At 64.4% G+C, this 48,033-nt stretch carries 48 protein-coding genes, 1 tRNA gene, 1 other RNA gene and 2 pseudogenes (1 of these 52 only partly in view); 29 read left to right on the forward strand and 23 right to left on the reverse strand.

The window, feature by feature from the left end:
• From Q7J44_RS05910 to ppx, 5 genes and pseudogenes are all read right to left on the reverse strand, one after another.
• Window positions 1-170, reverse strand: a pseudogene (locus Q7J44_RS05910) (ArsJ-associated glyceraldehyde-3-phosphate dehydrogenase); it reaches 874 nt to the left of the window's first position.
• 118 nt (window positions 171-288) lie between these two features.
• Window positions 289-1,602 (reverse strand): hypothetical protein, encoded by a 1,314-nt coding sequence (locus tag Q7J44_RS05915; RefSeq protein WP_304877926.1) that lies wholly within the window; start codon window positions 1,600-1,602, stop codon window positions 289-291.
• Window positions 1,599-1,952, reverse strand: a complete 354-nt coding sequence (locus Q7J44_RS05920) for a helix-turn-helix transcriptional regulator (RefSeq protein WP_304877927.1) — start codon at window positions 1,950-1,952, stop codon at window positions 1,599-1,601. The genes Q7J44_RS05915 and Q7J44_RS05920 overlap by 4 nt, the downstream gene beginning before the upstream one ends.
• A 91-nt stretch (window positions 1,953-2,043) precedes the next feature.
• A complete protein-coding gene (gene ppk2 / locus Q7J44_RS05925; RefSeq protein WP_304877929.1) occupies window positions 2,044-2,973 on the reverse strand; it encodes a polyphosphate kinase 2 in 930 nt (309 codons plus the stop codon).
• 144 nt (window positions 2,974-3,117) lie between these two features.
• Window positions 3,118-4,602 carry an exopolyphosphatase gene (gene ppx, locus Q7J44_RS05930; protein ID WP_304877930.1) on the reverse strand — a complete coding sequence of 495 codons (1,485 nt, stop codon included), beginning with the start codon at window positions 4,600-4,602 and terminating at the stop codon, window positions 3,118-3,120.
• Window positions 4,603-4,688: 86 nt separating this feature from the next.
• Between ppx and Q7J44_RS05935 the strand changes: the two genes are divergently transcribed.
• The 8 genes from Q7J44_RS05935 to phoR all read left to right on the forward strand — a co-directional run bounded on the left by Q7J44_RS05935 (window position 4,689) and on the right by phoR (window position 11,668).
• Window positions 4,689-4,826, forward strand: a complete 138-nt coding sequence (locus Q7J44_RS05935) for a hypothetical protein (protein WP_304877932.1) — start codon at window positions 4,689-4,691, stop codon at window positions 4,824-4,826.
• A gap of 133 nt (window positions 4,827-4,959) precedes the next feature.
• The gene (gene pstS / locus Q7J44_RS05940) at window positions 4,960-5,994 is read left to right on the forward strand and encodes a phosphate ABC transporter substrate-binding protein PstS (protein ID WP_304877934.1); all 1,035 of its coding nucleotides are present in this window, start codon (window positions 4,960-4,962) and stop codon (window positions 5,992-5,994) included.
• A 117-nt stretch (window positions 5,995-6,111) separates the two neighbouring features.
• Window positions 6,112-7,101, forward strand: coding sequence for a phosphate ABC transporter permease subunit PstC (gene pstC, locus Q7J44_RS05945; protein WP_304877936.1), 990 nt, complete (start codon window positions 6,112-6,114; stop codon window positions 7,099-7,101).
• Between the two features lie 47 nt (window positions 7,102-7,148).
• On the forward strand, window positions 7,149-8,006 hold the full coding sequence (gene pstA / locus Q7J44_RS05950) for a phosphate ABC transporter permease PstA (RefSeq protein ID WP_304877938.1): 858 nt from the start codon (window positions 7,149-7,151) through the stop codon (window positions 8,004-8,006).
• A gap of 27 nt (window positions 8,007-8,033) precedes the next feature.
• Entirely contained in the window at window positions 8,034-8,840 is an 807-nt protein-coding gene (gene pstB / locus Q7J44_RS05955) for a phosphate ABC transporter ATP-binding protein PstB (protein ID WP_304877940.1), read from the forward strand.
• Window positions 8,841-8,890: 50 nt separating this feature from the next.
• Window positions 8,891-9,592 (forward strand): phosphate signaling complex protein PhoU, encoded by a 702-nt coding sequence (gene phoU, locus Q7J44_RS05960; protein WP_304877942.1) that lies wholly within the window; start codon window positions 8,891-8,893, stop codon window positions 9,590-9,592.
• A gap of 28 nt (window positions 9,593-9,620) precedes the next feature.
• Window positions 9,621-10,352 (forward strand): phosphate regulon transcriptional regulator PhoB, encoded by a 732-nt coding sequence (phoB, locus tag Q7J44_RS05965; RefSeq protein WP_304877944.1) that lies wholly within the window; start codon window positions 9,621-9,623, stop codon window positions 10,350-10,352.
• Window positions 10,349-11,668, forward strand: a complete 1,320-nt coding sequence (gene phoR / locus Q7J44_RS05970; protein WP_304877946.1) for a phosphate regulon sensor histidine kinase PhoR — start codon at window positions 10,349-10,351, stop codon at window positions 11,666-11,668. The genes phoB and phoR overlap by 4 nt, the downstream gene beginning before the upstream one ends.
• A 52-nt stretch (window positions 11,669-11,720) precedes the next feature.
• Here the strand turns inward: phoR and Q7J44_RS05975 are convergent, their stop codons facing one another.
• From Q7J44_RS05975 to ffs, 5 genes are all read right to left on the reverse strand, one after another.
• Entirely contained in the window at window positions 11,721-13,460 is a 1,740-nt protein-coding gene (locus tag Q7J44_RS05975) for a hypothetical protein (RefSeq protein WP_304877948.1), read from the reverse strand.
• 172 nt (window positions 13,461-13,632) lie between these two features.
• Complete coding sequence (locus tag Q7J44_RS05980) at window positions 13,633-13,917, reverse strand: type B 50S ribosomal protein L31 (RefSeq protein ID WP_304877950.1); 285 nt, start codon at window positions 13,915-13,917, stop codon at window positions 13,633-13,635.
• Window positions 13,918-14,026: 109 nt separating this feature from the next.
• Complete coding sequence (gene rho / locus Q7J44_RS05985) at window positions 14,027-15,289, reverse strand: transcription termination factor Rho (protein WP_304877952.1); 1,263 nt, start codon at window positions 15,287-15,289, stop codon at window positions 14,027-14,029.
• 292 nt (window positions 15,290-15,581) lie between these two features.
• Complete coding sequence (trxA, locus tag Q7J44_RS05990; RefSeq protein WP_034112508.1) at window positions 15,582-15,914, reverse strand: thioredoxin TrxA; 333 nt, start codon at window positions 15,912-15,914, stop codon at window positions 15,582-15,584.
• Window positions 15,915-15,980: 66 nt separating this feature from the next.
• Window positions 15,981-16,077, reverse strand: an RNA gene (gene ffs, locus Q7J44_RS05995) — signal recognition particle sRNA small type.
• Between the two features lie 115 nt (window positions 16,078-16,192).
• Here ffs and Q7J44_RS06000 point away from each other — a divergent pair.
• A complete protein-coding gene (locus tag Q7J44_RS06000) occupies window positions 16,193-17,026 on the forward strand; it encodes an undecaprenyl-diphosphate phosphatase (protein ID WP_304877955.1) in 834 nt (277 codons plus the stop codon).
• A 9-nt stretch (window positions 17,027-17,035) separates the two neighbouring features.
• On the opposite strand, the gene Q7J44_RS06005 is transcribed toward Q7J44_RS06000, so the two are convergent.
• Window positions 17,036-17,923: an alpha/beta fold hydrolase gene (locus tag Q7J44_RS06005; protein ID WP_045531539.1), complete on the reverse strand. Its 888-nt coding sequence runs from the start codon at window positions 17,921-17,923 to the stop codon at window positions 17,036-17,038.
• Window positions 17,924-18,053: 130 nt separating this feature from the next.
• Between Q7J44_RS06005 and greB the strand changes: the two genes are divergently transcribed.
• Entirely contained in the window at window positions 18,054-18,653 is a 600-nt protein-coding gene (gene greB, locus Q7J44_RS06010) for a transcription elongation factor GreB (protein ID WP_304877958.1), read from the forward strand.
• Here the strand turns inward: greB and Q7J44_RS06015 are convergent.
• The 4 genes from Q7J44_RS06015 to Q7J44_RS06030 form a co-directional block, all read right to left on the reverse strand.
• Complete coding sequence (locus Q7J44_RS06015; RefSeq protein ID WP_304877960.1) at window positions 18,592-20,850, reverse strand: bifunctional (p)ppGpp synthetase/guanosine-3',5'-bis(diphosphate) 3'-pyrophosphohydrolase; 2,259 nt, start codon at window positions 20,848-20,850, stop codon at window positions 18,592-18,594. The genes greB and Q7J44_RS06015 overlap by 62 nt on opposite strands.
• Before the next feature lie 94 nt (window positions 20,851-20,944).
• Window positions 20,945-21,148, reverse strand: coding sequence for a DNA-directed RNA polymerase subunit omega (rpoZ, locus tag Q7J44_RS06020; protein ID WP_034112498.1), 204 nt, complete (start codon window positions 21,146-21,148; stop codon window positions 20,945-20,947).
• Between the two features lie 41 nt (window positions 21,149-21,189).
• Window positions 21,190-21,810, reverse strand: a complete 621-nt coding sequence (gmk, locus tag Q7J44_RS06025; RefSeq protein ID WP_304877963.1) for a guanylate kinase — start codon at window positions 21,808-21,810, stop codon at window positions 21,190-21,192.
• 2 nt (window positions 21,811-21,812) lie between these two features.
• A complete protein-coding gene (locus Q7J44_RS06030) occupies window positions 21,813-22,712 on the reverse strand; it encodes a YicC/YloC family endoribonuclease (protein ID WP_304877965.1) in 900 nt (299 codons plus the stop codon).
• A gap of 66 nt (window positions 22,713-22,778) precedes the next feature.
• Between Q7J44_RS06030 and Q7J44_RS06035 the strand changes: the two genes are divergently transcribed.
• The 7 genes from Q7J44_RS06035 to Q7J44_RS06065 all read left to right on the forward strand — a co-directional run bounded on the left by Q7J44_RS06035 (window position 22,779) and on the right by Q7J44_RS06065 (window position 31,120).
• Window positions 22,779-23,792, forward strand: coding sequence for a serine/threonine-protein kinase (locus tag Q7J44_RS06035; protein ID WP_304877967.1), 1,014 nt, complete (start codon window positions 22,779-22,781; stop codon window positions 23,790-23,792).
• Window positions 23,789-24,775 (forward strand): PP2C family serine/threonine-protein phosphatase, encoded by a 987-nt coding sequence (locus tag Q7J44_RS06040; protein WP_304877969.1) that lies wholly within the window; start codon window positions 23,789-23,791, stop codon window positions 24,773-24,775. Before Q7J44_RS06035 ends, Q7J44_RS06040 begins: the two co-directional genes overlap by 4 nt.
• 33 nt (window positions 24,776-24,808) lie before the next feature.
• Entirely contained in the window at window positions 24,809-25,573 is a 765-nt protein-coding gene (gene rph, locus Q7J44_RS06045; protein ID WP_304877971.1) for a ribonuclease PH, read from the forward strand.
• Window positions 25,570-26,199, forward strand: a complete 630-nt coding sequence (gene rdgB / locus Q7J44_RS06050) for an RdgB/HAM1 family non-canonical purine NTP pyrophosphatase (protein WP_304877973.1) — start codon at window positions 25,570-25,572, stop codon at window positions 26,197-26,199. Before rph ends, rdgB begins: the two co-directional genes overlap by 4 nt.
• The gene (hemW, locus tag Q7J44_RS06055; protein WP_304877975.1) at window positions 26,196-27,392 is read left to right on the forward strand and encodes a radical SAM family heme chaperone HemW; all 1,197 of its coding nucleotides are present in this window, start codon (window positions 26,196-26,198) and stop codon (window positions 27,390-27,392) included. Before rdgB ends, hemW begins: the two co-directional genes overlap by 4 nt.
• Before the next feature lie 118 nt (window positions 27,393-27,510).
• Window positions 27,511-28,173 (forward strand): HPP family protein, encoded by a 663-nt coding sequence (locus Q7J44_RS06060; protein WP_045531525.1) that lies wholly within the window; start codon window positions 27,511-27,513, stop codon window positions 28,171-28,173.
• Between the two features lie 175 nt (window positions 28,174-28,348).
• On the forward strand, window positions 28,349-31,120 hold the full coding sequence (locus Q7J44_RS06065; RefSeq protein ID WP_304877978.1) for a DUF349 domain-containing protein: 2,772 nt from the start codon (window positions 28,349-28,351) through the stop codon (window positions 31,118-31,120).
• Between the two features lie 77 nt (window positions 31,121-31,197).
• Here the strand turns inward: Q7J44_RS06065 and Q7J44_RS06070 are convergent, their stop codons facing one another.
• The 5 genes from Q7J44_RS06070 to Q7J44_RS06090 all read right to left on the reverse strand — a co-directional run bounded on the left by Q7J44_RS06070 (window position 31,198) and on the right by Q7J44_RS06090 (window position 34,799).
• Entirely contained in the window at window positions 31,198-32,082 is an 885-nt protein-coding gene (locus tag Q7J44_RS06070) for a zinc-dependent peptidase (RefSeq protein WP_304877980.1), read from the reverse strand.
• Complete coding sequence (locus tag Q7J44_RS06075) at window positions 32,079-32,975, reverse strand: UDP-2,3-diacylglucosamine diphosphatase (protein ID WP_304877982.1); 897 nt, start codon at window positions 32,973-32,975, stop codon at window positions 32,079-32,081. The genes Q7J44_RS06070 and Q7J44_RS06075 overlap by 4 nt, the downstream gene beginning before the upstream one ends.
• Window positions 32,976-33,068: 93 nt before the next feature.
• Window positions 33,069-33,590, reverse strand: coding sequence for a peptidylprolyl isomerase (locus Q7J44_RS06080; protein ID WP_304877984.1), 522 nt, complete (start codon window positions 33,588-33,590; stop codon window positions 33,069-33,071).
• Between the two features lie 4 nt (window positions 33,591-33,594).
• Window positions 33,595-34,218: a peptidylprolyl isomerase gene (locus tag Q7J44_RS06085; protein WP_304877986.1), complete on the reverse strand. Its 624-nt coding sequence runs from the start codon at window positions 34,216-34,218 to the stop codon at window positions 33,595-33,597.
• Between the two features lie 41 nt (window positions 34,219-34,259).
• Window positions 34,260-34,799, reverse strand: coding sequence for a tetratricopeptide repeat protein (locus Q7J44_RS06090; protein WP_304877988.1), 540 nt, complete (start codon window positions 34,797-34,799; stop codon window positions 34,260-34,262).
• Window positions 34,800-34,962: 163 nt separating this feature from the next.
• Here Q7J44_RS06090 and cysS point away from each other — a divergent pair, with 163 nt between their 5' ends.
• The 9 genes from cysS to Q7J44_RS06135 all read left to right on the forward strand — a co-directional run bounded on the left by cysS (window position 34,963) and on the right by Q7J44_RS06135 (window position 42,570).
• A complete protein-coding gene (cysS, locus tag Q7J44_RS06095) occupies window positions 34,963-36,369 on the forward strand; it encodes a cysteine--tRNA ligase (protein ID WP_304877990.1) in 1,407 nt (468 codons plus the stop codon).
• Complete coding sequence (locus tag Q7J44_RS06100) at window positions 36,369-37,157, forward strand: DNA-3-methyladenine glycosylase (RefSeq protein ID WP_304877992.1); 789 nt, start codon at window positions 36,369-36,371, stop codon at window positions 37,155-37,157. Before cysS ends, Q7J44_RS06100 begins: the two co-directional genes overlap by 1 nt.
• 69 nt (window positions 37,158-37,226) lie before the next feature.
• Window positions 37,227-38,237 (forward strand): acetyl-CoA carboxylase carboxyltransferase subunit alpha, encoded by a 1,011-nt coding sequence (locus Q7J44_RS06105; RefSeq protein WP_304877994.1) that lies wholly within the window; start codon window positions 37,227-37,229, stop codon window positions 38,235-38,237.
• Window positions 38,238-38,244: 7 nt separating this feature from the next.
• Window positions 38,245-39,258 (forward strand): tRNA lysidine(34) synthetase TilS, encoded by a 1,014-nt coding sequence (gene tilS, locus Q7J44_RS06110; RefSeq protein ID WP_197538531.1) that lies wholly within the window; start codon window positions 38,245-38,247, stop codon window positions 39,256-39,258.
• A 70-nt stretch (window positions 39,259-39,328) separates the two neighbouring features.
• Complete coding sequence (locus Q7J44_RS06115; RefSeq protein WP_304877998.1) at window positions 39,329-40,612, forward strand: aspartate kinase; 1,284 nt, start codon at window positions 39,329-39,331, stop codon at window positions 40,610-40,612.
• 59 nt (window positions 40,613-40,671) lie between these two features.
• Window positions 40,672-40,764: transfer RNA gene (locus Q7J44_RS06120), tRNA-Arg, on the forward strand.
• A 12-nt stretch (window positions 40,765-40,776) separates the two neighbouring features.
• Entirely contained in the window at window positions 40,777-41,553 is a 777-nt protein-coding gene (locus tag Q7J44_RS06125; protein ID WP_304878000.1) for a ferredoxin--NADP reductase, read from the forward strand.
• A 19-nt stretch (window positions 41,554-41,572) separates the two neighbouring features.
• A complete protein-coding gene (locus Q7J44_RS06130; protein WP_034114332.1) occupies window positions 41,573-42,085 on the forward strand; it encodes a disulfide bond formation protein B in 513 nt (170 codons plus the stop codon).
• A gap of 44 nt (window positions 42,086-42,129) precedes the next feature.
• On the forward strand, window positions 42,130-42,570 hold the full coding sequence (locus Q7J44_RS06135) for a hypothetical protein (protein ID WP_034114330.1): 441 nt from the start codon (window positions 42,130-42,132) through the stop codon (window positions 42,568-42,570).
• Between the two features lie 60 nt (window positions 42,571-42,630).
• On the opposite strand, the gene Q7J44_RS06140 is transcribed toward Q7J44_RS06135, so the two are convergent.
• From Q7J44_RS06140 to Q7J44_RS06150, 3 genes are all read right to left on the reverse strand, one after another.
• Window positions 42,631-43,425, reverse strand: a complete 795-nt coding sequence (locus Q7J44_RS06140; RefSeq protein ID WP_304878004.1) for a PP2C family serine/threonine-protein phosphatase — start codon at window positions 43,423-43,425, stop codon at window positions 42,631-42,633.
• A gap of 49 nt (window positions 43,426-43,474) precedes the next feature.
• Window positions 43,475-43,951: a bacterioferritin gene (gene bfr, locus Q7J44_RS06145; RefSeq protein WP_034114326.1), complete on the reverse strand. Its 477-nt coding sequence runs from the start codon at window positions 43,949-43,951 to the stop codon at window positions 43,475-43,477.
• A gap of 191 nt (window positions 43,952-44,142) precedes the next feature.
• Complete coding sequence (locus Q7J44_RS06150) at window positions 44,143-45,270, reverse strand: MBL fold metallo-hydrolase (RefSeq protein WP_034114323.1); 1,128 nt, start codon at window positions 45,268-45,270, stop codon at window positions 44,143-44,145.
• A 54-nt stretch (window positions 45,271-45,324) separates the two neighbouring features.
• Between Q7J44_RS06150 and Q7J44_RS06155 the strand changes: the two genes are divergently transcribed.
• From Q7J44_RS06155 to Q7J44_RS06165, 3 genes and pseudogenes are all read left to right on the forward strand, one after another.
• On the forward strand, window positions 45,325-46,896 hold the full coding sequence (locus Q7J44_RS06155; RefSeq protein WP_304878007.1) for a CoA-acylating methylmalonate-semialdehyde dehydrogenase: 1,572 nt from the start codon (window positions 45,325-45,327) through the stop codon (window positions 46,894-46,896).
• Between the two features lie 155 nt (window positions 46,897-47,051).
• Entirely contained in the window at window positions 47,052-47,615 is a 564-nt protein-coding gene (gene ahpC, locus Q7J44_RS06160; protein WP_034114319.1) for an alkyl hydroperoxide reductase subunit C, read from the forward strand.
• A gap of 51 nt (window positions 47,616-47,666) precedes the next feature.
• Window positions 47,667-48,033, forward strand: a pseudogene (locus Q7J44_RS06165) (alkyl hydroperoxide reductase subunit F); the annotation flags it as partial.

A 48,033-nucleotide genomic window follows, 5' to 3' on the forward strand; every position in this document is an offset into this window, starting at 1 on the left:
AAAGCCAGCAGGTGGGCGGTGGCGGCAGCACCTCCCTTGAGTTCGTTCAGGTGCACCACCTCCAGGCGGTTGGTGTTGCGGGGGTCGGTGGCTTCGCGCTCGGCCGCGCCGAGGGCTGCGCGCAGGGCGAGACGGCCGATGCGACCCATGCCATTGATGCCTACTTTCATGTGTCTGATCCTCAAGAGGGAAAAAATGCGCGTTGAAGAAAAAACAATTCAATAAATATTGAATTGTTGCGGTGCTTTGTGACAGGCATGTGACATCTGGCGCCCCTGCGGCTTGGTGTCATGCGGTGCTGTTCAGGCGGTTCGTGTCCATCAAGCTCAACGTCAGGTGGGGCACCACCACCACGGGTGAGAAACCACCGCCTTCGGTGCGGAAGTTGGTGGTCTGGCCGGCCCAGGTGCGGGCTGCCAGCAGTTGAATGTGCCCGCAGTAGGTGTAGGCACGCAGGTCGAGCTTGAGCCGGACCGCTTGCCCGTCTACCAGAACCAGGCGTTCGCTGGGCGGCACGGTGGTTTGCGCCACGTAATCGCCCGCCAGAATGTCGGCCCACACCCGGCGGGTGAGCTTGTCGCCCCGGTAGGCGGCGCGGGCGCCAAAGCCGGCAGCGGGTTTGAAGAACAGCTGGCGCCGCTGGGCCCACAGGGTCTCGGCATTTTCAGCGGTGACCTCCTGTGTGGACGGCACCACGGCCTGCAAAATGGCACGGTCAGCGCTGGAGACACCCCAGGCTGCAAGCTGGGCGGGGTCGGACAGGGCGATCAGGTTGCGCTTGTTGGCGTAGATCGCGTGCGCGCGGGGATGCGGCGTGACCACCGCCGTTCCAGCCAGATAGGCCTGTTGCAGGGCTTCGTGTTCGGGCTCTTGCAGGTAAAAGTCGGTCAGTCGGTTGTAGACCAGGTCCACCGCCATGCCCGGCGGCAGGGCAGGGTGCCAGAGCAGGCCATCGCGCCATTGCAGTTCACGCGGGTCGGCCACCACAGCCAGCAAGCCATGGTCCGCAAAGAGCACACGGGCCATGTCAAATTCGGGCGCCAGGTATTGTTGTGCGGGCGCGTCGTCCACGATCACCACGTTGCGCAGAGGGGCTTGGCCGCGCTGGGCACGCCATTCCGAGCGGAACATGCTTACGAACTCAGCTTCGGGTGGCGTCAGCGCCTCGCCCGGCGGGGCTTGCACCGCACCACAGCACACGCGGTGGGCGCGGGCCAGCGCGGCGTTCAGCAAGGCGCCCCCCGCGTTGCTGTTGATCTCGATCAGCTTGGGGCCATCGGCGGCCAGGTGAAAGTCATAGCCCATGAAGACGCCCGCAGGGCCCCAGTTCCGCTGGGCCATCGGGTGGGCACGGGCCAAGGCCTGGGCTTGCCAGGCGGGTAGGGCGACCACCCGTTCCAAGGCGGTCACCGCGTCTTCTATCTGGGCCCGCACGGTGGCATCCAGAAACACGGCGGTGGCTGAAAACAGGTGCGGGTGGGTTCGTGCCAGCTGGGCCGTCAGGCCTTGCAGCGACGGGCCGATTTCCAGTTGCTCGCGCAAGCGGTTGGGCTCCAGCGTCTGGCAGGCGCAGGCCACGTTCAGGGTGTCGGCCAGGTTCATTGAACCTCCCCACACACATTGCTGCTGCAAGCAGGCACCACTTCACAGGGCTCGCCCGCACAGCAGTGCTCGGTGAGGTAACCCAGCAGGTCGTTCATGCGGTCAAAGTTGGCACGGTAGATGAGGTGGCGCCCCCGCGGCTCGGTGCTCACCAACTCGGCGTGGGCCAGCTCTTTCAGGTGAAAGGACAAGGCGCTGGGCGACACGCCCAGCCGCTCTGCCATGGTGCCGGGGGTGAGGCCCTCGGGCCCGGCCACGACCAGTTCCCTGAACGCCCGCAGGCGCTGCACCTGGGCCAGCGCGGCCAGGGCGCGCAAGGTGTTGTCTTCTTGAGGTGTGCTGGTGTTCATGATTCAACTATACAAGAATAATTGAAACGTTTGAACGCCCTCTCCATCAAGCGTGTCAAGCGGGCTTTAAACAGGCGGAACTTGACAGTTCTCAATACCGCTCAGGCACCACCATCGAATCGGGCACCGGCTGGCGCAAATAGTCGGGGTTGCGCACCCGGCCCGGCAGCACCACCTCGGGCCGTGCCACTTCGGTGTAGTCAAACTGCTCCAGCAAATGGTGGATGCAGTTCAGTCGCGCCTTCTTTTTGTCCACCGCCTGTACCACCCACCACGGTGCCTCGGCAATGTGGGTGCGCTCAATCATGGTTTCTTTGGCTTTGGTGTATTCCTCCCAGCGCCGGCGCGACTCCAGGTCCATCGGGCTGAGCTTCCACTGCTTGAGCGGGTCGTGAATGCGCCCCAGAAAGCGCAGGTGCTGTTCGTCGTCGGTGATCGAGAACCAGTATTTGATCACCCGGATGCCCGAGCGCACCAGCATGCGCTCGAACTCGGGCACCGAACGGAAGAACTCTTCGACCTCGTCGTCGGTGCAAAAGCCCATGACTTTTTCCACGCCGGCGCGGTTGTACCAGCTGCGGTCAAACAGCACCATCTCGCCCGCTGCGGGTAGGTGGGCCGCGTAGCGCTGGAAATACCACTGCGTGCGCTCGCGGTCGTTGGGCGCGGGCAGCGCCACCACGCGGCACACGCGCGGGTTGAGCCGCTGGGTGATGCGCTTGATCACGCCGCCCTTGCCCGCCGCGTCGCGGCCTTCAAACAGAATCACCACCTTTTCCTTGCTGTGGGCCACCCAGTCTTGCAGCTTCACCAGCTCGCCTTGCAGGCGGAACAGTTCCCGGAAATACGCCAGCCGTTGGGCTTTTTCGTCGTCGGTGTGCCGCGATGCCACGCCGTCTGGGCCGACTGTGGCGTCCAGCAGGTTGCGGTCTTCTATTTCCAGTTCCAGTTCTTCGTCGTAGCTGTCCAGCAAGTCGCGTTCTATGCGGCGGATCAGGTCTTCGGGTGGGCTGATGTTCATGGCAGATGTTCCAGTGGTGCAGTGCGAGAACATAGCGGGCCTGTGTGACAGACGTGTGAACCCACCCGGCAGACGATAAGAAATGCCCGTGCGCTCGTCAGCCAACGCCGAAGTGGCGTTACTCAGCGTGCCCGATCTGCCGTATCAACGGATATCGGCAGTGAATTTCCAGGTGGTTTTCTGCCATGCCAGCACTTCTTCGCCCAGCAGCCAGGCCGACTGTGGGTAGCGCTTGGCCCAGCCCGGGTTGGTTGACAGTTTGAACGCGCCGGACTTGAAGCTGAGTTTGATTGACTCGTGCTCGGGCATTTGCCGGGCATGGCACAGCAGCACCGCCAGCCGCAGGCTCATGAGTTGCATGGCAAACAGATCGTCGGTCAGCGACTGCTCCAGTTTGCGCAGCTTGCCACGCTGTCCCAGCACCAACTCACTCATGCGGTGCAATTCGGGAATCGAAAACCCGGGTGCATCCACATTGTCCAGAATGTAGGCGCCGTGGTGGTAGGAACGGTCGTGTGAAATGTGGGTTCCGATCTCGTGCAAGCGCGCAGCCCAGGCCAGCTTTTGCGAATAGCGTTCGTTCTGAGCGTCCAGCGCCGCCATTTGGGCAAACAACGCCGTGCTCACCGCACTGACGCGCTGCGCCTGTGCCTCGTCTACAGAAAAGCGGGTGGCCAGCCAGCGCACCGTGCGCTCGCGCACATCGCCGCCGTCGGTGTCGCGGTCGATCAGGTCGTACAGTGCGCCCTGGCGCAGCGCACCCTGTGCGGGCACCATTTGCTGGATGTCAAACAGGTCAAAAATGGCGCGCAAAACGCTCACGCCACCGCCGAGCACCGGGCGGCGGTCTTCTTTCAGGCCTTCTACCTTGAATTGATCAATATGACCGGCTTTGATCATCCGCTCAACCAACCAGTCAAGCCCGGAACGCGTGATCACCCCGGAAGCCCAGCCGTTGACCGAGAGCAGGTCGGCCACAGCGCCCACAGTACCCGATGATCCGTAGGCCACGCTCCAATCCGCCGGGGGGAAACTGTCCAGCGCCTGGTCCAGCACGGCTTTGGCCGCAATGTCGGCCGTTTTGAAGGCCGCTGCGGTAAAAAGGCCTTTGGCGAAATAGCCGGTGGACCAGGCCACGCTGCCCAATCGGTACGACTCCATGCGGTTGGCTTGGTAGCCTTGCCCCAGGATCATTTCGGTGGAGCGGCCACCGATGTCCACCACCAGCCGTTTTTCGTCCGACTGGGGCAGTAGTCTAGACACGCCTTGGTAAATCAGGCGCGCTTCTTCGTGTCCCGACACCACCTCAATGGCAAACCCCAAAATCGCTTGGGCTTTGCGCAGAAAGTCGTCGCGGTTCTTGGCCTCACGCAGGGTTTGCGTGGCCACAGCACGCACCTGCTGTCTCTTGAAACCATGCAGGCGCTCGGCAAAGCGGGCCAGGCATTCCCAGCCGCGCTGCATGGCGGCCAGGCTCAGATTTTTGTTCTCATCCAGGCCATTGCCCTGGCGCACGGTTTCCTTGATGTATTCAATGCGCTCAATGTGGCCCGAATGGTAGCGACCGATTTCAAGTCGGAAGCTGTTTGAGCCGAGATCGATGGCCGCGAGGAGGGTACCGTTTTGCATGGAGAGTTACCGCCAGCCAAAAATACCCGGGCTGGCATTGTGCATATCGTTGAATTGCCCGGATTGTGACGCATTGCACCGGTCCAATGCCTGCAGCACCGATCGGCCGATTCGGCCATGGGCTGCCGACCACCCTGTTGCGGCGTCCCGATGGTCGGTTGTTGCGGGTCGAACGCGGTCAGGTGCTTGTCGAAGATGTGAACGCCATTGCCCAACGGCTCTGAGAGGATGAGCGGCCAAGGGGATTCGCCTGCTGAGGCTGCGAGCATGAACTCGCTGCGTGACTGTCACAAGCTTGTCACATTGGCTCCCTAGAGTCGCGGTTGTGGATTTGATTCAATAACCGAAAGGACTCTCATGAACACCAAACGTACCCTGCTCAAGACCGTGGCCGCTGCCGCCTTTGCTACCATGGCCATGGGCTCTGCCCTGGCTGCCGACATCACGGGTGCGGGCGCCACATTCCCCTTCCCCATTTACGCCAAGTGGGCCGAAGCCTACAAACAAGCCACGGGCACCGGCCTGAACTACCAGTCCATCGGTTCGTCGGGCGGTATCCGCCAGATCCGCGCCAAAACCGTGGCCTTCGGTGCATCGGATGCTCCGGTGAAGGGTGAAGATCTTGACCGCGATGGCATGGTTCAAGTCCCCGCCATCATCGGCGGCACCGTGCCGGTGTTCAACCTGGACGGTTTTGGCAAAGGCGAGCTGCGCGTGAGTGGTCCTGTGCTGGCTGAGATGTTCCTGGGCAAAATCAGCAAGTGGAACGACCCCAAGCTGGCTGCACTGAACCCTGGCAAAAAATTGCCCGACCAGACCATCACCATCGTGCACCGCGCCGACGGTTCGGGCACCACCTTCAACTGGACCGACTACCTCGCAACGGTCAGCAAAGAGTGGCTTGATACCGTGGGCCGTGGCGCTGCAGTCAAATGGCCTGCCCCGACCTCTGTGGGCGGTAAAGGTAACGAAGGTGTGGCCGCGAACGTGACCCGCACCAAAGGTGCACTGGGTTACGTGGAATACGCCTACGCCAAGAAGAACAACATTTCGGTGATGGCGCTGCAAAACAAAGACGGCAACTTCGTGATGCCAGGCGATGAGACCTTCTCTGCCGCCGCCGCCGGTGCCGACTGGTTCAGCGTGCCGGGCATGGGGCTGTCCATCGTCAACCAGCCGGGTGCCAATGCCTACCCTGTGACCACTGCTTCGTTCATCCTGATGTACAAGGAGCCGGCCGACAAGGCGCAGTCTGTTGAGGTACTGAAATTCTTTGACTGGGCATTCAAAAACGGCAAGCAAATGGCTTCCGATCTGGATTACGTGGCTTTGCCCGATGTGTTGACCAAGCAGATCCGCGAGCGCGTCTGGACGCAGATCAACACCAAGTGATTGTTCAGCGGGCCGGCCAATAACCGGCCCATGACCACCAGCATGCCATAAGGCTGCTGGTGGTTTCTTGTTCCCTCACCGTCCATTCAGGGAGCCCTTATGCCTGCAGCAGCCACCATGAACCCGACCCTCACCACCGCATCCGCCACCGACCTGCCCAGTGCCTCCATGGTGGCTGTGGCCAAGAAGCAGCGTCTGCAAGACGCCATCTTCCACCGCCTGACGCAGACCTTTTCGCTGTTGGTGCTGGTGGCGCTGGTGGGCATCATCGTTTCGCTTTTCATCAACGCATGGCCCACGTTCGCCAAATTCGGCGCCCACTTTCTGTGGTACGTGGAGTGGGACATCATCAACGATGAATTCGGTGCCGCGATTTCCATCGTCGGCACCGTCATCAGTGCCGGCCTTGCGCTGCTGATCGCGGTTCCACTGGCCTTTGGTATTGCGGTGTTTCTGACCGAAACCTGCCCCGTGTGGTTGCGTCGCCCGTTGGGTACCGCCATTGAGCTGTTGGCGGCTGTACCGTCCATCATCTACGGCATGTTTGGCTTGTTTGTATTCGCCCCGGTGTATGCCGATTACCTGCAGGTTCCGCTGCAGTCTGTGCTCGGTGGCATGCCGCTGGTGGGCTGGCTGTTTGGTGGTGCCACCAACGGCCTGGGTATTTTGGCGGCGGGCATCATCCTCGCTTTTATGGTGCTGCCGTTTGTGGCTGCCGTGATTCGCGATGTGTTCGAAATCACCCCACCCATTCTGCGCGAGTCGGCCTACGGGTTGGGCTGTACCACGTGGGAGGTGGTGAGGAAGGTCGTGTTGCCGTATACGCAGAAGGGCGTGATCGGCGGCATCATGCTGGGGCTGGGTCGGGCGCTGGGTGAAACCATGGCGGTTACTTTTGTGATTGGCAACGCCAATCGGATGCCCACCTCGTTGTTCTCGCCCGGTACGTCCATTGCCTCGGTGCTCGCCAACGAGTTCGGGGAAGCCGAAGGTTTGCACTTCAATACCTTGTTTGCGCTGGGCTTCCTGCTGTTCTGCATCACATTCGTGGTCTTGGCGATGGCCAAGTGGTTGATCATCCGCGCCGAACGGGCCAAGGGCACTTGAGCCCGGTCCCATCCGCTCCAACACACCGTCATGAAACGGGTTACACCATGCAAATGAACGCTACACCCCTTTATAAGCGCCGCAAACGCACCAACCTTGTCGGTCTGTCCTTGTCCATGACGGCCATGGTGCTGGGTCTCGTCGCGTTGCTCTGGATTCTGTTTGTGCTGTTCTCCAATGGCCTCGCTGCACTGGAACTTAGCCTGTTCACGCAGGACACTCCAGCGCCCGGCTCGGAGGGGGGCGGACTGCGCAACGCCATTGTCGGCAGTCTGATGATCGTCGGCCTTGCCGTGCTGGTGTCTACACCCATTGGCATCTTGGCTGGCGTATACCTTACCGAATACGGCGATACCAGCAAAACCGCCGAGTTCACCCGTTTCGTGACCGACATCATGCTTTCGGCGCCTTCTGTGGTGTTGGGCCTGTTCGTCTACGCCATTGCTGTTGCCACGGTCGGTAACTTCTCGGGTTACGCCGGTAGCCTGGCGCTTTCGCTGATCGCCATTCCGGTGGTCATGCGAACCACTGAAAACATGCTGCGCTTGGTACCCGGCAGCTTGCGCGAAGCGGCTTTTGCGCTGGGCGCACCCCGCTGGAAGGTCGCCACTTTGGTGACACTGCGGGCTGCCAAGAGCGGCGTCATCACTGGTTTGCTGTTGGCTGTGGCCCGCATCAGTGGTGAGACAGCACCTTTGCTGTTTACGGCGCTGAACAACCAGTTCTTCAGTACCAACATGGGTGCCCCGATGGCCAATCTGCCGGTGGTGATCTTCCAGTTCGCCATGAGCCCCTACGACAACTGGATCGATCTTGCCTGGGGCGGTGCGCTGCTGATCACGCTGGCCGTGTTGGCGCTCAACATCCTGGCTCGCGTTTTCTTCCGCGAAAAAGTTCGCGCCTGACCCCCATCTTCGACTTTGGACATCATCATGAACGCAACCGCTCGTGCACAGGCTCCTTTCCCAACGGCTGACGCGCCGCAAAAAAACGCACTGGAAGTGCGCAACCTCAATTTCTTTTATGGGAAATTTCAAGGTCTCAAAGGCGTTAACCTGAACATAGAGGAGCGCAAGGTAACGGCTTTCATCGGTCCATCAGGTTGTGGCAAGTCCACCCTGCTGCGCACGCTCAACCGCATGTACAGCCTGTATCCTGGCCAGCGGGCCGAAGGCGAGATCAACTTCTATGGCCAGAACATCCTGGACCCCAAGCAAGACTTGAATTTGCTGCGTGCCCGCATTGGCATGGTGTTCCAGAAGCCCACGCCGTTTCCCATGACCATTTACGACAACATTGCGTTTGGCGTGAAGCTGTACGAAAACCTGAACAAGGGCGACATGGATGAGCGTGTGGAATGGGCGCTGACCAAAGCTGCGTTGTGGAACGAGGTCAAGGACAAGCTTGGCCAAAATGGCATGAGTCTCTCGGGTGGTCAGCAGCAGCGTCTGTGCATCGCGCGCAGCGTGGCGGTCAAACCTTCGGTGCTTTTGCTGGATGAGCCCACTTCGGCGCTCGATCCGATTTCTACCGGCAAAGTGGAAGAGCTGGTTCATGAACTCAAGAGCGACTACACCATCGCCATCGTCACGCACAACATGCAGCAGGCCGCCCGTTGCAGCGACTACACGGCCTATATGTACCTGGGTGAATTGATCGAATTCGGTGCCACAGAGCAGATTTTCTTCAAACCCAAGCGCACCGAGACCGAGGACTACATCACTGGCCGTTTCGGCTGATCCGGTTCGACCTTCGCTGTGCCCACTTATTTTGTTTCGGGAGAGCTTTTATGAGCGACAAACACATTTCCAGCCAGTTCGATGCTGAACTGAACTCCATCTCCACCCATGTGCTCGAAATGGGTGGAATGGTTGAATCGCAATTGCACCAGGCGGTGTACGCACTGGTGCACCTGAGCCTGGAATCGGCCCATCAGGTGCTGGAAAACGAGGCAAAAATCAACCAGATGGAAGTGCAGATTGACCACGAGATCATTTCAACCATTGGGCGGCGCCAGCCCACCGCACGCGATTTGCGTTTTCTGATGGCCATTTCGCGCACCACCCAAAACTTGGAGCGTGCCGGCGACGAGGTGGCGCGCATTGCGCGCATGGTCAAATCGATTATTGAAAGCGGTTCGCCGCGCAACCTGCCCAGCTCCGAACTGCGGGTGGCTGCCGATCTGGCCGCCGCGTTGCTGCGCAAATCGCTCGACTCGTTCGCCCGGCTCGACACCACCATGGCGGTGGCCATCATCAAAGGCGACGATGAAATTGATCAGGAGTACGACGGTTTTCTGCGCAAACTCATCACCTACATGATGGAAGATCCCCGCACCATTTCCCCCAGCCTGGACCTGCTGTTCCTGGCCAAATCGATCGAGCGCGTGGGTGACCATGCCAAAAATATCGCCGAGCAGATCATCTTTATCGTCAAAGGCGAAGATGTGCGTCACACGTCGATGCACAACGTGGAATCGGTCGCCAGATGAGTGAAGTACGCAGCTTGGGAGGGGAGTCATGAGGAAGCTCCCCCGTGTCTTGGTGGTGGAGGATGAGCCGGCCATTGCCGAGTTGATCGCGGTCAACCTGCGCCACAACGGTTTTGCGCCTACGGTGGTGTTCGACGGTGCAGCCGCGCAGCGTGAAGTCGATGCGGTGTTGCCCGACGTGATCTTGCTTGACTGGATGTTGCCTGGAGAGAGTGGCGCTTCACTGGCGCGCCAGTGGCGCAAGCAGGAACGTACAAAAACCGTACCCATCCTCATGCTCACGGCGCGCAGCGATGAGTCGGACAAGGTTCAGGGGTTGGACGCGGGTGCCGACGACTACATCACCAAGCCGTTTTCCACCCAGGAATTGTTGGCGCGCATCCGCGCTGTGTTGCGCCGGCGTGCGCCTGAGATTGTCAACGACTCGGTACAGGTCGGTGAACTGATGCTTGATGCTGGCACCTACCGTGTCAGTTTTCGTGGACAGGAGCTCAAGGTCGGACCGACCGAATTCAAGCTTTTGCACTACCTCATGAAGCACGCAGAAAGGGTGCATACCCGTGGTACGCTGCTTGACAAGATATGGGGGGACCATGTCTTTATCGAGGAGCGAACTGTGGATGTGCACGTCAAACGTTTGAGGGAATCACTGGGTGAAGCCGCCACTATGGTGGAGACCGTGCGGGGTGCGGGTTACCGCATCACGGCAGTCAATCACACGGGTCGCCCGGCACAGGACACCAATTCGCCGATCGCATGACCCGTCGTGCGATTGAGTTGCTGTTCCTGGTGGCGCTGGGAGCGGTGTGGGGTTGGGCACAAGAAGCCGCGTCCTGGACCTTTGCGGGCGCCTTGGTGGGTGCCTTGGTCTGGAGTATTTTTGACGGCTTGCGGGCGCGCAATGTGCTGCTTTGGCTTAACAAAGCCGACGCTGCACGCACCCCCAATATCTCGGGCACCTGGGGTGAAGTGGTGGAGCGCATCCGAAAGCTGATCAAGAAGCTGGAGAAAAAAGCCCAGAACAGCGACGCTCGGCTGGAAGACTTTCTTGCCGCTATTCAGGCATCGCCCAATGGCGTGATTCTGCTTGACTCGGCGGGTCGCATCGAATGGTCCAACCTGACCGCAGCCAGCCAACTGGGTTTTGATCCGCAGCGCGATCTGGGGCAGTACGTTCGCAACTTGGTGCGTGCGCCGGCTTTTGTGTCTTATCTGGCTGGGGGCGATTTTTCTTCCGAGATCCAGATTGACGGCCCAGGCGTCCGGCCGTCGCAGCCCTCCAAGATTTCACTGCAGATCCATCCCTACGGCAAAAAACGCAAGCTCATGCTCACCCGCGATGTGACGGCCGTGCAATTGGCCGAAGCTATGCGCCGGGACTTTGTGGCCAACGTTTCGCATGAAATTCGGACGCCGCTCACCGTGTTGAGTGGTTTCGTGGAAACCATGCAGACCATTCCTCTGGAAGAGCCTGACCGCGAACGCTACCTGGGCCTGATGAGCCAGCAGGCGCAGCGCATGCAAACGTTGGTGAGCGACTTGTTAACGCTCTCCCGGCTTGAAGGCAGTCCGGCCCCGGGTCCAGGGGAGTGGATATCCAGCGACGAGTTGCTGGGCCACGTGATCCAGGAAGCACGTGGGCTTTCTCAGGCCATTGCCAAGCCACCGCATGCCATTGCGCCGCTGGAGACGACAGCTTTCTGGGTTTCCGGTGCCAAAACCGAATTGCTCAGCGCCATGTCCAATCTGTTGAGCAATGCGGTGCGCTACACCCCAGGGGGAGGGCGTATCGAGGCGGGTTGGCGTTTGCGGAAAGATGGTTTCGGCGAATTCTTTGTTCAAGACACCGGCCCCGGTATTGCAGCGGAGCACCTGCCCCGTCTGACCGAGCGCTTCTACCGTGTGGACCGCAGCCGGTCCCGCGAAACCGGTGGCACGGGCCTCGGCCTGGCCATTGTGAAACACGTGACGCAGCGCCACGGCGGGCAGGTGGAGGTGCAAAGTGTGCTCGGCCAAGGCTCCACGTTCGTGATTGTTCTACCGCCTACGCGTGTGCGTGCTCGGGTGACGGGCTGATGCTTGATCTTTACACCGTGCTGCCCTTCGGTATCGTCACCGCAGGTGTTTCTTACCCGTCCACCCGCTGATAAACCAGCAAGCTTTCCTTGCTGTCGCTCAATCGCCGTATGGTGGCCTTGTAAGCCCATTGCGTGAGGTCGACGCGTTGGTCCAGCGTGTGTCGGTTGCTGGGGGTCACCACCAACGTACGGCAAGCAGGCGCTGGGCCGCTGGTGCTGCGTTTCAGCGTCAGACTGCCGTGGTACTGCAGTGCAGCAATTTGTGCCTGCGAGAGCCCGTCAACCAACACGCAGGTTTGCGGTGGCACCATGCTGGCAATGCGGCGCGAGATCGGGCCGTAGCTGCGTCCAAAGTCCAGCAGCGGCAGCCACAGCGTCATGAGCAACAGCCAGCACAAGGTGCTGCCTGCGGCGGGCAACACCAGGCTTTTCCAGATGGCTTCGCGGTGCTTGCCTACGCGCCAGGCCACGAGCCAGATCCAGGCCCCGGTGGCCAGCGCGGCTACCGCAAACAAAAACAGGGAGAACTCGGGCACGTAGCCGGGCGCCAGTTTCGCCACGTTGGCTGCCGGCTTGGCGGGTACCCCCGTCACCATGGCGAACCAAATCACCCAGATCATCAGCCCGCAGCCGCTAAAGAAGAGCAGTGTGAACCAGTCGATCAGCGCCGATACGCTGCGCCGCAGCGTGGGCAGTGCAAAGGCAGCCAGCGCAGCCAGCGCAGGCAGTGCCAGCAGCAGGGCGCGGTCCCGTTCGGGCGACAAGAGGCTGTCAACCACGCTGACTGTTGCAGCCCACAACGGCAGTGCGACATGGGGTTGAAGCAATTTCTGGCGCCAGCGCCACAGCGTCCACAGTACCAGTGGCCATGCTGGCCAAGTGAACCAGAGCAGCAGGCGCCCCCAACTGCTCCAGTTGACATCGCTCAGAGGGGTTTGAAGTTTGGCCGCAGGCACCAGTCCGGCCAAAGCCGAACCAAGCAGCACCAGCACCAGCAGCGAAGTCGCCCACAACAAGGGCTTGTGCCATGTCGGAGTTCCCTTGTCTTGCGCTCCGTAGCCCGACAGGTCGTTCGCTGCTTGCCGGGCGCGATGTGCCAGAAACACAGCCAACAAAAGGCCTGAGCCCAGCCATGCGGTGATCCAGGGCGCTCCACTGAGCACCAGTGCCAAAGCCGACAGCGCCCACACAGCGAGCGTGCGTGCTGCCGTGCGCATGTCGGTTTGTGCCAGCGTGGCTGCGCTGTACAACATGGCTGAAACCATGGCGAGCCGTGCCAAGTCTGGCGTGGTTTCATGCGACAACTGGGCCAAACCCAGGCAAGCCACCAGAGCCAGCAGGCCGGCGTCTGCCATGGCGCGTGCGTAGTCGGTGGGCTTCGCTTCACCGCCAAACGCAAAGCTCACGGGCTGTGCAGCGGGTTGGCGCGCCAGCTGGTACACGGCGTACCAGGTGCAAACCAGGGTGAGTGCCAGCAGCAGACCAAAGGGCAGTCTCGCCGCCATATCGGCGGGCAAGAACGGCAGCAGTTGGATGAACAGCGCGCCCAACCAGTAAGGCAGTGGACCAGCTTCTTCAGCCGCGATACCCAATACCTGCGGCTGCCACCAACTGGAATGGCCCGCAGCCATTTCCAGCATGACGCCAAAGGCGGTGACATCGGCGTTTTTCCAGGGCTCACGCCCGAGAAAGCCCGGCAGCACATAGGCCACACAGAAAAGAATGAGCGCGAGCCGTGGCAGGCGGCGCACAGCCGACTGGCTGACGATAGCAGGGGTGCTGGTGTTCACTGCGCAGAATATACAGGGCGTTTCATGGGCCTGAGCAACCGGTATAGGGGCCGGGCCCGCGGCATGCGTGCGGGCTGATCAAGGTCGAAAAGGTAAAAAAAAACAGCCGGTGAACCGGCTGTTTTTTGCGGGAGCGTACCGAAAACCGGGTGCGGTTCGGACGTTGACCGGCTTACTCGGCGGCAGGTGCTGGCGCAGCGGCTGCAGCGGTGCCCTTGCCGTAACGGTTGCGGAAACGCTCAACGCGGCCGCCCATGTTGTCCACGCTCTTCTGGGTGCCGGTGTAGAAGGGGTGCGATTCGCTGGAGGTATCCAGCTTGAACAGCGGCAATTCGCGACCGTCTTCCATTTTGACCATTTCTTTCGTGTTGGCGCAAGAGCGTGTCACGAATTTGAAGCCGTTGGAGAGGTCAACGAAGCAGACTTCGCGGTAGTTGGGGTGAATGCCGTCTTTCATGACGTTTCCTTAAGTTCAGGTGCGACAGCCGCGGGAAAACCGTTTTCCCGTACTTGCCAGCAAGTTGCAAAGCCTTTGATTATAGCCAGGGAAAATGGAAAATCCGGAATCAACCGCCCCGACGCATCATGTCGAAGAACTCGGAGTTGTTCTTGGTCGACTTCATGCTCTTGAGCACCATCTCCATCGCCTCGATTTCGTCCATGTTGTACATGAACTGGCGCAAGATGCGGGTCTTTTGCAGAATCTCGGGTTGCAGCAGCAGTTCTTCGCGGCGGGTACCGCTGCGGTTGAGCTGAATCGATGGAAAAACCCGCTTTTCGTACAGGCGGCGGTCCAGGTGGATCTCGCAATTGCCGGTGCCCTTGAATTCTTCAAAGATCACCTCGTCCATGCGGCTACCGGTGTCCACCAGCGCGGTGGCGATGATGGTGAGCGAGCCACCTTCTTCGATTTTGCGTGCAGCGCCAAAGAAGCGCTTGGGCCGCTGCAGGGCGTTGGAGTCCACCCCGCCACTCAGTACCTTGCCCGACGAGGGCAGTACGTTGTTGTAAGCGCGGGCCAGGCGGGTGATCGAGTCCAGCAAAATCACCACGTCTTTTTTCAGCTCGACCAAGCGCTTGGCGCGCTCGATCACCATTTCGGCCACGTGCACGTGGCGTGTGGCCGGTTCGTCAAAGGTGGAGGAGATCACTTCGCCCTTGACGGTGCGCTGCATCTCGGTGACTTCTTCGGGGCGCTCATCGACCAGCAGCACCATCAGCGTGACTTCGGGGTAGTTGGCCGCCAAGGCGTGGGCGATGGTCTGCATCATCACCGTTTTGCCGCTCTTGGGCGGGGCCACGATCAGGCCGCGCTGGCCCTTGCCGATGGGCGCGATCAGGTCGATCACGCGGCCGGTGATGTTTTCTTCGGTCTTGATCTCGCGCTCGAGCCGCATCTGCTGCTGCGGAAACAGCGGCGTGAGGTTCTCGAACATCACCTTGTGCTGGTTGTGCTCGGGCGACAGGCCGTTGATTTTGTCGAGCTTGTTGAGGGCGAAGTAGCGCTCGCCGTCTTTGGGCGTGCGCACCTCGCCTTCGATCATGTCGCCGGTGTGCAGGTTGAAGCGCCGGATCTGGCTGGGCGAGATGTAGATGTCGTCGGTGGAGGCGGTGAAGCTGGTGTCCATGTTGCGCAGGAAACCAAAGCCGTCGGGTAGCACCTCGAGCACGCCGTCGGCAAACACCTGCTCGCCGGTCTTGGCGCGCTTTTTGATGATGGCAAACATCAGCTCCTGTTTGCGCATGCGGCCGGTGTTTTCGATTTCCAGCGCGTCGGCCTGCTTGAGCACTTCCGAGACGTGCAAGGCCTTGAGTTCGTTAAGGTGCATGGGGTGAGCTCCTGCGAGGAGTCGGGGAAATAGGGGTACGGAAATACAGGGATTTGGCTGCAGGACAGTGCGACCCGGATGGGTGGGCCGCAACCCAAGGCAGACTGGGGGCGGGCAGATCGAAGGCGGCTTTCTTGAGAAGCCGCGTTGTTCGCTGCGTGGTCTGATTATGACAGGAAAACACGCCCACGAGCCAAACTGGGTAGGGCTGGCCCGAGGCTGCAATAGCTAGCGCCAGTCTGTCGGTTGGGCCGGCTATGGCGAGGCTTTGCAGCTTGCAGCAGGGCCCGAATTAGGCCAAGTTGGGGTCGATGAAGGCGCTCAGTTGGGACTTGTTGAGGGCGCCCACCTTGGTGGCCGCCACTTTGCCGTCTTTGAACAGCATTAGCGTAGGGATGCCGCGAATGCCGAACTGGGCCGGCACCGCACGGCTTTCATCGACGTTGATTTTGGCGATCTGCAACTTGCCCTGGTAGTGGGTGGCCAGTTCATCCAGAATGGGCGCCACAGTGCGACAGGGGCCACACCACTCGGCCCAAAAATCGACCAACACCGGCAGGGAGGACTTGAGCACGTCGGCATCGAAGCTGCTGTCGGTGACTTGCTTGATCAGGGGATTGGCCATGTGGGATTGCCTCGCTATTTTGAGTCGCTGCGGAACTTAGGGCGGGTTCGGGAAAAATGGGGGGGGGGTGACGAGCCTCGACCCCGGCACTGGATTCACAGTTAGGGCTGCTTGGGTCCCCACCTGACCCGGTTGGCCGCTTCTCCATGCGGGAAGGCCCGTCGGGGTCGATTGTATGCCAATGTGCTGAGTGCGCGCAGGCGAGTGCGCTTAAGGCCGCTGGGTGCGCAGGCCAGAGGGTGGGCGTTACACTGCGGCTTTTGTTTTTGTAGCGCTCGATGGACATCGTTTTATTGCTCAAGGCCGCCGTGATGGGGTTGGTGCAGGGCATTACCGAATTTTTGCCGATTTCATCTACCGGGCACCTGATTCTGACCTCGGCGCTGCTCGGGCTGTATGGCGAGAAGGTGCGGCTGTTCGAGGTGGTGATCCAGGTTGGGGCGCTTTTGGCGATCGTCTCGGTCTTTCTGGAGCGGTTGTGGGCCACCGCGCAAGGGCTACCGCGCGGCGACGCGGTGGCGTGGCGCTTCACCAGCAACCTGTTTATCGGTTGCCTGCCGGCGGTGCTGCTGGGAGTGTTGTTTTTCGACTTCATCACCGGGGTGCTGTTCAACCCGCTGGTGGTGGCCTTCACGTTCATCTCGGGCGGGCTGGTGATCTTGTGGGTGGAGGCGCGGCAGGCACGCCAGCCGCCGCAGCGCATCCAAGAGGTGGACGCGGTGGGCTGGCGCGACTCGCTCACCGTCGGGTTGATCCAGTGCCTGGCGCTGGTGCCGGGCGTGAGCCGCTCGGGCGCCACCATCATCGGGGCCATGGCTTTTGGCTTTTCGCGCCGCGCCGCCACCGAGTTCAGCTTTTTTCTCTCGATCCCGATGCTGCTGGGGGCGGCGGGCTACGATTTGTTTAAAAATTTAGACCTGCTCACGCGCGCCGATCTGCCGTTTTTCGCCGTCGGCATGATCGTGACCTGGCTTTCGGCTTGGGCTTGCGTGCGCTGGCTGCTGCGTTACGTGGCGCAGCACACCTTCGTGCCCTTTGCCTGGTACCGGATTGCCTTCGGGCTGCTGGTGCTGCTCACCGCCTACATGGGCTGGGTGGACTGGACGCGCTGAAAGCCCCCCTCAGGAGCCGCCGGCGAAGCTGCGCAGCGCCCGGTCGATGGCCAGCGCGCTTTCCTCGGGCCGCTCCATCGGGAACAGGTGGCTGCCCTCCAGGGTTTGCAGCCGGTCGCTGGGCGTGTGGCCCACCAGCTTGTGCGTGAGCCCCATGCCCACTTGGCGCAGCTCCACCGATTCGCTGCCGCCGACGAAGGCCAGCGGGCACGCCAGCGGGTGGCGGCGCAGCAGCCGGTCGAAGTGGTCCGGCAAGGTGTTGTAGATGGCGGTTTCGACTTCGCGCTCAAAGCTGAGCACGCGCTTGCTGCCCTGCGCCGTGGCGGCCTCGTGCGTGCCGTGGGCAATGTAGTCGCGCAGCACCCGTTCGTCCCAGCGCGCAAAAGCTTTTTTGTGGGCGAAGTGCGCCAGCGCTTCCTCGGCGCTGGCCCAGCTGTTGCGCCGCTTGCGGCTGACCTGCCCCGGCGAGACGGCACCGATGAGCCGCGTCTGCTTGGCCGCTTGCAGCGCGCGGGCGCGCCAGCCACTGAGCAGCGGGGAGTCGAGCAGCACCACGCCGGCCACCGGCCGGCCGCCCAGCAGCGGGAATTTGGCGGCGCACATCAGGCTCAGGTAGCCGCCCAGCGAATGGCCCACCAGATACAGGGGGGACTCCCGATCGGCCGCGCTGGCGTACTCGCGCAGCACGAAATCGGCCAGTTGCTGCACCAGGTGCGGCCAGTTGCTGCTGACTGGGTAGGCCGGGTCGTGGCCAAACTTCTCGGGCGCGCGCACCGCGTAGCCCAGTTGCTGCAAGCGCTCAAACAGCACGCGGTAGGTGGGACCGGGAAAGCTGTTGGCGTGTGAAAACACGATCCGGGGTCTGGTGGAGGCACTTAGGGAATCGGTCGATGACATGGATTGGGTTTCGGGTGATGGGTGCAGCTGGGATTTTCGCCTAGAAGGGCGTCCGAAGCGGTCGCCCAGGTGGCCACCACATCCGGGACAATGCGCTGTTGAAAGAACGCCCCAAAATGGCACCCGCCCCATGAGCAAAGCCTTCACCAAAGAAACCGATCACGACGACGACGACGATGCCACCGCTGGCGCAGCGCCGCTGCCTGCCGGCGGCAAGAACTACATCACGCCCGCCGGCCATGCGCGGCTGCGCGCCGAGCTGCTGCATCTGCTCGACGTCGAGCGCCCGCGCGTGGTCGAGGTGGTGCACTGGGCCGCCAGCAACGGCGACCGCTCGGAAAACGGCGACTACCTGTACGGCAAAAAACGCCTGCGCGAGATCGACCGCCGCATCCGTTTTTTGTGCAAACGCCTGGAAATCGCAGTGGTGGTCGATCCCGCTTTGCAGCACGGCAGCGAACAGGTGTTTTTTGGGGCCAGCGTGGTGTTTGCCCGCGCCGACGGCAGCCAGACCTGCGTCACCATTCTGGGCATCGACGAAGCCGACCCCAGTCTGGGTCAGATCAGTTGGGTGGCCCCGGTGGCGCAGGCCCTGCTGAAGGCGCGCGTGGGTGACGAGGTGCGCTTGCGCACCCCGGCAGGCTGGGAGCTGCTGGAGGTGATCGAGGTCAGCTACCCGGCCGCTGCGGCCGCAGGCGCTGAGCCCGCACCACCGCCGGCGTGCGCTTGAGCTGGCGCAGCACCCGCGCCAAATGCACCCGGTCGCGCACCGCCAGCGCAAAGCGCAGGTCGATGGTGCTCTGGCCGCGCTCGTCGCCCATGTGCAGGTGCGTGATGTCGGCATCCGCCGCCGCCAGCGCCGCCGCCACCTTGGCCAGCACGCCGGTGCCGTTGTTGACGGTGACGAGCACGCTGGTCTCGAAGGCGCGCGTGGGTTCCTCGGCCCACTCGACCTCTAGGAAGCGCTCGCTGTCGCGGTGCAGCAGGCGTTTGCCGGTGGGGCAGTCGTCGGTGTGCACCACCAAGCCGTCGCCCTTGCCCAAGTAGCCCACGATGCGGTCGCCCGGAATGGGCAGGCAGCAGTCGGCGTATTGCACCGAGGCGCCTTCGCTGCCGTCGAGCGAAACCACGCCTTGGCTGGCTTGGTCTTCGGCGGCTATGCCGTAGCGCTCTTGGCTGATTAAAAGCACATCGGGCTTGTGGCCGATCTCGCCCAGCAGCGCCGCCAGCTTCTTGGACACCATGCCCGCAATGCGCTTGCCCAGCCCGAGGTCGGTGAGCAGTTCGCGGCGGTTGCGGTTGCCGGTAAAGCGCAGCAGCTTGTCCCATGTGGCTTGGTGGGCGGCATCGGTCTCGTCGGGCAGGCCGATGAAGCCCTCGGCGCGCAAGGCCTGCAGCAGCAGCCGCTCGCCCAGCGCGTGCGACTCCTCCAGCGCCAGCGTTTTCAGGTGGTGCCGGATCTTGGAGCGTGCACGCCCGGTTTTGACAAAACCGAGCCAGCTCGGGTTGGGCTGCGCGTGCGGCGAGGTGAGGATCTCTACCATATCGCCATTTTTGAGCCGGGTGCTCAAGGGCACCTGTTCGCCGTTGATTTTGGCCCCGATGGCGCGGTTGCCCACGTCGGAGTGGATGGTGTAGGCAAAATCCACCACCGTGGCCCCGTGCGCCAGCGTGAGGATGCGGCTCTTGGGCGTGAACACATAGACCGAATCGGGGAACAGGTCGATTTTGATGTGGTCCCAGAACTCGGCTGCGTCTTGGCTGACTTGTTGGATGTCAAGCAGCGATTGCAGCCAGCGCGCGTCGGGTTCTTGCTGCACCGGACCATCGGCGGCGCTGGCCTTGTAGAGCCAGTGCGCGGCCACGCCCGATTCGGCCACCACATCCATGGCCGGGGTGCGCAACTGGAACTCGATGTTGGCACCAAACGGCCCCACCAGCGTGGTGTGCAGCGACTGGTAGCCATTCATCTTGGCGATGGCGATGTAGTCGCGGAACTTGTCCGGCAGCGGTTTGTAAATTTGGTGCAAGATGCCCAGCGCCCGGTAGCAATCGAGCAGCTCAGGCAGGATGACGCGAAAGCCGTAGAGGTCGGTGACTTGGGCAAAGGACAGGTGCTTGCTGTCCATTTTGTTGTAGATGGAAAACAGCGTTTTTTCGCGCCCGACGATGCGCGCTTCCAGCCCGTGGCGCAACAAGGCCCCCTCGACTTCACCGCGCACTTTGGCCACCAAGTCTTGGCGCCGGTTGCGCGATTTTTCCAGCGCCTTGGACAGCGCCTGGTAGCGCCACGGGTGCAGGTGCCTGAAGGCGAGATCTTGCAACTCGCGGTAGTTGTTGTTCAGGCCCAAGCGGTGCGCGATGGGGGCGTAGATTTCCAGCGTTTCGGTGCTGATGCGGCTCCATTTGCGGCGCGGCATGTCGCCCAGGGTGCGCATGTTGTGGGTGCGGTCGGCCAGCTTGATGAGGATCACGCGCACGTCGCGCGCCATGGCCAGCAGCATCTTGCGAAAGGATTCGGCTTGGTTTTGCTCGCGGCTGTCGAATTCGAGCTTGTCGAGCTTGGTCAGTCCATCGACCAGATCGGCCACTTGGGGGCCGAACTGTTGCACCAAGTCGGCTTTGGAGCAGCCGCAGTCTTCGAGCACATCGTGCATCAGGGCCGCGCACAGGGCTTGGGCGTCGAGTTTCCATTCGGTGCACTGCAGCGCGACGGCAATCGGGTGCGTCACGTAGGGATCGCCGTTGTTGCGCAACTGCCCCAAGTGGGCTTGGTCGGCAAAGCGAAAGGCTAGCCGCACCTGCTCGATTTCGGCGGCGTTGAGGTAATCTAGGGCCGATTCGAGCGCAGAAAAACTGGCCGCAACAGCGGCCGACGGTGCCGCTGGGGCATTGGCACGTGGGCTTGCGATGACTTCGTCGCTCATGGTAAGCCCTACTTTAGCCGGAACGGCGCTGGCGTGCAGAACCAACGCCAAAATTTACCCGGCGCTGAGCGGCAGCGCAGCCCGGGTTGGGGGCTCAGGAAGGCACTTTTTTGAGCATTTCCAGCCCGATTTTGCCGTCGGCAATTTCGCGCAGGGCGGTCACAACCGATTTGTTCTTGCTCTCGACCTTGGGCGTGTGGCCCTGGTTGAGCATGCGCGCCCGGTAGGTGGCGGCCAACACGAGCTGGAAGCGGTTGGGGATTTTTTCCAGACAGTCTTCGACGGTGATGCGGGCCATGGGTGTGCAAAAAGGTTGTGTGGGGAGGATGGGGAGAGGGATCAAGCGATTTGCAGCGCGCTGAAGGTGTCCGCACGCCGGCGGCGCTGGGTGGCCACACGCAAGCGCTGGGCGTGGGCGATCGACTGCAGATCAGACAGGGCGCGCTCAAATGAATCATTGATTATAACGAAGTCGAAGCGATCGACTTGGGCCACCTCTTGCACGGCGTTGCGCAGCCGCAGCTCGATCACCTCGGCGCTGTCTTCGGCGCGCCGTTGCAGCCTGGTGCGCAGCTCCTCCCAACTGGGGGGAAGCACGAAAATCAGGGCCGCATGCGGGAATTGTTGCTTGATCTGCAGGGCGCCCTGGTAGTCGATCTCGAGCACCAGGTCGGCCCCGTTGCGCAGCGCCTCGGCCAGCGCCAGGTGCGAGGTGCCGTAGCGCTGGCCGTGCACGTGCGCCCACTCGACGAAGGCCCCCGCTGCCAGCAACTGGTCAAAGGTCTGGGCGCTCACAAAGTGGTATTCGCGCCCATTGCGCTCTTGGCCCCGCGGGGCCCGGGTGGTGTGCGAGATCGACAAGGCCAGCAGCGTATCGGCTTGCCGCCACGCCTTGACGAGGCTCGATTTGCCGGTGCCGCTGGCGGCACAGACCACGTAAAGGTTGCCGGGGTAATCCATCTTTATTCGAGATTTTGCACCTGTTCGCGCATTTGCTCGATCAGCACTTTCATTTCCACCGCAATGCGCGTCAGGGTGAGGCTGGAGGATTTGCTGCCCAAGGTGTTGGCCTCGCGTTGCAGTTCTTGGATCAAAAAATCGAGCCGCTTGCCGACCTCGCCGCCGCGCTGCAGCACGTCGCCGATCTCGCTCAGGTGCGACTGCAGGCGCGTCAGTTCTTCAGCGATGTCAAGCCGCAGCGCGTAGGCGGTGGCTTCGGTCAGGGCGCGCTCGTGGGCCGCCGCCGGGGCGGGGCTGGAGTCGGCGCCGGTGTGGCCCATGGCCTCGTTCCAGCGCTCCAGAAAACGCAGCCGCTGCTGCTCGACCTGGGCCGGCACCAAGGGCTGGGCCTGTTGCGCCAGCGCCTGCAACTGTGCGAGCCGCTCGTGCAGCATTTGGACCAGCCGTTCGCCCTCGCGTTGGCGGGCGTGGCGCAGCTCGTCGAGCACCTGTGCGGCCAAGCTGGACGCGGCCTCGGTCAAGGCGGCCGGCAGTGGCGGCGTGCGCGCCAGCAATTGCAGCAGCTCGGCCACCGAGAGTTCGCGCGCATGGGGCAGCCAAGTGCGGATCTGGTCTTGCATAGACAGCAATTTTTGCAGTTCGGCGCTGTTGGGAGCGCGCCATGCGGCCTCGGTGCGGCCCTCGACCCACGCCCGCAACTCGACCTTGCCGCGCTTGAGGCTGGCTTGCAGGCGCTCACGCAGCGCGGGTTCGCAGGCGCGCAGTTCATCGCCTAAGCGAAACCCCAAGTCCAGAAAGCGGCTGTTGACGGAACGAATCTCCACCCCCAGCACGAGCTCGGGCGAGTGGGGGGCGGCCTCGGTGGGGCGCAGGCGCTGGGTGGCGCAGGCATAGCCGGTCATGCTGTAAACTGGCACGGATTCACTCTTTTCTTGTTGCAACGATGCGGGTTTTGCTCTGTTCCGATTATGTCAAAGACCAAGCCCGCTCCCTTGCCCCCCGAAACCCTGATTGGCGGCTACCGGGTGCTGCGTCTGTTGGCCAGTGGCGGGTTTGGCTTGGTCTATCTGGCGCTCGACCCGGCCGGGCAGAAGGTGGCGCTCAAGGAATACCTGCCCGCTGCCTTGGCCTTGCGCGCGCCGGGCGAGTTGCTGCCGCAGGTGCCGCCCGAAAAGCTCTCCCTGTACCGGCTCGGGCTCAAAAGCTTTTTTGAAGAAGGGCGGGCGCTGGCGCAAATTTCGCACCCATCGGTGGTCGGGGTGCGGCATTTTTTTCGAGAAAACGAGACCGTCTATATGGTCATGGACCTGCTCGAAGGCGCCTCGCTGCAGGAGTTCATCGTCACGGCGCGCGCGCTCAAGCGCAAAAAGATTTTTCGTGAAGCCACCATCCGCTCGCTCTACGACGAGTTGCTGCGTGGCTTGCGCATCGTGCACCAGCACAAAATGCTGCACTTGGATATCAAGCCGGCCAACATTTTTATTACTGACGCCAACAAACCCATTTTGATCGATTTTGGCGCGGCCCGCGAGGTGCTCAGCGCCGAAGGCAATTTCGTGCGCCCCATGTACACGCCCGGCTTTGCCGGCCCCGAGATGTACCAGCGCGGCGCCCAGTTGGGCCCGTGGACCGATATGTATGCCGTGGGCGCCTGCCTCTACTCCTGCATGCAAGGCTACCCACCCCACGACGCCCCGCAGCGCCTTGAAAAAGACCGACTGCCGCTGGCCATGACGCGCTTGCGCGGGCTCTATTCCGACAACCTGATCGAGGTGGTGCAGTGGTGCATGGCGCTGCAGGCCACGGCGCGGCCGCAGTCGGTGTTCGAGTTGCAAAAAGAATTGCAACGCGAGCCCACCCCAGTCTTTAGCCCGCCCAGCCTAGCCGACAAACTGCGCCAGCAAGTCGGTCGTTTTTGGCCCGGTTCCTCCAAACTTCCCGTCACCCCTTCTGGGCGCTCCAGTTTTCATCCCGAGTCATGAAGTTTTCGGTTTTTCAGGCCAGCAGCCAAGGGGGGCGCGACGACAACGAAGACCGCCTCGGTTACACCTACACCCACGAGGCAATTTTGCTCACCTTGGCCGATGGCATGGGGGGGTACAGCGGGGGCGAGCAGGCGGCTGAAATTGCGGTGCGGGTGTTCACCCAGTCCTTTTTGGCGCAGGCCCGGCCGCGGCTGGCCCATCCGCCGGCTTTTTTGCAGCAGACCCTGTTGCAAGCCAACCGCGCCATTGTCGATTACGCCCGTTCCAACGACCTGTCCGAGCAGCCGCGCACCACGCTGGTGGCGGCGCTGCTGCAAGACGGGCAACTGTGGGCGGTGCACGCTGGCGATTCGCGCCTGTACGGGCTGCGCGCCGAACGGGTGTGGTTTCGCACCCGCGACCACAGCTTCCAAGACAAACCGGAGCTGTTTCAGCAGCCGTCCCGTTTGGCGAATCGAAATTTGCTGTTTACCTGCTTGGGCTCGCAATCGACGCCCTTGTTCGACCACACCGGCCCCTTGGCCTTGCAGGCCGGCGATCAGCTGCTGCTGTGCTCCGATGGCCTGTGGTCTACCCAATCCGACGCCGATCTGGTGGCGGCCCTGCAGGGCCGGGCGCTGCGCCACAGTGTGCCGGCCTTGGTGCGCCAGGCTTTGCACAAGGCCGGCCCGCGCAGCGACAACGTGTCGTTGTTGGCGCTGCAGTGGGGCGGCGATGGCGCGGCCGCAACGGGGCCCGGGGTGGCGCAGGCCGATTTGTTTGAGGGCTCGTCGATTTCCAGCTTCGGTCAGGTCGTCGACCTCGGCGGCGCCGGTGCGCTCGATGCAGGCGCTCGAATCGATGCCTTGGCCCCAAGCACCGACACCCAGCCAACCCAAGAGGAGGGTGATGATGTGTTCGATCTGGAGCGCATCGAGCAATCCATCGATGAAATCAACGCCGCCATCCGCCGCACCGCCTTGCGCCGCAACCGTCCGTAACACCTGAGCCAATTTCACATGACTGCAAACCCCTTGAGCCACCCCACCCCCGCCCGCCTCGACGCCCGCCCAGCCCATGCCCTGCGCCCGGTGCGCCTGACGCGCGCCTACACCTGCCACGCCGAGGGCTCGGTGCTGGTCGAGTTTGGCCGCACCCGGGTGCTGTGCACCGCCTCGATCGAAGACAAGGTGCCGCCGCACCAAAAAGGCAGCGGCGCCGGCTGGGTCACGGCCGAATACGGCATGCTGCCGCGCGCCACCCACACCCGCAGCGCGCGCGAGGCCGCCAAGGGCAAGCAAAGTGGGCGCACGCAAGAGATCCAGCGCCTGATCGGGCGCTCGCTGCGCGCGGTGTTCGATCTGGCGGCGCTGGGCGAGCGCACCCTCACGCTCGATTGCGACGTGCTGCAGGCCGATGGCGGCACCCGCACCGCCGCCATCACCGGCGCCTGGGTGGCGGCGCACGATGCGGTGCAGCAGTTGCTGCGCAGTGGGCAATTGGTGCGTTCGCCCCTGCTGCAACCGGTGGCGGCGGTGTCGGTCGGCTTGCTGCGGGGGCTGGCGCTGCTCGATTTGGACTACGACGAAGATTCGGCCTGCGACACCGACATGAACGTGGTCATGACCGGCGCCGGCCATTTCGTGGAAGTGCAGGGCACCGCCGAAGGCCAGCCCTTCAGCCACGAGCAGATGAGCCAGATGCTGCGCCTGGCCGAAAGCGGCATCACCGAGCTGATCGCGCTGCAACGCGCCGCCGTGGCGGCCCCCGTGCCCGGCTTGGCCCTGCCGCAGCCGTGAAGCCGGCGCTGACCCTGGTGCTGGCGACCCACAACGCCGGCAAACTGGCCGAATTGCAAGCGCTGCTGCAGCCTTTGGGCGTGCGGCTGCTGAGCCAGTCTGAGCTGGGCATTGCCGAGGCCGACGAGCCGCACCGCACCTTCGTAGAAAACGCCCTGGCCAAGGCGCGCCACGCCAGCGCCGCCAGCGGCCTGCCTGCGTTGGCCGACGACGCCGGCCTGTGCGTCGAGGCCTTTGGCGGCCAGCCGGGGGTGGACACCGCCTTCTACGCGACCCGCTTTGGCTACCCCAAGGGCGACGCCCACAACGTGCGCGCCTTGCTGGAGCAGATGCAGGGCCAGAGCAACCGGCGCGCCGCCTTGGTCAGCACCTTGGTGGCGCTGCGCTCGGCCGACGACCCCGAGCCATTGGTGGCCAGCGGGCGCCTGCATGGCCTGATTGCCACCGAAGCCACCGGAACGCACGGATTTGGCTTCGACCCCGTGCTCTATCTGCCCGAATACGGGCAAACCTGCGCCCAGTTGCCGCCCGCGCTCAAAAACAGCCTCAGCCACCGTGGCCAAGCGGCGCGCGCCCTGTTGGATCTGATGCGCCAGCGCTGGCTGCCTTGGGCGGGCGAGTCGTGAGCGCGGTCCAGACTGTGCGCCTAGAGCGCCCCGGCCGCATCCAGCTCACCAGCCTGCCGCCACTGGCCTTGTATGTGCACCTGCCCTGGTGCCTGAAAAAATGCCCCTACTGCGACTTCAATTCGCATGCTCTGCAAGGCGCGGCCCCCCCGCCTTGGGAGCGCTATCTGCAAGCGTTGCGCGCCGACCTCGAGGCCAGTCTGCCGCTGGTGTGGGGGCGTAACGTGCACAGCGTCTTCATCGGCGGCGGCACCCCCAGCCTGCTGCCGCCCGAGGCACTGGAGCGTTTGTTGTCCGACCTGCGCGCCTTGCTGCCGCTGCTGCCTGAGGTCGAAATCACGCTCGAGGCCAACCCCGGCAGCTTCGAGCGCCAGCGCTTTGCTGCCTACCGCGCCGTGGGCGTGACGCGCCTGAGCGTGGGCGTGCAATCCTTCGACGACCGCTTTTTGCACGCCTTGGGCCGGGTGCACGACGCCGCCCAGGCGCACGCGGCGGTGCAAGAGGCGGCGCAGCATTTCCAAACCTTCAACCTCGACCTGATGTATGCGCTGCCGGGCCAGACGCTGGCCGATTTGCAGCAGGACCTGGAGCGCGCCTTGGACTATGCGCCCCCGCACCTGTCGCTCTATCACCTCACGCTCGAGCCCAACACCGCCTTTGCCAAGCATCCGCCGCCGCATTTGCCCGACCAAGACAGCGCCTGGGACATGCTCGATGCCATCGGCGCCCGCTGCGCCAGCGCCGGGCTGCAGCGTTACGAGGTGTCGGCCTACGCCCGGGCCGAACACCAGTGCCGCCACAACCTGAACTACTGGCGCTTTGGCGACTACTTGGGCATAGGGGCGGGGGCGCACGGCAAGCTCAGTTTCGCGCAGCGCGTGCTGCGCCAGGTGCGCTGGCGCGACCCGCAGCGCTACATGGAGCAGGCCTTGCAGGGCCAGCCGGTTGCCAGCGAAAACGAAGTGCCCGCCAGCGAATTGCCGTTTGAATTCATGCTCAACGCGCTGCGCTTGCGCGAGGGCTTTGCGGTGGCCGATTTTGGTGCCCGCACCGGCCTGCCGCTGGCTGCCATCCAGGCCCCATTGGCCGAGGCCGAGGCCAAGGGCTGGATCGAGCGCGACGCCTGGCGCATCCGGCCCAGCGCACGCGGTTTTGATTTTCTCAACGACCTGCAAGCCCTGTTTTTGCCCTGATGTTTTCGCCCTGACGGCGGCCGTCGCGCTGCTGCCGTGCGCTGGCGCCTGGTTTTTGGCCGTGGCACCTGGTATGCCGCCATAATGCACAGGGTTGCGTCTGAACGAGGGGTGCATCATGTTTGCGATTTACGGCACATCTGGGCTCATGTACCGCGGCTTGGCGGAGGATTTGCGCCGCGTCGTACCCACCTTGCGCAGTGCGCGCACGCGCGCGCTCGAGCCCGAGTTCGACCGCCCGCTGCAAGTGCCCGAAACCGGCACCCCACCCGATGCCGAGCACCGAGGCAGTGCCCACGCCCTGAGCGCCTACAGCCAGTTGCAGCGGGCGCCGCTGGCCAGACGGCCCTTGCGCAGCGTGGCCGATGTCATGAGCCGCAACCCGGTGACGCTCTCGCACGACATGACGGTGCGCCAAGGCTGGTGGGTCTTGTATCAGCGCGGCGTTGGCCAGGCCCCGGTGCTGGGCCGCGATGGGCTGGTGATCGGGCTGCTGTCGCGTGCCGAACTGATGCAGCCCGAGCGCTTGCCCACCCCCGACGGGCACGCCCTGGTCTGGCAGGCCCTGATGGCGCAGCCCCTGACGCAAGTCATGCTCAGCCCCGTGCCTGCGGTCAGCGCCGAAGTGGAGCTGCGCCGCTTGGCGCTGGTGCTGCTCGACACCGGTTTGCAAGGCCTGCCGGTGGTCGATGGCGAGGGCCGGGTAGAGGGTTTCGTCACCCGCACCGACATCCTGAAAGCCGTGGTGCACGATCCGCCCCTGGACTTGTGGGCGGGTTGAGGCCTGAGACCCAAAGCGCGGTTTTTTGCCGCTCGTGGGCCGTGTTTGCGCCCCCCGCTGTTGCAAATCGGGGGTCGGGGTGCAGGCAAAACCGAATTGCGGGCAGCCACAGCCCATTTGGGCTGCGAATGCGGCGACAATAGGCAGCTGATTTTTATTCATCCCGATCAACCCGATGTACCCGTTTGCCTCCTATGGGAGCCGGGTTGCCTTGCCTACCCCCGAAGCCGTGAACGCCTCTGTCAAGTCCGCCCAACCCACCGCCGATCTGTCGCAACTCGACGCCCTGACCGGAGGCGCCTTCAAGGCGCCGACCTCTGGCGAGCGCGCCGCCCGCTTGCGCGAATGGCTGGCCAGCGAGCCCAGCCTCGAGCAAATGACCGAGGTTTTTCGCGAACTCTCGCACCGCGACAAAGGCGCGGCCAAGGCGCTCAAGGACAAACTCGACGAGCTCAAGCGCACCAAGGCGCAAGATGCCATTGCCGAAGAGTGGGCGGCCAAGGCCAAGGCCCTGCTGGCCCAGCCGCGCCTGAATCTGGCCGACGCCATGGGCTGGCAGCGCGATGCCGCCAAGGCCGGGGCCCCGCTGTCGCGCGAGCCGCTGGCGGGCTTGCGGCTGGCTTTGAGTGAGCGCATGAAAGCGCTCGAAGACCTGCAGCACCAGGTGCAGGTGCAGCGCGAAGCCGCCGTCATGCTGGCGCAGCGCATCGAGTTGCTCTCGACCAAGGCACTGGCCGAGGCACAGGCCCAGCGCGAGCCCTTGCGCTCCGACGTGGCGGCCTGGACCCATCATGCCAGCGGGCTGTCAGCCGACCCGGTCTGGGAAAGCCTCGAACCCAAATACGCCTTGCAGCTCGACACCTCGCGCAACCAGTTGCACCTGGTCTGGGAAGCCTTTGACGCCGCGCTCGCTCAAGCCCTGGCCGCTGCAAGCGACGCGCAGGTGGCCCTGCCAGCGGTACCGGTTTGGGCCGACGAATTGCGCGCCCTGCGGGGTGAGGCCACGCCACCCGCCGTCGATGCGCTCGAGCAATCGGGTCGGCAGCAACAGGCCAGCTTGGCTGTGGCTGCGGCTGTGGCCGCGTTGCAGCAAGAGTTGGCACAAGGGCACAGCAAAACGGCACCCAAGGCTGCCGCTGCTTTGCGCCAGCTGCTCAAAGACCATGCTCGCCACATCCCGCCCGCCCTCGAGGCCGAGGCCCAGGCGGCGCTGGTCAGCAGCAGCGAACTCGAAGGCTGGCAACGCTGGCGCGCCGACCAGTTGCGCGAAGAACTGCTGGCCAAGGCGGTGGCGCTCAACCTCGCCCCTGAGGGGCAGCGTTTGGGTGGGCGCAAGGTGCAAGAGGCGCTGCGCCAGTTGCGCGAACAATGGAAAGCCACCGATCAAGGGGGGGCACCCAACCAAGCCCTTTGGAAAAAATTCGACGAAGCCTGCAACGAGGCGCACAAACAGGTTGAAGCGTGGCTGGAGCAACTCAAGCAGCAAAACCAGGCCAGCCGGGCCCAGCGCCTGGCGCTGATCGAAGAAGTGCAGGCTTGGGCGGCGGCGCATGCCACCCACACCGACTGGAAGCTGCAACTGCGCGACCTGCATGCCTATGCCGAGCGCTGGCGCCAGAGCGGCCACCTGAGCGAAAAGCTGTTTGCCGAGCTGCAACCGCTCTGGAAAGCGGCCATCAGCCAAGCCCATGCGCGCCTAGAAGCGGCGCAAGATCAGAGCGTGCAGCGCCGTCAGGCCTTGATTGCCGAGGCGCAGGCCCTGGCTCAAGTGGTGCCGCTGCGCATCGACGCCGTGAAGGCCTTGCAACAGCGCTGGCAACAGGAAGCGCAAGCGGTGCCGCTGGATCGGCGCCTGGAACAAAAACTCTGGGAGGCGTTTCGCCAGCCCATCGACGCCGCTTTTGAGCGCAAGACGGCCGAGCGCGAGCAGGTTTCCGCCTCGCTGGGCGCCCACGATCAGGCGGTGCTGCAAGCCGCGCAGGCACTGGAAGCCGCCTGTGCGGCGGGCGATGCGCAGCGCATCCGCGCCGCCAGCGAGGCCCTGCAAGCCTGTTTGCGCGGGCAAACCCCGCCTGCCGTGCCGCCCAAGGCGGCCAAGCCAGATGCTGCTGCGCCAGATGCTGCCGTGGCCGAAGCCAGTTCCGAAGCCAGTGCGGACGCTGGAGCCAACCCGGATTCGAACGCCGACTCGGTCACCAGCATCACCGAACCCGAGACCACCGCCACACCCTCCGAGGCCGCGGGCAAAGCCCCAGCAGCCCCAGCTGCAGTCGCCGCCGCCCCACGCAAGCTGGTGGCCATGCGCGGCGACGACCGGCCCGGCATGGCGCGGGCGCAGCCGCAATCCGGCCGCCCGGGTGCGGGCCGCGACGACCGCCGCCCACGCGATGGCGGCTTCGGCGATGCGCGCCCACAACGCGGCGGCGAGCGCGGCGGCGAGCGCCCAGACTGGCGCAGCGAGCGCGAAGAGCGCGGCCCGCGCTTGGGCGATGCCGCGTTCCGGGCCCAGCGCCAGGCGCTGGAGCAGGCCGAGCTGGCACTCAAAAAACTCGCCACCCAGGCCCACGGCGAAGCGTTGATGGGCTTGCTCGGCGCTTGGCAGCAGCGCAACCCCGAGGCCGTGCCCAGCGCCCAAGCCTTGGGCGGCAAGGCGGCGGCTGCGGCGCGCTCTGCTTGGGCCAGCGCCTTGGGCAAAGCCCCCGCACCCGCAGCCGAGGCCGCGCGCAGCACGCACCTGCTGCGGCTCGAAATGGCGGCCGAACTGCCCACCCCGGCCGCGCACCTCGAAGCGCGACGCGCCCTGCAACTGCAACTGCTCACGCGCCGCCACGACCCGGCCCCGGCGCAAACTTGGGCCCAAGACGTGGCCCAGGTGCTGGCTAGCCCCTTTGATGCCGCCGCCGCCGAGCGCTTGCAGGCGGTGCTCAAGGTGCTGCTGCGGCGTTGAGCCCGGGATCTGCCCCCCGGCACCGGGAGGGCTGAGCCGCGCGTGCCCTAGGCCGCCGCTACCGGTGTCCTGAAAGCCTAGGCGCAAGCGCGGGCTGGTGGCGCCAACCCCGCCGCCGCCGGATGCCGAAAAAAAGCATCGAGCAGCGGCAACAAAGCCGGGAATTGGGCCCCGAAGCGCGCCCGCTGCACCGTATAGGCCTCGCAGGCGACGGCGAAGAACTCGGCCGCATCGGTGGCGCCGTAGGCGTCGAGCCAGGGCAGGTGGGCACCGAAGCGCTCGGCCATTTGCACCTGGCGCACAAAGTGGCGGTATTGCTGGCTCCAGACCTGTTGCCAGTGCTGCGCGGCGGCGCGCGGCTCCAGCCCCAGAAAGCCACGCGGCAACTGCGGGCAGCCGTCGGCGGCCTGGTGGCGCGATTTGTGGCGCATGTCGATCTGGTGCGCGAATTCGTGGATCACCAGGTTGTGGCCGTGCTGAACCTTGTCGTTGGCGGCGCGCACGTGCGACCAGGCCAGCATCAGCGGCCCGCCGTGCATGGCTTCGCCGGCCAGCGCCTCGCGCCAGCGGTGCACCACGCCGGCTGCGTCGGTTTCTTCACGCTGCGCCCAGACTTCATCCGGATGCACCACGATGCCGACAAAACCCCGGTACCAGTCCAGCCCCGGCAGGCCCCAGTGGATCCAGGGCAGGCAGGCTTGGGTGGCAATCTGCAGCGCCATTTCGTCGTTGATCTGCAGGCCGTTGGCGCCGCTAAAGGTTTTGTGCGCCAAAAAATGGCGGCACAAAAGCTGCAAGCGCTCCCGTTGCGCCGGCTCGAGGTGCTGCAGGAAGGGCTGCGCTTGCAATACACGCCGCCACAGGCCAGATGGAATGGGTGGCGCACCGCCCAACCAACGTGTGAGTGTGCGGACCCAGCGGCTGTGGCGCAGCACGCGCAGCCAGCGCGGGGCCGGGCTCATGCCGCTGGCACGGGGGCCTGCGCGGCGGGTGTGGGCGCGGCCGCTTGCTCGGGGCTGAGGCGGTGGACCTGGCCTTGGCGATCGAGCCGCAGCACCTCGCGCCGCGGTGGCTGGCTCAGGCCGCACCAGTCGCTCAGCACTAGGCGCTGCAAGCCGGCGCCCAGATCGTGCTGGCCGGGGCGGTGCGTGTGGCCGTGGATCAGGGTCTGGCAGCCGGTGGCGCGCAGCCACTGGCAGGCGGTGGCGGCATCCACGTCGCCGTAGTCGGGGGCGTCGGGCGCGCTGGTCGCTGCGGTGTTGCCGGCGCTTCTTTGGCTTTCGCTGGCGTGGCGCGCCATGCGCGCCAGCGCCTCGCGCTCGGGCAGCGGGCGCGCCAGAAAGCCCTGCTGCCAGGCCGGGGCGCGCACCATCTGGCGAAAGGTCTGGTAGCTGCGGTCTTCTAGGCACCAGGCGTCGCCGTGGCTGAGCAGCCAGCGCTGCTCGGCGAATTCGAGTACGCAGGGGTCGCTGATCAGGCGCACGCCGCTGTGCTGGGCAAAGGCGCTGCCGAGCAGAAAGTCGCGGTTGCCGTGCATCAGATAGACCGGGGCGCGCGCACTGGCGCTTTGCAGCGCCTGGATGCTGCGCTGCAACAGCTCGCTGCCGGGAGCTTCGGGCGGGCGCTGCAGCATGTCGTCGCCAAACCAGAGCTCGAACAGGTCGCCCAGTATGAACAGGGCGTCGAAGCGGCCGTGCTCCAGGTAGCGCAGCCAAGCCGACACGGTGGCGGGGTCTTCGGGGCGCAGGTGCAGGTCAGAGATGAACTCGACCCGCTCCCAGCCCGGGGCGGAGCAGACGAGGTCGGGTTCGGGCAGGGCTTGCGGGTGCGCCGTGGGCACGGTGGCTTGGTTCATGGTCGCAGGGTTGAGCGTATCAGGGGAGGCAAAGAACGGGGCGCAACGCAGTGCGGCTTTGCATTGGCAGACCCCCCGCTTCAACAGACCGCTTTAGGCTGCGCTGGCTTGCAGCTCCACGGCTTTTTCCAGCACCACATCGTCCTGCGGCACGTCGTCGTGAAAGCCCTTGCGCCCGGTTTTTACGCTGCGGATGGCATCCACCACCTCCGTGCCAGCGATGACCTTGCCAAACACGGCATAACCCCAGCCTTGCGCCGTGGGCGCGCTGTGGTCGAGAAAGCCGTTGTCGGCCACGTTGATGAAGAACTGCGCCGAGGCCGAATGCGGGGCCGAGGTGCGCGCCATGGCCAGCGTGTAACGCTTGTTTTTTAGGCCGTTGTTGGCCTCGTTTTCGATCGTGTCGAGGGTCGGTTTTTGCGTCATGCCCACGGCAAAACCACCGCCTTGGATCATGAAACCGTCGATCACGCGGTGAAACACGGTGCCGTCGTAGTGGCCGCTGCGCACGTAGGCGAGAAAGTTGGCGGCCGATATGGGCGCTTTTTCGGCGTCGAGCTCGATCGTGATGACGCCGCGTCCGGCGATGTGCAGTTCAACTTGCGGGTTGGCCATGGGGTTATTGCTCCAAAGTGGCGTTGAGGATGGTGACGGGTTGCAGCGGCACGTTGCTGTGCGGGCCTTGGCGGCCGGTGGGCACGGCGCGGATGCGGTCGAGTACGTCTAGGCCCGTGACGACGCGGCCAAACACCGCGTAGCCGTGCCCGTCTGGCGAGCGCGGTTGGTCCAGCCAGGGGTTGTCCACGGTGTTGATGAAGAACTGGGCCGTGGCCGAATCGGGCACATTGGTGCGCGCCATCGCCACCGTGCCGCGCAAATTGCTCAGGCCGTTGCGCGACTCCAGCGCAATCGGGGGCCGGGTGGGCTTTTGCTGCATATCGGCCGTGAAACCGCCGCCCTGGATCATGAAGCCGGGGATGACGCGGTGAAACACGGTGCCGTTGTAATGGCCTTCGCGCACGTAGCGCAGAAAGTTTTGCACCGTCAGCGGTGCGCGCACCGGGTCGAGTTCGAGCACCATGGTGCCCAGATTGGTTTGCAGCGTGACGCGCGGGGCGCTGGCAGGGGCCGGTGCCGCAGCGGGAGCGGCAGCAGGGGCCTGGGCATGGGCGCTGCCCAGCCAGAGGGCGCTGGTCAGCGCGACGGAGCCGAGCAGCAGGGGGGCGAGTTGGCGGCGTTGCATGGTATGGGTGTAGAGATGTGGGGCTGCTGTGGGGAGGAGTTTTAGCGCGCCGCAGCCGGGGCCAGCAAGGCTTCGACGGTCTGCAGGCGCTGCGCCAGGCCAGCGGCGTGCGGGGCGTGTTGCAGGGCGCGGCGGTAGGACTCGGCCGCGCGCTGCAACTGCACATCGCCCAGGTTGCGCCACGCGATGGCGTAGTGCGGGTGCAGGCGCAGCGCCTGTTCGAGCGCCTGTTGCGCTTCGGCCAAGCGACCGGCAGCGGCGTGCAGCACCGCCAGGTTGTTGTGCGGCTCGGGCAGTTCCGGGTGCTCTTGCGTCAGGGCGGTGAAGGCGGCTTGGGCGGCCTCGGTCTGGCCCTGGCGTTGCAACGCTACGGCGCGCAAAAAACGCATTTGCGCATCGGCCGGGTGCTGCGCCAGCCAGGCCTCGGCCTGCGCCAGCGCGGCGGCCCAGTCACCGGCCTGGGTCTGGCGCTGCACCGCGTCGTAGGGGGCGTCCTGAGCCCAAGCGCTCGCGCTGCCCAGCCCGAGCAGCAGCGCCAGCAGGGCGGCAGCCAACAGGCGCCAAGCGTGGGGCGGGTGCAACGGCCGCCAAACGCGGTCAGGAAGGGCAAAGGGCATGTGAACGGGCAAGGCAGGGGCTCGAATGCGGGGATCGGTGGCCGCAGCGGCGGCGCCGATATACTTGCCCGATTGTATCTGCGGTACCCCAAACCACGCCCGCCCTTGCCCGCTCCGCCCCCATCACATGACCCTGCGCATCTACAACACGCTCACGCGCCGCACCGAAACCTTCTCGCCGCTGCAGCCCGGCCATGTGCGCCTCTACGTCTGCGGCATGACCGTCTATGACCTGTGCCACCTCGGGCATGCGCGCTCCATGTTGGCCTTCGACGTGGTGCAGCGCTGGCTCAAGGCCAGCGGCTACCGCGTCAGCTACGTGCGCAACGTGACCGACATCGACGACAAGATCATCGCCCGTGCGCTGCGCAACGGCGAGACCATCCGCGCCTTGACCGAGCGCATGATCGAGGCCCTGCACCAAGACGCCGACGCGCTGGGCATCGAGCGCCCGACCCACGAACCGCGCGCCACCGACTACGTGCCGCAGATGCTGGCCCTGATCGAGCGGCTGGAAAGCAAGGGGCTGGCCTACCGCGCCGCCGACGGCGACGTGAACTACGCCGTGCGCGCCTTTGCCGGTTACGGCAAGCTCTCGGGCAAGAGCTTGGATGAGCTGCGCGCCGGCCAGCGCGTGGCGGTCTCCGACGACAAGCGCGACCCGCTCGACTTCGTGCTCTGGAAAGCGGCCAAGCCCGACGAGCCCGCCGAAGCGCAGTGGCCGAGCCCGTATGGAACCGGGCGGCCGGGCTGGCACATCGAGTGCTCGGCCATGAGCTGCGCCTTGCTGGGCGAGCCCTTCGACATCCACGGCGGCGGGGCCGATTTGCAGTTTCCGCACCACGAAAACGAAATCGCCCAGAGCGAAGGGGCCAGCGGCCAGCCGCTGGCCACGGTCTGGATGCACAACGGTTTCGTGCGCGTCGATGAGGAAAAAATGTCCAAGAGCTTGGGCAATTTTTTCACCATCCGCGAGGTGCTGCAACGCTACGAGGCCGAAACGCTGCGCTTCTTCATTTTGCGTGCGCACTACCGCAGCGCGCTCAACTACTCCGACGCGCACCTCGACGACGCCCGCGCGGCCCTGCGGCGCCTCTACACCGCGCTGGCGGCGGTGCCGCTGCCACCGGCGGCCACCCATGCCGCCATCGACTGGGCCGAGCCGCACGCAGCGCGCTTCAAGGCGGCGCTGGACGATGACTTCGGCACCCCGGAAGCGGTGGCGCTGTTGTTCGAGCTGGCCACCGAAGTCAACCGCAGCCGCAGCCCCGCCTTGGCCGCGCTGCTCCGGGCGCTGGGCGGCATTTTGGGGCTGCTGCAACAAGTGCCGCAGGCCTTTTTGCAAGGCGGCGTGGGGGCGGCCGAGGCCGCGCAAGGCTTGTCGGCCAGCGCCATCGAGGCCCTGATCGCCGAGCGCAGCACCGCCAAGGCCGCGCGCGACTTTGCCCTGGCCGACCGCATTCGCCAGCAGTTGCAGGCCCAGGGCGTGCTGCTGCAAGACAGCGCCCAGGGCACGACTTGGGTGCGCGCCTGATGGCCAGCCTGCGCGTGCCCAAGGCCGTGCGCCCACCCGCCAGCGCACGCAGCGCCAAGGCCAGCAGCCCTAGGTCGATTGCCGCCGCCGGTTTGTGCTCGTCCGCCGCCGCGCTACCGCCCACCCTGCCACTGCCCAACGCGCAGCCGCCCAGCCCGGTTGCGGCCTGCCGGGTGCCTCCCTACTGGGCCGACGCCTGTACCCACCTGAGCGAGCGCGACCGGGTGTTATGCAAGCTCATCCCCCACACGCCGCACACGGGCTTGCAGTCGCACGGCGACCCCTTCGTCACCCTGGTGCGCAGCGTGATCGGGCAGCAGATTTCGGTGGTGGCGGCGCAAGCCGTGTGGCAGCGTTTCGAAAAGCTGCTGCCCCAATTCGAGCCCGCCGCCTTGCTGCGGCTGCGCGTGGATGAGATGCGCGCCGCCGGTCTGAGCGCGCGCAAGGTCGAGTATCTGGTTGATTTGGCCTTGCACTTCGACAGCGGCCAGATGCGCCCCGAAGACTGGCCGGGCATGGACGACGAGGCCATCGTGAAGCAACTGGTGGCGATTCGCGGCATCGGGCGCTGGACCGCCGATATGTTCCTGATTTTTCACCTGCTGCGCCCCAACGTGTTGCCGCTCGACGACGTGGGCCTGATCCGGGGCATCAGCCAGAGTTATTTTTCGGGCGAGCCGGTCAGCCGCAGCGACGCGCGCGAAGTCGCCGCCCCCTGGGGCCCCTATTGCAGCGTGGCGACTTGGTATATTTGGCGCTCGCTGGACCCGCTGCCGGTGGCGTATTGACCGCCCGCGTACGCGCTGAGCCTCACGGCCCGCATTAATTTTTCCCCTCACCGACCCAGGAGCCCAATCTTGGCCAAAAAAAGTTTCCTCGACTTCGAGCAACCGATTGCCGAGCTGGAAAGCAAAATCGAAGAGCTGCGCTACGTGCAGAGCGAATCGGCGGTCGATATCTCGCAAGAGATCGAGCAGCTCAGCAAGAAAAGCCTGCAACTCACCAAGGACATCTACACCCACCTGACGCCGTGGCAGGTGACGAAGATCGCCCGCCACAGCGAGCGCCCCTACACGCTCGACTACGTGCGCGAGATTTTTACGCACTTCGTCGAACTGCATGGTGACCGCCACTTTTCCGATGACCAGAGCATCGTGGGCGGGCTGGCGCGCTTCAACGGCCAGCCCTGCATGGTGTTGGGTCAGCAAAAAGGCCGCGACACCAAGGAGCGCACGCTGCGCAACTTTGGCATGACGCGCCCCGAGGGCTACCGCAAGGCGCTGCGCCTGATGAAGCTGGCCGAGAAGTTCCGCCTGCCGGTGTTCACCTTTGTCGACACCCCCGGAGCCTTTCCCGGCATCGATGCCGAGGAGCGCAGCCAGTCCGAAGCCATCGGGCGCAACATCTACGAGATGGCGCAGCTCGAAGTACCGATCATCAGCACCATCATCGGCGAAGGCGGCTCCGGCGGCGCGCTGGCCATTGCCGTGGCCGATCAGGTGCTGATGCTGCAATACGCGGTTTATTCGGTCATCAGCCCCGAGGGTTGCGCCTCGATCTTGTGGAAAACCAGCGAACGCGCCAGCGACGCCGCCGAGGCGCTGGGCATCACCGCGCACCGCCTGAAGGCGCTCGGGCTGGTGGACAAGATCGTCAGCGAGCCGGTGGGCGGCGCGCACCGCGACCCCAAGCAGATGGCGGTGTTCCTCAAGCGCGCGCTCACCGATGCCCTGCGCCAGGTGGCCGACTACAAGCCCAAAGAGCTGCTGGAGCAGCGCCACGCCCGCCTCAACGGCTTTGGCCGCTACACCGACACCAAGGCCGACAGCCGCAGCGGCAGCGGTCGCGCCGACAGCCACGCGGGTTGAGGCGGTGGTGGCCCCGGCCCCGGCTCCACCACCCCCCGGACTGGCCAGTCTGCGCGCCTGGGCGCAGCGCCACGGCTTGCCCACGCAAGCGCAGGCCGCCCCCCAGCCTTGGGCCGTGGCCTACAGCGGCGGGGCCGATTCCACCGCGCTGCTGCGGGCGGCGCACGCGCTCTGGCCCGGCCGGGTGCAGGCCTTGCACATCCACCACGGTTTGCAGCCGGCGGCCGAAGGCTTTGCCGAGCACGCGCAGCGCTGCTGCGATCAACTCGGGCTGCCGCTGCGCATCGAGCGGGTGCAAGCTGGGCCCGCGCGCGGCCAAAGCCCGGAAGAGGCGGCGCGCCAAGCCCGCTACGCGGCGCTGGCGCGGCTGGCCCAAGCCCACGGCGCGGCTTGGGTGCTGCTGGGGCAGCAGGCGCAAGACCAGATCGAAACCCTGCTGCTGGCGCTCAGCCGCGGCGCCGGGCTGCCGGGGCTGGCGGCCATGCCCGAGGCCATGCAGCGCCACGGGGTCTGCTTTGGCCGCCCTTGGCTGCACGAAGACGGCGCGGCGCTGCGCCAGTGGCTCGACACCCAAGCCGTGCCCTACCAGCAAGACCCGAGCAACCAAGACTTGCGCTACACCCGCAACCGCATCCGCGCGCACCTGCTGCCTGCGCTGCTGCAGCACTTTCCCGCCAGCCTGCGCACGGTGGCGCGCAGCACCAGCCAGATTGCCCAGGCGCAGCGCCTGCTGGACGAGCTGGCGGCGCAGGACTTGCTGGCGGTGGGCAACCCGCCCGCCATCGCCGCCGTACAAGCCTTAAGCCCCGACCGCCAAGCCAACCTGCTGCGCCACTGGCTGCGCAGCCAGCACGGCACCCAGGCCAGCGCCGCCCAACTGCAGCAACTGCTGCACCAAGTGGCCGCCTGTCGCACCCGGGGCCACCAAATCGAGATCAAGGTGGGGCAGGGGCGGGTGCGGCGTTGCGGTGCGCACTTGGATCTTGAGTCGGATGCTGCCATGCCGCCATTTATAATTTGAGGCTTTGACTCACTGGCTGGCAGCCTTGGCTGCACGGTACGGCCACACCACACCCATCGCACCCCCTCTCATGGCACTCATCGTTCACAAATACGGCGGCACCAGCATGGGCTCGACCGAGCGCATCCGCAACGTGGCCAAACGCGTCGCCAAATGGCAGCGCGCCGGGCACCAGATGGTGGTGGTGCCCAGCGCCATGAGCGGCGAGACCAACCGCTTGCTGGCGCTGGCCAAAGAGCTGGCCCCGGCGCAGCCCGGCAGCGCCACCGAGCGCGAGCTCGACCAGCTCGCCGCCACCGGCGAGCAGGCCTCGTCGGCGCTGCTGGCCATCGCCTTGCAAGCCGAAGGGCTGCAGGCCGTGAGCTATTGCGGCTGGCAGGTGCCGATCCGCACCAACAGCGCCTACACCAAGGCGCGCATCGAATCCATCGAAAAAGATCGCATCCAGGCCGATCTGGCGGCTGGCAAGGTGGTCATCATCACCGGCTTTCAGGGCGTGGATGAGCAGGGGAACATCACCACCCTGGGCCGTGGCGGCTCCGACACCTCGGCGGTGGCGGTGGCGGCGGCCATCGGCGCGCTCGAATGCCTGATCTACACCGACGTTGATGGCGTTTACACCACCGACCCGCGCGTGGTGCCCGAGGCGCGCCGCCTGCCGCGCGTGAGCTTCGAGGAAATGCTGGAAATGGCCAGCATGGGCTCGAAGGTGCTGCAAATCCGCTCGGTCGAGTTTGCCGGCAAATACCGCATGCCGATCCGCGTGCTCTCGAGCTTTACGCCCTGGGACGTCGATCTGAACGAAGAAGCCCAATCCGGCACCCTGATCACTTTTGAGGATGAGCAAACCATGGAACAAGCCGTCGTCTCCGGCATCGCCTTCAACCGCGACGAAGCCAAAATCACCGTGCTCGGCGTGCCCGACCGGCCCGGTATCGCCTACCAAATTTTGGGTGCGGTGGCCGAGGCCAACGTGGAAGTGGATGTGATCATCCAAAACATCAGCAAAGACGGCAAAACCGATTTCAGCTTCACCGTACACCGCAACGACTACGCCAAAACACTGGAGCTGCTGCGCAGCCAGGTGGTACCCAAGCTGGGTGCGGCCGAGGTGCAAGGCGATGCGCGCATCTGCAAGGTCAGCATCGTCGGCATCGGCATGCGCAGCCACGTGGGCGTGGCCAGCCGCATGTTTCGCTGCCTGAGCGAGGAGGGCATCAACATCCAGATGATCAGCACCTCCGAGATCAAAACCTCGGTCGTGATCGACGAAAAATACATGGAGCTGGCCGTGCGCGCCCTGCACCGCGAGTTCGACCTCGATCAACCCACCGACAGCCTGGCCACTGCCTGAGACTTTTGCGCAGAGCCTGCCCCAGATCGCAGCGGTTTTGGGGCATAATCCAAAGTTCTGGAGTGATGACCGAGAGGCCGAAGGTGCTCCCCTGCGAAGGGAGTATGCGGTGTAGAGCCGCATCGAGGGTTCGAATCCCTCTCACTCCGCCAAATATCGCAAAAATGAGCGCATTCAACGAAGAACGGGTACTCACCGTTCACCACTGGACCGACCGGCTGTTCAGTTTCACCACCACGCGCGACCCCTCGCTTCGTTTCTCCAACGGCCACTTCACCATGATCGGGCTGCGGGTAGAGGGCGGCAAGCCTTTGCTGCGCGCCTACAGCATCGCCAGCGCCAATTACGAGGAGCACCTCGAGTTCCTCAGCATCAAGGTGCCCGACGGCCCGCTCACCAGCCGCTTGCAGCACATCCAGCCTGGCGACATCATTGTGGTGGGGCGCAAGCCCACCGGCACGCTGCTGATCGACTACCTGCTGCCGGGCAAGCGCCTGTATTTGCTGGGCACCGGCACTGGGCTGGCACCGTGGATGAGCATCATCCGCGACCCGGCCACCTACGAAAAATTTGAGCAGGTGGTGCTGGTGCACGGGGTGCGCGAGGTCAAGGAACTGGCCTACTACGACTACCTCACGGTGGACTTGCCGCAGCACGAGTTTCTGGGTGAGATGGTGAGTCAGCAACTGCGCTACTACCCGACCGTGACGCGCGAGCCCTTCATCAACCGCGGCCGCGTTACCGACCTGATCGAAAACGGCAAGCTGGCCGCCGATCTGGGCCTGCCAGCGCTTGACCCAGCACATGACCGGGTCATGATTTGCGGCAGCCCCGAGATGCTGCGCGACCTCAAGCGCATGATGGAGCAGCGCCAGTTCGTCGAAGGAAACACGAGCACGCCAGGCGACTATGTGATCGAGCGCGCCTTCGTCGAGAGCTAATGCGCTATCCTTGGCGCCCATGAGCACTTGGTTTGACTCTTTGGCACACCACCCACGGCGCTGGCTGCTGCTGTTGGTGCTGGTGTGCGCGGGCATGTTTGCCTATGGCGCGTATTTGCAGCACGTGGTGGGCCTGCAGCCCTGCCCGATGTGCGTGGTGCAGCGCTACGCCCTGATGGGTGTAGGCCTGCTGGCCTTGCTTACGGCGGTTTTTGCACAGCGGCTGGTGCACCTGGTGGGCTTGGCTGCTATCGTATTGATGGCCGGTTTTGGGGCCTTCACCGCCGCGCGCCAGAGCTGGCTGCAGTGGTACCCGCCCGAGTTCGTCACCTGCGGGCGCGATTTCTACGGCATGATCGCCAGCTTCCCGCTCGAGCGCCTGATCCCGATGTTGTTCAGCGGCAGCGGTGATTGCGCCAAAGTTGACTGGACCTTTCTCGGCCTGACGATCGCCAACTGGTCGTTTCTGGTGTTCACAGGCATGGCGCTGCTGGCATTGGCGCTGTTCGTGGCTTTGCTGCGACGGCGCTGATCTTAGCGCACCTGCGGGTTTCACCATCCTGTCATGCCGGCGATTTGGCCGGGATTTCGGTCTATGCACACGAAGCCTTGGTGCGGCCGCCCACCGGCAGCCCGTGGAACGGCCCGCTCGAGTTGCTGACCTCGGCGCAAAGCGAAAATTTGACGCTTGAATTTGAGCTCGAATGCCTGTTTCGGGCCCTGTGGTACTGGAGCCGCAGCGCGCGCGTCGGGCGGCTGTTTCTCAACGTCAGCGCCTCGGTGCTGGTTAAGGCCGCCGAGCGCCAGCAGATCGTGCGCCTGTTCGACCACGCGCAGGCCTTGGGGCTGTCGCTCTCGTCGCTGGTGCTGGAGCTGACCGAGCACGAGCAGGTCACCGAAATCGACGCCATCCTACACCGAGGCCGAGAACGTGGCCAACGCCGCCGCCAGTGCCAAGCACCACGCCAAACAAAGCCGCTCGGGTTTGTATGTGCTCGTGGATGCACCCAAGGCTGAAGCGAGCCCCAACCCCAACCCCGAGCACAAAGCCCCCTGAATCCCTGCCAGCGGGGAGTGCTAGGGGGCAGCGTCGAGCTTGAGCACGATCAGGCTCAGGTTGTCGCAACTGCCAAAGGAACGCACTCGCGCTTGCGCCACCAGTTCTTCGCACGCCTGGCGGGGTGTTGCTTGGTGCGCCAAGGCGTTGAGCTCGGCGTCTGGAAAGCACTGCCAGATGCCGTCGCTGCAAGCCAGCAGCACATCGCCCACTTGCAGCGGTTCACAGCGGTGGCTATCGATGGTGGGTGCTTGTTGGGTGCCCAGACAATGCAGCAACAGATTGCTGCGCGGGTCGGTGCGGGCCTGTTCGTCGCTCAACAGACCTTGCTTGACCAAAGCCTGCACCAGCGAATGGTCCTGGCTCCGGTGCAGCAACTGCGGCCCGCGAAAATGGTAGAGCCGCGAATCGCCCGAATGCGCGAAATGGCAGTGGCCGCTGGGCAACACCAAAAAGGCAGCCAGGGTGCTGTGCGGCTCCAGGTCGGCGGTGGCAGCCGTCAGGCGTATGCCGATATGGGCCTCTTGCGCCAAACGAAGCAAAAAGGCCGCGCCGTCGTCGGTGCGTGGGTCGAATTGCTCAAACACCTGTTGCGCCGTCAGCAGCACCTGTTCCGCCGCCTTGCGTCCCCCCGCAAGGCCGCCCATGCCGTCGGCGATCACGCCCAGCACGCAGCCCTTGATGTAGCGATGCGCCATCAGACCAAGCTGATCTTGTTGATAAGGGCGATCACCCTGGTCGATGCCCGTGCAGGCGTTGATGCGGTAGGGGGCGGCCATGAGAGCGTGGACGGATCGCCCGCCAAACGGGGCCATGGGTGTGCCTTGATCTGGCCTTCTGATTAAGCCTTCTTCAGGTGGGGCCTTATTCGACGCTGCCCATCATGCTCTGCAGGTAGTTTTGCACCCCGACTTTCTCGAGCAGATCAAGCTGGGTTTCGAGGAAGTCGATGTGCTCCTCGGTGTCTTGCAGAATTTCGAGCAGCAGGTCGCGCGAGACGTAATCGCGCACGCTCTCACAGTGGGCGATGCCGTCTTTGATGGTGGCTTGGGCGGTGCGCTCGAGTGCCAAGTCGCTGCGCAAAATCTCGGGCACGTTCTCACCGATGTTGAGCTTGCCCAGGTCTTGCAGGTTGGGCAGGCCGTCGAGCGTGAAAATGCGGTCCATCAGGCGGTCGGCGTGTTTCATCTCGCCAATCGACTCTTGGTACTCTTTCTGCGCCAGTTTGTCCAAACCCCAGTGCTTGAGCATGCGGTAGTGCACAAAATACTGGTTGATGGCGGTGAGCTCGTTTTTGAGCTGGGCCTGTAAGTGGCCGATAACTTGGGTGTCGCCTTGCATGGTGGTTTTCCTAGGATGGGGGTGTTTGGGCGGGCAGTGGAGGCGTCTATTCGCTGGGGACTTGTAGTAGTTTAGCGCTTTAGCGGCATTGCCACGGCGTGCTCGACTAGCAGCCCCGATAGTTTAGGCCCGATTCGGTGCGTTGATGGGGCGCGCGGGCAATCTCGGTTCAAAACGGGTCTTGAACCGGCTCAGTTTTGCCGCCAAGGCAGCCCGTGGTAGCGCCAGCCACCTTTGCGCCCGCGCTGCGCCTGGGCATCCGGGTCGCCCTCGAAGCCTTCGAGGATGTTGTAGGCCTCCAGACCCAGTTCGGTGGCGCGCTGGGCGGCGGGTATGGAGCGCACGCCGCTGCGGCACAGCAGCACCAGCTTGTGCCCCCCGGCGGCGGCCTGGCGCACGGCGTCGTCAAACTGCGGGTTCGGCGCCATGCCCGGCCACTGCTTCCAGGCCGCCGCCACGGCACCCGGCACAAAGCCCACCCACTCGCGCTCGGCGTCGGTGCGCACATCCACCAGCACGGCCTGCCCCTTTTGCACCCATTGCCAAGCCAGTTGGGGCGAGACATCGCCGGCATAAGTGCCTGATTGTGTTGAGGCCGGCGGGCGCGGCTGCATGAGCAGCGCGCCATCGGCATCGTGTCGGATGCCGGAGCTCAGGTTGGCCGGCACGGCTTCATCGATGCGTCGGGGCTTGGGCAGGTTCAGGCTCTCCATAAGGGCCACGAACTCGGCCTCGGTCTTGCCCGCCACGCGCGCGTTGCCGGTCTTTTCCTGGCCGATGGTGGAATGGCTGCGGCCTTGGTAATCGTGCCCCGGCCAAACCGTGGTGCGGTCGGGCAGCGCAAACAGCACCTGAGTCAGGCTGTGGTAGAGGGCAGCAGCACTGCCGGACTGGAAATCGGTGCGGCCGCAGCCGTTGATGAGCAAGGTGTCGCCGGTGAACACGTGCTCGCGCCAGACAAAGCTCATGCTGCCCGCTGTGTGGCCCGGGGTGTGCAAAGCCAGCAGGGTTTCGCCACCGAAACGCAGGGTGTCGCCGTGCGCCAGTTGTGTGCCTGCAGTTCCGATGCCGCAACCTGCCGGCACCGCCGTGCGTGCGCCCGCCAGCTCGGCCAGCTTGGCAGCGCTGGTGATGTGGTCGGCGTGCGCATGGGTCTCAACCGTCCAGACCAGCTTGAGACCGTATTCGCGCAGCGTGGCCAAGTCGCGCTCGATCTGCTCGTCCACCGGGTCGATGATCAGCGCCTCGCGCGTGGCCTCGTCAAACAGCACGTAGGTGTAGGTGCTGGAGTCGGCGTCAAAGAGCTGGATTGGTTTCATGCTGTTGCCTTTGCCTGAAATTATGCATCAGCCCTGAATCTGCGATCATAGCGCATGCACACCCCGCGCCACATCCCCCATTTCATCAACGGCCAAAGCGTGGCTGGCCGCAGCGGCCGCTTGGGCGAAGTCTATGATCCGGCCACGGGCCGGTTGCAGGCGCAAGTTGCGCTGGCAACGGCCGCTGAAGCGGCGCAAGCCGTGGCCGCCGCTTCAGCGGCCTTCCCGGCGTGGGCCGAAACGCCTCCGCTGCAGCGCGCACGGGTTCTGTTTCGCTTCAAAGAACTGCTGGAGCGCCATGCGGATGAGATCGCCGCCGCCATCAGCGCCGAACACGGCAAGGTGCTGGCCGACGCGCACGGCGAGCTCACACGCGGGCTGGAGGTGGTCGAATTTGCCTGCGGCGCACCGCACCTGCTCAAGGGCGAGCACTCGATCAACGTTGGGCGCGGGGTCGATTCATACACCGAGTACGCGCCGCTGGGGGTGGTGGCGGGCGTCACGCCTTTCAATTTCCCCTGCATGGTGCCGATGTGGATGTTTCCGGTGGCACTCGCCTGCGGCAACACCTTCGTGCTCAAGCCCTCCGAGCGCGTGCCGAGCGCGGCGCTGATTTTGGCCCGGCTGCTCAAGGAAGCCGGCCTGCCCGACGGCGTGTTCAATGTGCTGCAGGGCGACCGGGTGGCGGTCGATGCGCTGCTCGACGACCCGCGCGTGCAGGCGCTCAGCTTTGTGGGCTCGACGCCCGTGGCCGAAGCGCTCTACGCCCGTGGCAGCGCGCTGGGCAAGCGCGTGCAGGCCTTGGGTGGGGCCAAGAACCACATGGTGATCTTGCCCGATGCCGATCTGGATCAAGCTGCCGCCGCGCTGTTGGGGGCCGCTTACGGCTCGGCGGGCGAGCGCTGCATGGCGATCTCGGTCGCGGTCTGCGTGGGCGATGCCACCGCCGAGGCGCTGATCGCCAAACTGCGCCCCCTGATCGAGGGGCTGCGCATTGGGCCTGGCAACCCGGGCAAGCCAGACCAACCGAGCAGCCAAGGCGGCCAAGGCGAAAGCCAAGGCAATGACGGTGGCGGCCCAGCCGCACCCGACATGGGCCCGCTGGTCACAGCGGCGCACCGCGAGCGCGTGCGCGCTTACGTCGATTCTGGCGTGGCCGAGGGCGCCGAGCTGCTGGTCGATGGCCGGGGCTTGCGCGTACCCGGCTTTGAGGATGGATTTTACTTGGGCGGCTGCCTGTTTGACCGCGTGCGCCCCGAGATGCACATTTACCGTGAAGAAATTTTTGGCCCGGTGCTGTGCCTGCTGCGCGTGCCCGATTTCGAGTCCGCCCTGAAATTGGTGGATACGCACGAATACGGCAACGGCAGCGCCATTTTTACCCGCGACGGCGACGCCGCGCGCCAGTTTGCGCATCGGGTGCAGGCGGGCATGGTCGGCATCAACGTGCCGATCCCGGTGCCCATGGCCTTCCACAGCTTTGGTGGCTGGAAGCGCAGCCTGTTTGGCCCGCTGCACATGCACGGCCCCGACGGCGTGCGCTTCTACACCCGGCTCAAGACCGTGACCGCGCGCTGGCCCACCGGCGTGCGTGACCCCGAATTCGTCATGCCGACGATGAAGTAGGCGGCCCCGCCCGCACCCCCCACCCGCGCATCTTGCTGCGGTGCATCAATGTTCGCGATAGCCAGTTTCAATAAACGATGGCTATCGGCTGGGCTATGATGACTAGGGTTTTCACCAATCTCGCAAACACTCAACCCTTCCCTTCAGGAGTTTCCATGTCGCTCATCAACACCCAAGTCCAGCCCTTCAAAGCCCAGGCTTTCCACAATGGCAAGTTTGTGCAAGTGTCCGACGAAACGCTCAAGGGCGAATGGTCGGTGCTGATTTTCATGCCGGCCGCTTTCACCTTCAACTGCCCGACCGAAGTCGAAGACGCCGCCGACAACTACGCCGAGTTCCAAAAGCTTGGGGCCGAGGTCTATATCGTGACCACCGACACGCACTTTTCGCACAAGGTGTGGCACGAAACCTCGCCCGCTGTGGGCAAGGCCAAGTTCCCGCTGGTGGCCGACCCGACCCACACCCTGACCCGTGCGTTTGGCGTGCACATCGAAGCCGAAGGTCTGGCGCTGCGCGGCACCTTCATCATCAACCCCGAAGGCCAGATCAAGACCGCCGAAATCCACGACAACGCCATTGCGCGCGACGTGAAGGAAACGCTGCGCAAGCTCAAAGCGGCCCAGTACGTGGCCAAGAACCCCGGCCAAGTCTGCCCGGCCAAGTGGAACGAAGGCGCCAAAACCCTGGCCCCGTCGCTGGAACTGGTTGGCAAGATCTAAGCGCGTTCCCCAAAGCCCACTGGCCCCGCCCGCACCACAAGGATTGCAGAGATGCTCGACGATACCCTCAAAGCCCAGCTCCAAGCCTACTTGGAGCGCCTGCAGCAGCCGATTGAGTTGGTGGCTTCGCTCGACGGCTCTAGCGCATCGCTAGAGATGCGTGAGTTGCTCGAAACCATCGCTGCGCTGTCGAGCAAAATCGCACTGCGCACCGACGGGCAAGACGCACGCGTGCCATCCTTCACCGTGCAAGGGCAGGGCCAGCCGGGCAATCTGCGTTTTGCCGCCGTGCCGTTGGGCCACGAGTTCACCTCGCTGGTGCTGGCGCTGCTGTGGGCCGGTGGGCATCCACCCAACGTCGAGGCGGGCCTGATCGAGCAGATCAAGGCCCTGCCCGGAGACTACCGCATTGAGATTT

The organism is Pseudotabrizicola sp. (genome assembly GCF_030656345.1).
In the GTDB taxonomy this organism is placed as follows: Bacteria; Pseudomonadota; Alphaproteobacteria; order Rhodobacterales; family Rhodobacteraceae; genus Pseudotabrizicola.

Excerpts from the sequence above, each read along its gene's own strand:
- Q7J44_RS05915 (WP_304877926.1), bottom strand. The coding sequence starts at position 1,602 with ATGAACCTGGCCGACACCCTGAACGTGGCCTGCGCCTGCCAGACGCTG.
- Q7J44_RS05920 (WP_304877927.1), bottom strand. The coding sequence starts at position 1,952 with ATGAACACCAGCACACCTCAAGAAGACAACACCTTGCGCGCCCTGGCC.
- ppk2 (WP_304877929.1), bottom strand. The coding sequence starts at position 2,973 with ATGAACATCAGCCCACCCGAAGACCTGATCCGCCGCATAGAACGCGAC.
- ppx (WP_304877930.1), bottom strand. The coding sequence starts at position 4,602 with ATGCAAAACGGTACCCTCCTCGCGGCCATCGATCTCGGCTCAAACAGC.
- Q7J44_RS05935 (WP_304877932.1), top strand. The coding sequence starts at position 4,689 with ATGCCTGCAGCACCGATCGGCCGATTCGGCCATGGGCTGCCGACCACC.
- pstS (WP_304877934.1), top strand. The coding sequence starts at position 4,960 with ATGAACACCAAACGTACCCTGCTCAAGACCGTGGCCGCTGCCGCCTTT.
- pstC (WP_304877936.1), top strand. The coding sequence starts at position 6,112 with ATGAACCCGACCCTCACCACCGCATCCGCCACCGACCTGCCCAGTGCC.
- pstA (WP_304877938.1), top strand. The coding sequence starts at position 7,149 with ATGCAAATGAACGCTACACCCCTTTATAAGCGCCGCAAACGCACCAAC.
- pstB (WP_304877940.1), top strand. The coding sequence starts at position 8,034 with ATGAACGCAACCGCTCGTGCACAGGCTCCTTTCCCAACGGCTGACGCG.
- phoU (WP_304877942.1), top strand. The coding sequence starts at position 8,891 with ATGAGCGACAAACACATTTCCAGCCAGTTCGATGCTGAACTGAACTCC.
- phoB (WP_304877944.1), top strand. The coding sequence starts at position 9,621 with ATGAGGAAGCTCCCCCGTGTCTTGGTGGTGGAGGATGAGCCGGCCATT.
- phoR (WP_304877946.1), top strand. The coding sequence starts at position 10,349 with ATGACCCGTCGTGCGATTGAGTTGCTGTTCCTGGTGGCGCTGGGAGCG.
- Q7J44_RS05980 (WP_304877950.1), bottom strand. The coding sequence starts at position 13,917 with ATGAAAGACGGCATTCACCCCAACTACCGCGAAGTCTGCTTCGTTGAC.
- rho (WP_304877952.1), bottom strand. The coding sequence starts at position 15,289 with ATGCACCTTAACGAACTCAAGGCCTTGCACGTCTCGGAAGTGCTCAAG.
- trxA (WP_034112508.1), bottom strand. The coding sequence starts at position 15,914 with ATGGCCAATCCCCTGATCAAGCAAGTCACCGACAGCAGCTTCGATGCC.
- Q7J44_RS06000 (WP_304877955.1), top strand. The coding sequence starts at position 16,193 with ATGGACATCGTTTTATTGCTCAAGGCCGCCGTGATGGGGTTGGTGCAG.
- Q7J44_RS06005 (WP_045531539.1), bottom strand. The coding sequence starts at position 17,923 with ATGTCATCGACCGATTCCCTAAGTGCCTCCACCAGACCCCGGATCGTG.
- greB (WP_304877958.1), top strand. The coding sequence starts at position 18,054 with ATGAGCAAAGCCTTCACCAAAGAAACCGATCACGACGACGACGACGAT.
- Q7J44_RS06015 (WP_304877960.1), bottom strand. The coding sequence starts at position 20,850 with ATGAGCGACGAAGTCATCGCAAGCCCACGTGCCAATGCCCCAGCGGCA.
- rpoZ (WP_034112498.1), bottom strand. The coding sequence starts at position 21,148 with ATGGCCCGCATCACCGTCGAAGACTGTCTGGAAAAAATCCCCAACCGC.
- gmk (WP_304877963.1), bottom strand. The coding sequence starts at position 21,810 with ATGGATTACCCCGGCAACCTTTACGTGGTCTGTGCCGCCAGCGGCACC.
- Q7J44_RS06030 (WP_304877965.1), bottom strand. The coding sequence starts at position 22,712 with ATGACCGGCTATGCCTGCGCCACCCAGCGCCTGCGCCCCACCGAGGCC.
- Q7J44_RS06035 (WP_304877967.1), top strand. The coding sequence starts at position 22,779 with ATGTCAAAGACCAAGCCCGCTCCCTTGCCCCCCGAAACCCTGATTGGC.
- Q7J44_RS06040 (WP_304877969.1), top strand. The coding sequence starts at position 23,789 with ATGAAGTTTTCGGTTTTTCAGGCCAGCAGCCAAGGGGGGCGCGACGAC.
- Q7J44_RS06060 (WP_045531525.1), top strand. The coding sequence starts at position 27,511 with ATGTTTGCGATTTACGGCACATCTGGGCTCATGTACCGCGGCTTGGCG.
- Q7J44_RS06065 (WP_304877978.1), top strand. The coding sequence starts at position 28,349 with ATGTACCCGTTTGCCTCCTATGGGAGCCGGGTTGCCTTGCCTACCCCC.
- Q7J44_RS06070 (WP_304877980.1), bottom strand. The coding sequence starts at position 32,082 with ATGAGCCCGGCCCCGCGCTGGCTGCGCGTGCTGCGCCACAGCCGCTGG.
- Q7J44_RS06075 (WP_304877982.1), bottom strand. The coding sequence starts at position 32,975 with ATGAACCAAGCCACCGTGCCCACGGCGCACCCGCAAGCCCTGCCCGAA.
- Q7J44_RS06080 (WP_304877984.1), bottom strand. The coding sequence starts at position 33,590 with ATGGCCAACCCGCAAGTTGAACTGCACATCGCCGGACGCGGCGTCATC.
- Q7J44_RS06085 (WP_304877986.1), bottom strand. The coding sequence starts at position 34,218 with ATGCAACGCCGCCAACTCGCCCCCCTGCTGCTCGGCTCCGTCGCGCTG.
- cysS (WP_304877990.1), top strand. The coding sequence starts at position 34,963 with ATGACCCTGCGCATCTACAACACGCTCACGCGCCGCACCGAAACCTTC.
- Q7J44_RS06100 (WP_304877992.1), top strand. The coding sequence starts at position 36,369 with ATGGCCAGCCTGCGCGTGCCCAAGGCCGTGCGCCCACCCGCCAGCGCA.
- Q7J44_RS06115 (WP_304877998.1), top strand. The coding sequence starts at position 39,329 with ATGGCACTCATCGTTCACAAATACGGCGGCACCAGCATGGGCTCGACC.
- Q7J44_RS06125 (WP_304878000.1), top strand. The coding sequence starts at position 40,777 with ATGAGCGCATTCAACGAAGAACGGGTACTCACCGTTCACCACTGGACC.
- Q7J44_RS06130 (WP_034114332.1), top strand. The coding sequence starts at position 41,573 with ATGAGCACTTGGTTTGACTCTTTGGCACACCACCCACGGCGCTGGCTG.
- Q7J44_RS06140 (WP_304878004.1), bottom strand. The coding sequence starts at position 43,425 with ATGGCCCCGTTTGGCGGGCGATCCGTCCACGCTCTCATGGCCGCCCCC.
- bfr (WP_034114326.1), bottom strand. The coding sequence starts at position 43,951 with ATGCAAGGCGACACCCAAGTTATCGGCCACTTACAGGCCCAGCTCAAA.
- Q7J44_RS06150 (WP_034114323.1), bottom strand. The coding sequence starts at position 45,270 with ATGAAACCAATCCAGCTCTTTGACGCCGACTCCAGCACCTACACCTAC.
- Q7J44_RS06155 (WP_304878007.1), top strand. The coding sequence starts at position 45,325 with ATGCACACCCCGCGCCACATCCCCCATTTCATCAACGGCCAAAGCGTG.
- ahpC (WP_034114319.1), top strand. The coding sequence starts at position 47,052 with ATGTCGCTCATCAACACCCAAGTCCAGCCCTTCAAAGCCCAGGCTTTC.